At 65.0% G+C, this 49,383-nt stretch carries 45 protein-coding genes and 2 pseudogenes (1 of these 47 only partly in view); 20 read left to right on the top strand and 27 right to left on the bottom strand.

Annotated elements, in window-relative coordinates; all coding sequences use genetic code 11:
* The 6 genes from IX761_RS06110 to exbB all read right to left on the bottom strand — a co-directional run.
* A protein-coding gene (locus tag IX761_RS06110) for an HDOD domain-containing protein (protein ID WP_194788720.1) crosses the window boundary here: on the bottom strand, positions 1-1,057 show its 5' portion. It extends 347 nt beyond the left edge of the window; 1,057 of the gene's 1,404 nt are visible here — the first part of the coding sequence; it begins with the start codon at positions 1,055-1,057; its stop codon lies beyond the left edge, outside the window.
* Between the two features lie 78 nt (positions 1,058-1,135).
* Positions 1,136-3,214, bottom strand: coding sequence for an ATP-dependent DNA helicase RecG (recG, locus tag IX761_RS06115; RefSeq protein WP_194788721.1), 2,079 nt, complete (start codon positions 3,212-3,214; stop codon positions 1,136-1,138).
* Positions 3,215-3,218: 4 nt separating this feature from the next.
* Complete coding sequence (locus IX761_RS06120; RefSeq protein ID WP_194788722.1) at positions 3,219-4,145, bottom strand: hydrogen peroxide-inducible genes activator; 927 nt, start codon at positions 4,143-4,145, stop codon at positions 3,219-3,221.
* A gap of 94 nt (positions 4,146-4,239) precedes the next feature.
* Positions 4,240-4,974 carry an energy transducer TonB gene (locus tag IX761_RS06125; protein ID WP_194788723.1) on the bottom strand — a complete coding sequence of 245 codons (735 nt, stop codon included), beginning with the start codon at positions 4,972-4,974 and terminating at the stop codon, positions 4,240-4,242.
* Positions 4,971-5,399, bottom strand: a complete 429-nt coding sequence (gene exbD / locus IX761_RS06130) for a TonB system transport protein ExbD (RefSeq protein WP_194788724.1) — start codon at positions 5,397-5,399, stop codon at positions 4,971-4,973. Before exbD ends, IX761_RS06125 begins: the two co-directional genes overlap by 4 nt.
* A gap of 3 nt (positions 5,400-5,402) precedes the next feature.
* A complete protein-coding gene (exbB, locus tag IX761_RS06135; RefSeq protein ID WP_194788725.1) occupies positions 5,403-6,377 on the bottom strand; it encodes a tonB-system energizer ExbB in 975 nt (324 codons plus the stop codon).
* Between the two features lie 192 nt (positions 6,378-6,569).
* On the opposite strand from exbB, the gene IX761_RS06140 reads away from it, so the two are divergent.
* Entirely contained in the window at positions 6,570-7,427 is an 858-nt protein-coding gene (locus tag IX761_RS06140; RefSeq protein WP_194788726.1) for an NAD-dependent epimerase/dehydratase family protein, read from the top strand.
* A gap of 154 nt (positions 7,428-7,581) precedes the next feature.
* Here the strand turns inward: IX761_RS06140 and IX761_RS06145 are convergent, their stop codons facing one another.
* From IX761_RS06145 to IX761_RS06165, 5 genes are all read right to left on the bottom strand, one after another.
* Positions 7,582-8,307 (bottom strand): hypothetical protein, encoded by a 726-nt coding sequence (locus tag IX761_RS06145; protein ID WP_194788727.1) that lies wholly within the window; start codon positions 8,305-8,307, stop codon positions 7,582-7,584.
* Between the two features lie 57 nt (positions 8,308-8,364).
* On the bottom strand, positions 8,365-8,745 hold the full coding sequence (locus IX761_RS06150) for a RidA family protein (protein ID WP_110991989.1): 381 nt from the start codon (positions 8,743-8,745) through the stop codon (positions 8,365-8,367).
* Positions 8,746-8,768: 23 nt separating this feature from the next.
* Positions 8,769-10,877 carry a bifunctional GTP diphosphokinase/guanosine-3',5'-bis pyrophosphate 3'-pyrophosphohydrolase gene (gene spoT / locus IX761_RS06155; protein ID WP_194788728.1) on the bottom strand — a complete coding sequence of 703 codons (2,109 nt, stop codon included), beginning with the start codon at positions 10,875-10,877 and terminating at the stop codon, positions 8,769-8,771.
* Positions 10,878-10,936: 59 nt separating this feature from the next.
* Complete coding sequence (rpoZ, locus tag IX761_RS06160) at positions 10,937-11,200, bottom strand: DNA-directed RNA polymerase subunit omega (protein ID WP_008091595.1); 264 nt, start codon at positions 11,198-11,200, stop codon at positions 10,937-10,939.
* Between the two features lie 251 nt (positions 11,201-11,451).
* Positions 11,452-12,324, bottom strand: a complete 873-nt coding sequence (locus IX761_RS06165) for a LysR family transcriptional regulator (RefSeq protein WP_194788729.1) — start codon at positions 12,322-12,324, stop codon at positions 11,452-11,454.
* A 207-nt stretch (positions 12,325-12,531) separates the two neighbouring features.
* Between IX761_RS06165 and IX761_RS06170 the strand changes: the two genes are divergently transcribed.
* From IX761_RS06170 to IX761_RS06180, 3 genes are all read left to right on the top strand, one after another.
* Positions 12,532-13,914 (top strand): glutamine synthetase family protein, encoded by a 1,383-nt coding sequence (locus IX761_RS06170; protein ID WP_194788730.1) that lies wholly within the window; start codon positions 12,532-12,534, stop codon positions 13,912-13,914.
* A gap of 4 nt (positions 13,915-13,918) precedes the next feature.
* Complete coding sequence (locus IX761_RS06175; RefSeq protein ID WP_194788731.1) at positions 13,919-14,692, top strand: gamma-glutamyl-gamma-aminobutyrate hydrolase family protein; 774 nt, start codon at positions 13,919-13,921, stop codon at positions 14,690-14,692.
* Between the two features lie 113 nt (positions 14,693-14,805).
* On the top strand, positions 14,806-16,344 hold the full coding sequence (locus tag IX761_RS06180; protein WP_194788732.1) for an APC family permease: 1,539 nt from the start codon (positions 14,806-14,808) through the stop codon (positions 16,342-16,344).
* 115 nt (positions 16,345-16,459) lie between these two features.
* Here IX761_RS06180 and gmk read toward each other — a convergent pair whose 3' ends face one another.
* Together gmk and IX761_RS06190 are read right to left on the bottom strand one after the other, a co-directional pair.
* Complete coding sequence (gene gmk, locus IX761_RS06185) at positions 16,460-17,116, bottom strand: guanylate kinase (protein ID WP_194788733.1); 657 nt, start codon at positions 17,114-17,116, stop codon at positions 16,460-16,462.
* Between the two features lie 13 nt (positions 17,117-17,129).
* A complete protein-coding gene (locus IX761_RS06190) occupies positions 17,130-17,993 on the bottom strand; it encodes a YicC/YloC family endoribonuclease (RefSeq protein ID WP_194788734.1) in 864 nt (287 codons plus the stop codon).
* Positions 17,994-18,221: 228 nt separating this feature from the next.
* On the opposite strand from IX761_RS06190, the gene rph reads away from it, so the two are divergent.
* Positions 18,222-18,944, top strand: a complete 723-nt coding sequence (gene rph, locus IX761_RS06195; RefSeq protein WP_011536403.1) for a ribonuclease PH — start codon at positions 18,222-18,224, stop codon at positions 18,942-18,944.
* A gap of 22 nt (positions 18,945-18,966) precedes the next feature.
* A complete protein-coding gene (locus IX761_RS06200; RefSeq protein ID WP_194788735.1) occupies positions 18,967-19,335 on the top strand; it encodes a DUF4870 domain-containing protein in 369 nt (122 codons plus the stop codon).
* A 115-nt stretch (positions 19,336-19,450) separates the two neighbouring features.
* Here the strand turns inward: IX761_RS06200 and IX761_RS06205 are convergent, their stop codons facing one another.
* A complete protein-coding gene (locus IX761_RS06205) occupies positions 19,451-20,230 on the bottom strand; it encodes an exodeoxyribonuclease III (protein WP_194788736.1) in 780 nt (259 codons plus the stop codon).
* Positions 20,231-20,310: 80 nt separating this feature from the next.
* On the opposite strand from IX761_RS06205, the gene pyrE reads away from it, so the two are divergent.
* On the top strand, positions 20,311-20,952 hold the full coding sequence (gene pyrE / locus IX761_RS06210; protein ID WP_194788737.1) for an orotate phosphoribosyltransferase: 642 nt from the start codon (positions 20,311-20,313) through the stop codon (positions 20,950-20,952).
* 170 nt (positions 20,953-21,122) lie between these two features.
* Here pyrE and argB read toward each other — a convergent pair whose 3' ends face one another.
* From argB to coaBC, 4 genes and pseudogenes are all read right to left on the bottom strand, one after another.
* Positions 21,123-22,031 carry an acetylglutamate kinase gene (gene argB / locus IX761_RS06215; protein WP_194788738.1) on the bottom strand — a complete coding sequence of 303 codons (909 nt, stop codon included), beginning with the start codon at positions 22,029-22,031 and terminating at the stop codon, positions 21,123-21,125.
* 30 nt (positions 22,032-22,061) lie between these two features.
* Positions 22,062-23,435, bottom strand: a pseudogene (locus IX761_RS06220) (phosphomannomutase/phosphoglucomutase); the annotation flags it as partial.
* Positions 23,436-23,569: 134 nt separating this feature from the next.
* Positions 23,570-24,025 (bottom strand): dUTP diphosphatase, encoded by a 456-nt coding sequence (gene dut / locus IX761_RS06225; protein WP_134689201.1) that lies wholly within the window; start codon positions 24,023-24,025, stop codon positions 23,570-23,572.
* Positions 24,026-24,030: 5 nt separating this feature from the next.
* A complete protein-coding gene (gene coaBC, locus IX761_RS06230) occupies positions 24,031-25,242 on the bottom strand; it encodes a bifunctional phosphopantothenoylcysteine decarboxylase/phosphopantothenate--cysteine ligase CoaBC (RefSeq protein WP_110992005.1) in 1,212 nt (403 codons plus the stop codon).
* Positions 25,243-25,369: 127 nt separating this feature from the next.
* Between coaBC and radC the strand changes: the two genes are divergently transcribed.
* A complete protein-coding gene (gene radC / locus IX761_RS06235) occupies positions 25,370-26,050 on the top strand; it encodes a RadC family protein (protein ID WP_194788740.1) in 681 nt (226 codons plus the stop codon).
* Between the two features lie 61 nt (positions 26,051-26,111).
* On the opposite strand, the gene IX761_RS06240 is transcribed toward radC, so the two are convergent.
* Positions 26,112-27,701, bottom strand: coding sequence for an ABC transporter substrate-binding protein (locus IX761_RS06240; protein ID WP_194788741.1), 1,590 nt, complete (start codon positions 27,699-27,701; stop codon positions 26,112-26,114).
* 363 nt (positions 27,702-28,064) lie between these two features.
* On the opposite strand from IX761_RS06240, the gene rpmB reads away from it, so the two are divergent.
* Together rpmB and rpmG are read left to right on the top strand one after the other, a co-directional pair.
* Positions 28,065-28,301, top strand: coding sequence for a 50S ribosomal protein L28 (gene rpmB / locus IX761_RS06245; protein ID WP_054894119.1), 237 nt, complete (start codon positions 28,065-28,067; stop codon positions 28,299-28,301).
* An 11-nt stretch (positions 28,302-28,312) separates the two neighbouring features.
* Entirely contained in the window at positions 28,313-28,468 is a 156-nt protein-coding gene (gene rpmG, locus IX761_RS06250) for a 50S ribosomal protein L33 (protein ID WP_003253507.1), read from the top strand.
* A 163-nt stretch (positions 28,469-28,631) separates the two neighbouring features.
* Here the strand turns inward: rpmG and IX761_RS06255 are convergent, their stop codons facing one another.
* Positions 28,632-28,991: a cupin domain-containing protein gene (locus IX761_RS06255; RefSeq protein WP_194788742.1), complete on the bottom strand. Its 360-nt coding sequence runs from the start codon at positions 28,989-28,991 to the stop codon at positions 28,632-28,634.
* Between the two features lie 195 nt (positions 28,992-29,186).
* On the opposite strand from IX761_RS06255, the gene IX761_RS06260 reads away from it, so the two are divergent.
* Both IX761_RS06260 and IX761_RS06265 read left to right on the top strand, forming a co-directional pair.
* Positions 29,187-30,680, top strand: coding sequence for an aldehyde dehydrogenase (locus IX761_RS06260; protein WP_194788743.1), 1,494 nt, complete (start codon positions 29,187-29,189; stop codon positions 30,678-30,680).
* Positions 30,681-30,807: 127 nt separating this feature from the next.
* On the top strand, positions 30,808-31,947 hold the full coding sequence (locus IX761_RS06265; protein ID WP_194788744.1) for an MFS transporter: 1,140 nt from the start codon (positions 30,808-30,810) through the stop codon (positions 31,945-31,947).
* Positions 31,948-32,069: 122 nt separating this feature from the next.
* On the opposite strand, the gene IX761_RS06270 is transcribed toward IX761_RS06265, so the two are convergent.
* Both IX761_RS06270 and IX761_RS06275 read right to left on the bottom strand, forming a co-directional pair.
* The gene (locus tag IX761_RS06270) at positions 32,070-33,626 is read right to left on the bottom strand and encodes a phospholipase D family protein (RefSeq protein WP_194788745.1); all 1,557 of its coding nucleotides are present in this window, start codon (positions 33,624-33,626) and stop codon (positions 32,070-32,072) included.
* A gap of 76 nt (positions 33,627-33,702) precedes the next feature.
* Positions 33,703-35,118, bottom strand: coding sequence for a PLP-dependent aminotransferase family protein (locus IX761_RS06275; protein ID WP_194788746.1), 1,416 nt, complete (start codon positions 35,116-35,118; stop codon positions 33,703-33,705).
* A 178-nt stretch (positions 35,119-35,296) separates the two neighbouring features.
* Here IX761_RS06275 and IX761_RS06280 point away from each other — a divergent pair, with 178 nt between their 5' ends.
* Positions 35,297-35,527, top strand: a complete 231-nt coding sequence (locus IX761_RS06280) for a DUF1127 domain-containing protein (RefSeq protein WP_194788747.1) — start codon at positions 35,297-35,299, stop codon at positions 35,525-35,527.
* A gap of 108 nt (positions 35,528-35,635) precedes the next feature.
* Here the strand turns inward: IX761_RS06280 and IX761_RS06285 are convergent, their stop codons facing one another.
* Entirely contained in the window at positions 35,636-36,928 is a 1,293-nt protein-coding gene (locus tag IX761_RS06285; RefSeq protein ID WP_416366761.1) for an NAD(P)/FAD-dependent oxidoreductase, read from the bottom strand.
* 295 nt (positions 36,929-37,223) lie between these two features.
* On the opposite strand from IX761_RS06285, the gene IX761_RS06290 reads away from it, so the two are divergent.
* Positions 37,224-37,577 carry a YkgJ family cysteine cluster protein gene (locus IX761_RS06290; RefSeq protein WP_194788749.1) on the top strand — a complete coding sequence of 118 codons (354 nt, stop codon included), beginning with the start codon at positions 37,224-37,226 and terminating at the stop codon, positions 37,575-37,577.
* A 4-nt stretch (positions 37,578-37,581) separates the two neighbouring features.
* Here the strand turns inward: IX761_RS06290 and dadR are convergent, their stop codons facing one another.
* Positions 37,582-38,070, bottom strand: coding sequence for a transcriptional regulator DadR (dadR, locus tag IX761_RS06295; protein ID WP_003258963.1), 489 nt, complete (start codon positions 38,068-38,070; stop codon positions 37,582-37,584).
* Between the two features lie 155 nt (positions 38,071-38,225).
* Between dadR and dadA the strand changes: the two genes are divergently transcribed.
* The 5 genes from dadA to IX761_RS06320 all read left to right on the top strand — a co-directional run bounded on the left by dadA (position 38,226) and on the right by IX761_RS06320 (position 44,087).
* On the top strand, positions 38,226-39,527 hold the full coding sequence (dadA, locus tag IX761_RS06300; RefSeq protein ID WP_194788750.1) for a D-amino acid dehydrogenase: 1,302 nt from the start codon (positions 38,226-38,228) through the stop codon (positions 39,525-39,527).
* A 185-nt stretch (positions 39,528-39,712) separates the two neighbouring features.
* A complete protein-coding gene (gene alr / locus IX761_RS06305; RefSeq protein ID WP_194788751.1) occupies positions 39,713-40,786 on the top strand; it encodes an alanine racemase in 1,074 nt (357 codons plus the stop codon).
* Positions 40,787-40,893: 107 nt separating this feature from the next.
* A complete protein-coding gene (locus IX761_RS06310) occupies positions 40,894-41,442 on the top strand; it encodes a cupin domain-containing protein (protein WP_194788752.1) in 549 nt (182 codons plus the stop codon).
* A gap of 154 nt (positions 41,443-41,596) precedes the next feature.
* A complete protein-coding gene (locus IX761_RS06315; protein WP_110992137.1) occupies positions 41,597-42,001 on the top strand; it encodes a c-type cytochrome in 405 nt (134 codons plus the stop codon).
* A gap of 226 nt (positions 42,002-42,227) precedes the next feature.
* Positions 42,228-44,087: an acetyl-CoA hydrolase/transferase family protein gene (locus IX761_RS06320; protein ID WP_194788753.1), complete on the top strand. Its 1,860-nt coding sequence runs from the start codon at positions 42,228-42,230 to the stop codon at positions 44,085-44,087.
* A gap of 110 nt (positions 44,088-44,197) precedes the next feature.
* Here IX761_RS06320 and IX761_RS06325 read toward each other — a convergent pair whose 3' ends face one another.
* Together IX761_RS06325 and rep are read right to left on the bottom strand one after the other, a co-directional pair.
* Positions 44,198-44,770 carry a xanthine phosphoribosyltransferase gene (locus IX761_RS06325; RefSeq protein WP_011536381.1) on the bottom strand — a complete coding sequence of 191 codons (573 nt, stop codon included), beginning with the start codon at positions 44,768-44,770 and terminating at the stop codon, positions 44,198-44,200.
* Between the two features lie 64 nt (positions 44,771-44,834).
* The gene (gene rep / locus IX761_RS06330) at positions 44,835-46,844 is read right to left on the bottom strand and encodes a DNA helicase Rep (RefSeq protein ID WP_194788754.1); all 2,010 of its coding nucleotides are present in this window, start codon (positions 46,842-46,844) and stop codon (positions 44,835-44,837) included.
* Between the two features lie 492 nt (positions 46,845-47,336).
* On the opposite strand from rep, the pseudogene IX761_RS06335 reads away from it, so the two are divergent.
* Positions 47,337-48,838, top strand: a pseudogene (locus tag IX761_RS06335) (putative bifunctional diguanylate cyclase/phosphodiesterase); the annotation flags it as partial.
* 113 nt (positions 48,839-48,951) lie between these two features.
* On the opposite strand, the gene IX761_RS06340 reads toward IX761_RS06335, so the two are convergent.
* The coding region (locus IX761_RS06340) for an MATE family efflux transporter (RefSeq protein ID WP_267241110.1) at positions 48,952-49,383 on the bottom strand (432 nt) is incomplete at its 5' end.

Consider the following 49,383-nt stretch of genomic DNA (forward strand, 5'->3'; position numbering starts at 1 on the left):
CGTGCGGGTTGACCTCCAGATGGCGGCAGATCAGCGAGAAGTGCGGCGGGAACACGTGCGCCAGCAGCAGGTAGCCAAAGTTGTGCAGGAGGCCCGCAAGGTAGGTCAGGCCTGCTTCGGGGCGCTCGGCACGGGGCATGGCGCGGGTCAGGCCTTCGATCACCGCAGCGGTGTAGATCGACTGCTGCCAGTAAGGTGTGGCCTGTTGCGGGTGATCCTTGGGCAGGCTGAGGGTTTTGCCCAGGGCCAGGCCCAGCGCCAGGTTGATCACCAGGTCGAAGCCCAGCACGCGGACGATCGCATCCTCCACCGAGCGGATCTTGCCCGGTGAGGCGTAGTAGGGCGATGCCGCCCAGCTGACCACTTGGGCGGCCAGGGCCGGGTCGGTTTCCACCACGCCGGTGATGTCGTCGATGCTGGCATTGGGATCGACGCGCAGCTTGATGATCTTCTGGGCGGTGTCGGCCAGCGGCGGGATCTCGATGGTCTCTTCGAGACGCTTCTGGATGCGACGGGCGGTAAACTCTTGAACCGCCTTGGTGATCTCTTGGGAGTCATCGTGCGGGCGGTTGAGGTTGGGGCGGATGTCTTCGACCGCTTGCCCGAAGCTGCTGGCACTGGCCTTGGCCAGCATCTTCTTGAAGGCGGTGCGGCTGACCTCCAGCAGCAGGCCGGACTCGCCGGACTGGATCAGCAGGGTTTCATTGTCGAGCAGGCTCTTCTCGTACTGGCAGGGCGAGCTGGTCAACGCCGGAATCGCCGGCAGCTGCTTGAGGTGGTGCTTGTCGAGCATCTGGTTCAGGCGTGCCAGCGGCACCGCCGTGAGGCTGCGGCCGGTCAGTTCTTCAAAGCGCTTGAGGTCGAGCAGCTGGCTCTGCGGGAACAGCACCATCATGGCGCCGATGTCGTCATCGAGCAGAGCGGCCTGCACCCGAGAGGCGGCCGGCAACGACGGATGCTCGGTCACCTCGCGGTAGGTAACGCCGATTTTATCGAGCAACAGCCGGATGACAGACGGTGCGGTTGGGGTTGCGGTGTCCAGGGCAACTTCAGTCATGGTCTGTATCCAATCTTTCTTTTAAACGCGAAGTATAACCAGCTTGATCGGCAGGCTGGATCCATTATGGGACGAGCGTCACACTTGGCCATATTGCTGGCCGTGACGCAACCAGCGATCGAGCAGTGGGCTGACGTGATGCGGCCAGCGCGCCAGCAGCGCCTGCGCAGCATCGCGCACGGCCGGCAACAGGTCGGCGTCGCGCATCAGGTCGGCGACCTTGAACTGCAACAGGCCGGTCTGGCGGGTGCCGAGCATTTCACCGGGGCCGCGCAGCTCCAGGTCCTTTTCGGCGATGACGAAGCCGTCGTTGGTTTCGCGCATGATGCCCAGGCGCTCGCGGCCAATCTGCGACAGTGGTGGGTGGTACAGCAGCACGCAATGGCTCACCGCGCTGCCCCGGCCGACCCGGCCGCGCAACTGGTGCAACTGGGCCAGGCCCAGGCGCTCGGGGTTCTCGATGATCATCAGGCTGGCGTTGGGTACGTCCACGCCCACTTCGATCACGGTGGTGGCGACCAGCAACTGCAGGTTGCCGGCCTTGAACTCGGCCATGACCGCGGCTTTTTCCGCCGGTTTCATGCGCCCGTGGATCAGCCCCACGCGCAGCTCGCCCAAGGCGCTGCCGAGGTCCTCGAAGGTGCTTTCGGCGGCCTGGCAGGTCAGCTCTTCGGACTCTTCGATCAGGGTGCACACCCAGTAGGCCTGGCGGCCCTCGGCACAGGCGGCGCGGACCCGCTCGACCACTTCGAAGCGGCGGCTGTCGGCGACCAGCACGGTGTTCACCGGCGTGCGCCCAGGCGGTAGTTCGTCGAGGATCGAGGTGTCCAGGTCGGCGTAGGCGCTCATGGCCAGGGTGCGGGGGATGGGCGTGGCGGTCATGATCAGCTGGTGCGGGCACAGCTCGCCGTTGACGCCCTTCTTGCGCAGGGCCAGGCGTTGCTGCACACCAAAGCGGTGCTGTTCGTCGATGATCGCCAGGGCCAGGTGCTTGAAGCGCACCTCCTCCTGGAACAGCGCATGGGTGCCGACCACCATGGGGGCGCCACTGGCGATCTGTTCCAGGGCGCTGACGCGGGCCTTGCCCTTGAGCTTGCCGGCCAGCCAGGCGACTTCGATGCCCAGCGGCTCGAGCCAGCGCTTGAAGGTGATGAAATGCTGTTCGGCGAGGATCTCGGTGGGCGCCATCAGTGCGACCTGGTAGCCCGCTTCCAGTGCCTGCAAGGCGGCGAGCGCGGCAACCACGGTCTTGCCGGCGCCGACGTCACCTTGCACCAGGCGCATCATCGGCTCGGGTTGGCTGAGGTCGTAGGCGATCTCGTTGCCCACCCGTTGCTGGGCGCCAGTGGGGCTGAACCCGAGGTTGGCCAGGTACTGCGCCGGCAGGCGGCTGGCCTTGGGCAGCACCGGCGCGCGCAGGCTGCGCAGGCTTTCGCGCAGGCGCTGTTGGGACAGCTGATGAGTCAGCAGTTCTTCGAAGGCCAGGCGATGCTGGGCCCAGTGCTGGCCTTCGGCGAGCTCGTCGAGGTCGGCGTCGGCCGGCGGATTGTGCAGGTAACGGATGGCGTCGCTCAGCGGCGCCAGCTGATAGTCGCGGGCCAGTTCGTCGGGCAACCAGTCGGGCAGGCTGCGTGGCCCGAGTTGACCCAGGCTCTGTTGGCACAGCAGGCGCAGGCGCTGTTGCGTCAGGCCTTCGGTGGTCGGGTAGATCGGCGTGAGGGTCTGTTCCACCGGCGGCGCGGGTTCGTCGCCATTCAGGGCGCGGTACTCGGGGTGGTAGATCTCCAGCCCCGATGCACCGGGGCGTGCTTCGCCGTAGCAACGCAGGTGGGTGCCGCGCTTGAGGCCTTCTTTCTGCGCATTGCTGAAATGGTAGAAGCGCAGGCTCAGCACACCTGTGCCGTCACCCAGGCGCACCACCAAACTGCGGCGCTTGCCCATGGTCACGTCGGCGCCGCTGACCACGCCTTCGATCACCGCGTCCTGCCCCGGGCGCAGCTGGCCGATGGGTACCACGCGGGTGCGGTCCTGGTAGCGCAGGGGCAGGTGGAACAGCAGGTCCTGCAGGTTCTCCAGGCCGACCTTGGCGAGCTTTTCGGCCATGGCATCGCCAACACCTTTGAGCACGGTGACCGGGACGTTCGACAGCTCGGTCATGGGCTCAGGCCGATTGTTCCACGGGCGCCTTGGCCACCGAGCAGAGGCGGACCGAGTCGGCGAGGATCTCGATCGCCTTCGGCCGCGGGAAGCTGGCGCGCCAGGCGATGGCGACGGTGCGGAACGGTGCCGGTGCGGTCAGCGGGCGGACTTCGATGACGCCAGGCGCGTAGTGGTGGCTGTGCACCGCCGACAGCGGCAGGATCGACACGCCCAGGCCCGAGGCGACCATGTGGCGGATGGTTTCCAGCGAGCTGGACTCCACCGTGGTGTGCTTGGAGCCTTCGCCGCCCTTGTTCAATGTTGGGCAGGCCTCCAGCACCTGGTCGCGGAAGCAGTGCCCCTCGCCCAGCAACAACAGGCTCTTGTCGTTGAGCATGGCGGTGTCGATGGTCTGCTTGGCGGTCCAGGGGTGGTCGGCCGGCATGAGGGCACAGAACGGCTCGTCGTACAGCGGCATGGTCAGCACGTCGGCTTCATTGAACGGCAGGGCGATGATCACTGCGTCCAGTTCACCGTTGCGCAGCTTCTCGCGCAGCACGTGGGTGAAGTTCTCTTCGATGTACAGCGGCATCTGCGGCGCCACGCGGTGCAGCTGCGGGATCAGGTGCGGGAAGAGATAGGGGCCGACGGTGTAGATGGCACCGACCTTGAGCGGGGCGGTCAGCTGGTTCTTGCCAGCCTGGGCCAGTTCGCGGATACCTTGCGCCTGCTCCAGGACCTTCTGCGCCTGGGCGACGATGCTCTCGCCAACCGGCGTGAGGCGCACCGCGCTCTTGCTGCGTTCGAAGATCAGCACGCCGAGCTCGTCCTCGAGCTTCTTCACCCCGACCGACAGGGTGGGCTGGCTGACGTGGCAGCGCTCGGCGGCGTGGCCGAAGTGCTGCTCCTGGGCGAGGGTGACGATGTAGCGAAGTTCGGTGAGGGTCATAACGTGCGTCCATGAAGTTGCGGCCCCAGCATAGCGGCTGCAATCGATAGACGCACGTTATCAGACTTGCCGTTTTGTGACAGAAACAAAAACGTCAGCGTCGGTCCAGCGAATAGACGAACGGTGCGACGACTTCGATCGTGCCATTGTTCAGCAGTTCTGCCGGTGGCTTCGGTACGGTACCAGCGCGGCGGATCATCTCCAGCGTGGCCCGGTCCAGCGCCGCGCTGCCGGAACCACCGGCGAGCGAGAACGACACCACCTTGCCTTCGGCGTCGACCACGAAGCGCAGGCGGTTGATGCCCTGCAAGCCTCGACGGCGAGCGTCCTCGGGGTACTTCTTGTACTTCGCCAGGTGACGCAGCAGGTCGCTCTGCCAGCTTGGCAGGGCATTGCTGTTGGCGGCGATGCTCGGTGCCGGTGCTGCGGACTTCTGCGGTGGTGAATTGCTTGGCGGCGTGTCGGCGACATCATCCTTGGCCGGCGGCTCGTCCTTCGGCGGCTCAGGCTTCTTCTCAGGCTTGGGCGGCTGTGGCTTGGCCTTGGGCTTGGGCGGCTTGGGGATGGCGATCTTCGGCTTCGGTGCCTCCACCAGTTTCGGCAGCGGTGGCTCCTCGACCGGGGCTGGTGGCTTGGGCGCGGCCTTGGGCGGTGGTGGTGGCGCAGGCTCGGGCAGCGGCGCCAGCTCGACCATCATCGCTGCCGGCGGCAGTTCGATGGCCTGGGGCACCGACCAGTTGAGCGTCAGCACCACGGCGACCACGTGCACGCCCAGCACGATGGCCAGGCTGCTGCCGTAGCGCGCCATGTTAGAGCGCGTTTTCGTCATTTCTTGGCTGCCGTCTCGAGTCCGACCAGGCCGACTTTCAGGTAGCCGGCCGCGCGCATGGTGTTCATCACTTCCATCAGGTCGCCGTAGTCGACGCCCTTGTCAGCCTGGAAGAAGATGGTGGTGTCCTTGTCGCCCTTGGTCTTGGCATCGAGCATGGCGCCCAGCTGGTCCTGCTGGGCCACCAGGTCATCGCCCAGGTAGAGCTTCTTGTCGCTCTTGACGCTGACGAACACCGGCTTCTCCGGCCTTGGGGCCGGTTTGGCGGTCGAGGCGGGCAGGTCGACCTTGATGTCGACCGTGGCCAGGGGGGCTGCGACCATGAAGATGATCAGCAGCACCAGCATCACGTCGATGAAGGGCGTGACGTTGATTTCGTGGTTTTCGGCGAGGTCGTCGCCACCTTCGTTCAGATGCAGGCCCATGGCTTACCCCACTTTCACCATGTGCGGGGCGGCGCGCTCGCCACCCTGGTGGTCCAGGTCACGGCTGACCAGCAGCAGCACCTGCGCCGAAGCGTCGGAAACCTGCGCCTTGTAGCCAGCGATGGAGCGGGCGAAGACGTTGTAGATGACCACGGCCGGGATTGCCGCGACCAGGCCCAGGGCGGTGGCCAGCAGGGCTTCGGCGATGCCAGGGGCGACCACGGCGAGGTTGGTGGTCTGCGTCTTGGCGATGCCGATGAAGCTGTTCATGATGCCCCACACGGTACCGAACAGGCCGACGAACGGCGCGGTGGAACCGATGGTGGCCAGCACGCCGGTGCCGCTGCTCATGTTGCGGCCGCTGGCAGCCACCAGGCGCTCCAGGCGGAAGCTCACGCGTTCCTTGATGCCTTCTTTCTCGCGGGCGTTGGCCGACAGGCGCATCTCTTCGAGGGCGTCATGCACCAGGGTGTGGGCCAGGGTGCCTTCCTTGTTGGAAACGTCGCTGGCTTCTTTGAGGCTCACCGAGCGCTTCAGGGCGGCGATCTCGCCACGCAGGCGGCGCTTGGCACCCATCAGCTCGAAGCCTTTGGCGATCCAGATGGTCCAGGTGATGATCGAGGCCAGGGCCAGGCCGATCATCACGGCCTTCACCACCACGTCGGCGTTCTTGTACATGCCCCATGGCGACAGGTCGTGGGCCATGCCCAGCGAGGTGTCTTCGACCAGCGCCTGCGTATCTTCAGCTACCGGAGCCTGCGCGTCGGCTGGAGCGGCTGCATCGGCGGGTGCCGCTGCCGGCGCCTGGCCTTCGACGGCCGGTGCTGCGGGCGCGGCGACGGCGGCCGGGGTGGCGGCAGTGGCGGCGGGCTCTTCGGCCATGGCTGCCGGGGCCAGCACCAGGCTGAACATCAGCGCGGCGATGGCGCGCCAGGCGCGCGACGTGGTTGGCGAAGCGGAAGGTTGAGTACGTGTCATGCTGGCCGGACCTGATGAAGAGAAAAAGGTTGAGTTCTCCAAGGCCTCGAGGCAGGCCGAGAACAGACAAGGGCGCCATTATTGCAAGTAATTCTTGTTAACAAAAGCAATAGCCTTGCTTTTTTTGAACTTGGTATAGCCGTTGATCGCGTTATCGCTATAGCCTGCTCCTTTAGGAAAAGGAGATTAGGCATGTCAGACGTTTCTGCTTTGGTGGTGGGCTGTGGTGATGTTGGCGGTCGTTTGGCCCGTCAGCTGCTTGCCTCGGGGTGGAAGGTCAGCGGCCTGCGCCGCGCGGTACAGCACCTGCCCAAGGGCGTGCAGCCAGTTGCCGCCGACCTGGCCGATCGCCGCATGCCGAACGACTGGCCTGAGGGCGCGCTCGACTATGTGGTGTACTGCGTGGCTGCCAGCCAGCATGACGAAGCCGGTTACCAGGCCGCCTATATCAAGGGTTTGCGCCATGTGTTGGGGTGGCTGCAGAGCAGTGGTCAGCGGCCGCGCCGATTGGTGTTCGTCTCCAGCAGCAGCGTGTTCGCGCAGAAGGATGGCGAGTGGATCGACGAGGCTGCCAGCACCGAGCCTGAGGGCTATTCCGGCAAGGTGATGCTCGAGGCCGAGCGGCTGGCGCTGGAAAGTGGCATTCCCGCCACGGTGGTGCGGCTGACTGGCATTTACGGGCCGGGGCGCGAGTGGCTGCTCAGCCAGGTACGCCAAGGCTACCGCGTGGCCGAGGAGCCGCCGCTGTATGGCAACCGGATTCATGCCGAGGATGCTGCCAGCCTGCTGGCGCACCTGTTGCAGGCCGATGACCGTGGCGATGCGCTGGAGCAGTGCTATATCGGCGTCGACGACGACCCGGCGCCGTTGGCCGATGTGGTGGCCTGGCTGCGCGAGTACATGGGCGTTACCGAGTGGTCGGATGACCAGCGAGTGCGGCGCACCGGCAGCAAGCGTTGCAGCAATGCGCGGGCAAGGGCGTTGGGGTGGGCGCCGCAGTATCCGAGCTACAAAGAGGGGTATGCGGCGATTCTGCAAGGGGAACGCTGAGGCAGCAAGCGTTCGGTGTCCTTTGTAGGAGCGGCCTTGTGTCGCGAAAGGGCCGCAAAGCGGCCCCAGGATTTCAGCTTCGATGCATGTACCGCTGGGGCTGCTGCGCAGCCCTTTCGCGACACAAGGCCGCTCCTACAGGGACGGAGCNGCCTCAATCCTTCTCCAGCACCCACTGCCGGGCACCGGCAGCCAGTTGCGGCATCTCATCCGGCTGGGCGCGGTTTACCGCTCGGAAGATCTCCAGGGTGTCGCCTTCGCGCTTGAAGATCCACGGCGCACCGCGCTGGTTGCGCTCCAGCCACAGGCTGTCGTTGCCGTCGCCCATGGTCGCGCAGTCGCCTGCCAGGCATACGGCGAAGCGGTCGACGCCAGGCAGCCCGGTGATGTTGCCGATATCGCTGAAGCGCACCACGGCGCCCTTGCCCTGGCCTTCGACGATTTTCCAATCGCCGCCCAGGTAAGCCTTGTACAGCGCTTTCTCGAAGCTGCTACCCAGCGGGGCACCGGCGCCTTTCTCGGCTCGGGCGAAGGTCTGCTGGTGGCCGGAGGCGTCAATCGCCTGCAACTCATCGCCATCGAGCTTGAGCTGTTCGGTCTGCCCGCCTGCGAAACTGGCCTGCCAGTTGTTCTGGTTGGCGCTCAGGCGGCCATCGGCAGCTTCGAAGCCATTGCTGAAGCTGGCTTGCTGGTTCTTGACGTCGACTTTCCATTCGAACACCGGGCCGTGTTCGCTCAGGGCCTGGCGCAGGCTGGTGCCTTTGGCTGCGGCGTCGATGGCGGCCTGGTTGATCCAGGTGCCGTTGAAATCTTCGGGTTTGTGGCTGGCGCAGCCGCCCAGGAGCAGGGCTGCCAGCGCGAGAGGCAATGCGTGGCGCATGGGGGAAACCTTGAGGCAGGAGGGGTGGTGACGGGCGTGGCGCCCGTCACCGGGGCATCATTCGAGGACCAGGATGGCGTCCATTTCGACTTGGGCGCCCTTCGGCAGCGCGGCAACGCCGATGGCGGCACGGGCCGGGTAGGGCTGTTCGAAGTAGCGGCCCATGACCTCGTTGACCTTGGCGAAGTGGCTCAGGTCGGTGAGGAAGATGTTCAGCTTGACGATGTCCTTGAACGAACCGCCAGCGGCTTCGGCGACCGATTTCAGGTTCTCGAACACCTGGACGGTCTGGGCTTCGAAGCCTTCGACCAGTTCCATGGTTTTCGGGTCGAGCGGGATCTGGCCCGACATGTACACGGTGTTGCCGGCCTTGATCGCTTGCGAGTAGGTACCGATGGCGGCTGGGGCCTTGTCGCTGGTGATGACGGTCTTGCTCATGATGACTCCTTGCGGTTGGCGGACTACGCACGCATCCGGGTGATGCGGACCACGCCGGTCAAGGTGCGCAGCTTCTTGATCACACGGGCCAGGTGCACGCGGTCGTGCACGCTGACCACCAGTTGGACCACGCTGATACGGCCGTCGCGTTCGTCCATGCTGATTTTCTCGATGTTGCCGTCGGCGGCGTTCACGCTGCTGGCCAGCAGGGCGATCAGGCCGCGCTGGTGTTCCAGCTCGACGCGCAGTTCGACGTTGAACTCGCCCGTGACGTCCTTGGCCCAGGACAATTGCAGGCACTTCTCTGGGTTGTGGCGCACTTCACTGATGTTGCGGCAGTCCTCGAGGTGCACGACCATGCCCTTGCCCGCCGACAGGTGGCCGACGATCGGGTCGCCCGGGATTGGGGTGCAGCACTTGGCGTAGCTGAGCACCAGGCCTTCGGTGCCGCGGATCGCCAGCGGGCCTTCGGGGGCCGGCAGCTGCTCGCCTTCGGCGGCCAGCAGGCGGCGGGCGACCACGTAGGCCATGCGGTTGCCCAGGCCGATGTCTTCGAGCAGGTCTTCGACCAGTTCCAGGCGGTACTCGGCGAGGATGGGCTGGATGCGCTCCTGAGGGATCTTCTCCAGGCTGCTGTCGAAGCCAGTCAGCACCTTGTTCAGCAGGCGTTCGCCGAGGCTGATCGACTCGGAGCGGCGCTGTTGCTTGAGGGCGTGACGGATGTGCGTGCGCGCCTTGCCGGTGACCACGAAGTTGAGCCAGGCCGGGTTGGGGCGGGCGCCCGGGGCGCTGACGATCTCGACGGTCGAACCACTTTGCAGCGGTTCGGACAGTGGCGCCAGGCGACGGTTGATGCGGCAGGCGATGCAGCTGTTGCCGACGTCGGTGTGCACCGCGTAGGCGAAGTCGACGGCGGTGGAGCCTTTGGGAAGCTCCATGATCCGGCCTTTGGGGGTGAAGACGTAGACCTCGTCCGGGAACAGGTCGATCTTCACGCTCTCGATGAACTCCAGCGAGTTGCCGGCGCGCTGCTGCAGCTCGAGGATGCCCTTGACCCACTGGCGGGCGCGGGCGTGGCTGCCCTTGGGCTGCTCTTCCTCGTTGGATTTGTACAGCCAGTGCGCGGCGATGCCGTTGTTGGCCATCTCTTCCATCTCGCGGGTGCGGATCTGGATTTCGATGGGCACCCCGTGCATGCCGAACAGCGTGGTATGCAGCGACTGGTAGCCGTTGGCCTTGGGGATCGCGATGTAGTCCTTGAAACGCCCTGGCAGCGGCTTGTACAGGTTGTGCACGGCACCCAGCACGCGGTAGCAGGTGTCGACCTTGTCGACGATGATGCGGAAGGCGTACACGTCCATGATCTCGGTGAAGGCGCGGCGTTTGCCGCGCATCTTCTTGTAGATGCCATAGAGGTGTTTCTGCCGGCCACTGACCTCGCCCTCGATGCCATCGGCGGCCAGGCAGTTGGCCAACGACGTTTCGATCTTGGCGACGATTTCCTTGCGATTGCCACGGGCGGCCTTGACCGCGCGGTGGATCAGCGAGGAGCGCATCGGGTGCATGGCCTTGAAGCCGAGGTCCTCGAACTCGACGCGCACGGTGTGCATCCCCAGGCGGTTGGCGATGGGGGCGTAGATCTCGAGTGTTTCCTTGGCGATGCGCCGGCGTTTTTCGCCGGACAGCACTTCCAGGGTGCGCATGTTGTGCAGGCGGTCGGCCAGCTTGACCAGGATCACGCGGATATCGCGGGCCATGGCCATGGCCATCTTCTGGAAGTTTTCGGCTTGCGCCTCGGCCTTGGTCTCGAAGTTCATCTGGGTCAGCTTGCTGACCCCGTCGACCAGCTCGGCGACGGTCTCGCCGAACTGCTGGCTCAAGGCTTCCTTGGCGATGCCGGTGTCTTCGATCACGTCGTGCAGCATGGCCGCCATCAGGCTCTGATGGTCCATGTGCATGTCGGCGAGGATGCTGGCGACCGCCAGCGGGTGCGTCACGTAGGGCTCGCCGCTGCGGCGGCGCTGGCCATCGTGGGCTTGTTCGGCGTAGAAGTAGGCACGCCGAACCAGGTTGACCTGTTCGGGGCCCAGATACGTCGACAGCCGTTCGGCGAGGGCTTCTATACCCGGCATGGTTTCACCTCTTGCGAAAGAAGAGGGCCTTGCGCCGCACGGTGTCGACTGGGCATCAATCAGACGGCCTCGTTGTTCTCGTCCTCGAACGCGGCGAATACCGGATCTTCGGTGACGATCTCTTCGGCGGCGATGAACTCAGGGGTGACGATACCTTCGGCGATTTCACGCAGGGCGACGACGGTTGGCTTGTCGTTTTCCCATGCGACGCGCGGCTCTTTGCCGCCGGTGGCCAGCTGGCGGGCGCGCTTGGTCGAGAGCATGACCAGCTCGAAGCGGTTATCCACGTGTTCCAGGCAGTCTTCAACAGTTACGCGGGCCATGGTCTTCCTCAGTAGCAAATGCGGTGGGCGTGCAGCCCAGTATGGGCAGGCGGACTCGATAGTTTAAAAAATCACCAGCCAATAGGGAAGGGCTGTTTTGTCTGGCAACCCATCGCGGGGCACGCCCGCTCCCACGCACGTTCGTTGTCGAGCACCCCGTGGGAGCGGGCTTGCACCGCGAAAGTGCCGGAACAGACAGCGCCAAGCATGAGGCTGACAATAACGTCACCCGCCCCGCAAACACAACAGCCTCACAACATCGCGTCGCGCAGACGCGGGGTCAACTCTTCGAACAGCGTCTGCACCGAGCGCAATGCCCGGCAATCGGGGCGGGTCAGCAGCCACAGCTGGGTGTCGCAGCCGGGCAGCGGGCCGCTCAACGCGTCGACGCCCGGAAGCCCGTGGACCATGTAGTCAGGCAGCGCCGCCACGCCCAGGCCGGTGCTCACCAGTTGGGCGATGGTCGACATGCCGCTGCACTGGTAACGCGGGCTCAGCCCGGGATACTGCTGGTTGCGCCAGACCACGGTGGCGTGGTCCTGCATGGAGTCGTCCGGGGCGATCCACGCAACGCTGGTGGGCGACGCGTCGAGGCGCTCGCGCAGTTCCGGGCGGCCGCAGATCACGTAGCTGGTCGAGCCCAGGCAGCGGCCTACCAGGTGCTCCGGCGGAGTGTTGGTCAGGCGCAGGGCGATGTCGGCATCGCGTCGGCTGAGGTTGGCGAAGGTGTTGGAGGTGCCCATCTCCAGCGACAGCGCCGGGTAATTGGGCATGAACTCGGCCAGCGCCGGCAGCAGCAGGCTGTGCAGCACCGCCTCGGTGCAGGTCAGGCGCACCGTGCCGCTGACCACCTGTTCGCCGCTGGTCAGGGCGATGCGCGCGGCATCCAGCGCCTGCTCGGCGCGCTCGGCCTGCTCGGCCAGGGCCTGGGCGGTGTCAGTGGGCAGGTAGCCCTTGCGGCTCTTGACGAACAGCGCGGTGCCCAGCGCCGACTCCAGCCGGCGGATCGAGCGGAACACCGTGGATACGTCGACCTTGAGCAGTTCGGCAGCCTTTGCCAGGGAGCGGCCGCGTTCCAGGGCCAGGACCAGTGACAGGTCCGCATGGTTGATCTGATATTGCATTGGTGCACGCTCTGCTTGCCGAATTGCCAATGTCTAGTTGCGCTGGAGCCATTTTATAGTGAAACGGCCGCCAGGAATCAATGCAGCCTGTCGGCAGCCAGCCCCCCACGATGGGCCAGTGAAAAGAACAACAGTAATTCCATCGTCGCCTTTGCAGGCGTCAGCCGTATCCCCACATCGCCGCTCCGAATCAAAGGATGTACAGCCATGACGTCGGTCTCCCCGTGCGCCAGTTCTTCCCGCGAGATGAATGAATTCCTGGAAGCCCATCCGGACACCCAGTACGTCGACCTGCTGATCTCCGACATGAACGGCGTGGTGCGCGGCAAGCGCATCGAGCGCGCCAGCCTGCACAAGGTGTACGAGAAAGGCATCAACCTGCCGGCCTCGCTGTTCGCCCTCGACATCAACGGCTCCACCGTCGAAAGCACCGGCCTTGGCCTGGACATCGGCGATGCCGACCGCATCTGCTACCCGATCCCCGGCACGCTGTCCGACGAGCCGTGGCAGAAGCGCCCGACCGCCCAGTTGCTGATGACCATGCACGAGATGGACGGCGCGCCGTTCTTCGCCGACCCGCGCGAGGTGCTGCGCCAGGTGGTGAGCAAGTTCGACGACCTGGGCCTGGATATCTGCGCCGCGTTCGAGCTGGAGTTCTACCTGATCGACCAGGACAACCTCAACGGCCGCCCGCAGCCACCGCGCTCGCCGATCTCGGGCAAGCGCCCGCAGTCCACCCAGGTCTATCTCATCGACGACCTCGACGAATACGCCGACTGCCTGCAGGACATGCTCGAAGCGGCGAAGGAGCAGGGCCTGCCCGCCGACGCCATCGTCAAGGAAAGCGCCCCGGCGCAGTTCGAAGTGAACCTGCACCACGTCGCCGACCCGATGAAGGCCTGCGACTACGCGATCCTGCTCAAGCGCCTGATCAAGAACGTTGCCTACGACCATGAAATGGACACCACCTTCATGGCCAAGCCCTACCCGGGCCAGGCGGGCAACGGCCTGCACGTGCACATCTCGCTGATCGACAAGAGCACCGGCAAGAACATCTTTGCCAGCGACGACCCGCTCGAAAGCGACACCCTGCGCCACGCCATCGGCGGTGTGCTGGAGACCATGCCGGCGTCGATGGCCTTCCTCTGCCCGAACATCAACTCGTACCGCCGCTTCGGCGCGCAGTTCTACGTGCCCAATGCGCCGAGCTGGGGTGTGGACAACCGCACCGTGGCGGTCCGTGTGCCGAACGACAACCGCGATAACGTGCGTATCGAGCACCGCGTGGCCGGCGCCGACGCCAACCCCTACCTGATGCTCGCCGCGATTCTGTCCGGTATCCACCATGGCCTGACCAACAAGGTCGAGCCGGGCGCACCGATCGAAGGCAACTCCTACGAGCAGCTGGAGCAGAGCCTGCCGAACAACCTGCGCGACGCCCTGCGTGCGCTGGACGACAGCGAAGTGCTCAACCAATACATCAGCCCGGACTACATCGACATCTTCGTGGCCTGCAAAGAGAGCGAACTGGCCGAGTTCGAAGTGTCGATCTCCGACCTCGAGTACAACTGGTACCTGCACACGGTGTAAGCCCATGAGCGCAATTGCGGTCCCCTTGATCGGTGTCAGCGCCTGCCGCCAGCAGGTGGGGAAGAACTCGTCGCACACGGTGGGCGACAAGTATGTCGAGGCCGCGGGCTTTGCCGGGCTGCCGCTGATCCTGCCGGCGCGCGACGGCGGCAGTGATACGCAGGCCATGTTGGCGCAGCTCGACGGCATTGTGTTTACCGGTTCGCCTTCCAATGTCGAGCCGCATCATTACAATGGCGCGCCCAGCGTCGAAGGCACTCGCCACGACCTGGCGCGTGACCGCCTGACCTTGCCGTTGCTGCAGGCGGCCATTGCGGCCGGCGTGCCGGTGTTCTGCATCTGCCGTGGTTTCCAGGAGTTGAACGTGGCCCTTGGCGGCAGCCTGCACCAGCGTGTGCAGGAACTGCCCGGCTACCTGGACCATCGCGAACCTGAGGACGCACCCCTGGAGGTGCAATACGGCCCTCGTCACCCCGTCAGTGTCACACCGGGCGGAGTGTTCGAGCGCCTGGGCCTGGCGGCGCAGTTCGAGGTCAACTCGCTGCACAGCCAGGGTATCGACCGTCTGGCCAATGGCCTGCGCGTCGAGGCACGGGCCCCGGATGGCCTGATCGAAGCGGTGTCGATGCCTGACGCGCCGGGCTTCGTGCTCGGTGTGCAGTGGCACCCGGAATGGCGTTACGCCGAAAACCCGGTTTCGTTGCGCCTGTTCGAGGCGTTCCGCGAGGCCTGCATTGCCCATGCTGCACGGGAAGGTGTACGTCCGAGAACCCGCTGACGTTAGCCGAAGGTCCTGGATGACCGTGCCCCCATCGCAAGCTTTCAATGAGTGAAAGCGGGCCCTCTACGGCGGGCCTGTGAAAACAATTCCAATAGTTACGGCACAGACTCATGAACGATTACACAGCAGCCGGCCGCCCACCCGACGTGGCCGACTCGGGCAACACCCAGCGCAGCAAAGGCTTGGCCAAGGGCCGCCTGGGCCTTCTGGCCAGCGTGGTGCTGGGCATTTCCACCATCGCCCCGGTCTACACCCTGACCGGCGCGCTCGGCCCGACCGTGCGCGAAGTCGGTGCCCACCTGCCGGCGGTGTTCATCGTCGGTTTCCTGCCTATGTTGCTGGTGGCCCTGGGTTACCGCGAACTGAATTCCGCCGAACCGGACAGCGGCACCTCGTTCACCTGGTCGGCCCGGGCGTTCGGCCCGATGATCGGCTGGATCGGTGGCTGGGGGCTGGTGGTCGCCACCACCATCGTGCTGTCCAACCTGGCAGGCGTGGCGGTCGACTTCTTCTACCTGTTCCTTGCCCAGATCACCGGCAACCAGGAGCTGGCCGCACTGGCGGACAACCTGCTGATCAACATCACCACCTGTTGCGTGTTCATCGCCCTGGCCGTGTGGATCTGCTGCCGGGGCATGGCCACGACGATGACGGTGCAGTACGGCCTGGTGGCCTTGCAGCTGTTGGTGCTGATCGGCTTTGCCTTTGCCGCGTTCAGCGAGTCCACCGCGCCGCCACCGCTGGCCTTCGACCTGGCCTGGTTCAACCCGTTCGGCGTCGAGTCGTTCTCGGCGTTCGCCGCTGGCCTGTCGCTGTCGATCTTCATTTTCTGGGGGTGGGACGTGTGCCTGACCGTCAGCGAAGAGTCCATCGGCAGCGACGAGGTGCCCGGCAAGGCGGCCACCTGGACCGTGCTGCTGATCCTCATGCTCTACCTGCTCACGGCCATCGCCACCTTGCAGTTCGCTGGGATCAGCGATTCCGGGCTGGGCCTGGGCAACCCGCGCATCCAGGAGAACGTGTTCGCCCACCTGGCCGGCCCGGTCATGGGGCCGCTGGCGATCCTGATGTCCATCGCGGTGCTGGCCAGCACCGCGGCGTCGCTGCAATCTACCTTCGTTTCGCCGGCGCGCACGCTGCTCGCCATGGGCTACTACGGCGCCGTGCCGCAGCGTTTCGCCACGGTGTGCCCGCGCTCGCAGACCCCGCGTTACGCCACCATCTGTGCGGGTGTGGCCGCCGGCCTGTTCTACGTGACCATGCGCACGCTGAGCGAGAACGTGCTGGCCGACACCATCACCGCCCTGGGCATGATGATCTGCTTCTACTACTCGCTGACCGCGTTCGCCTGCGTGTGGTACTTCCGCCGCAGCCTGTTCACCAGCCTGCGTCACTTCTTCATGCGCGGCCTGTGCCCGTTGCTGGGTGGGGTGATTTTGTCGGTGATCTTCGCGCGCACCGCCATCGACAGCGCATCGCCGGACTTCGGCAGCGGCTCGCATGTGGGTGGGCTGGGGCTGGTGTTCGTGATCGCGGCGATCATTTCGGTGCTGGGCATCGTGCTGATGCTGCTCTCGCGGCTGCGGGCGCCGGCGTATTTCCTGGGGGCTACCCTGCGTCAGCAGGCCACTATCCAGTTGCAGGAATAAAGCGGGGGCGCTATGCGCCCCTTTCGCGACACAAGGCCGCTCCTACAGAGGATCGCAAACCCCTGTAGGAGCGGCCTTGTGTCGCGAATGGGCCTCGCAGAGGCCCCGGCTGTCTTCAGCCGACCAGTTGCTGCAGCAGCGCACCGTGCACTTGCTGCTGGTTGGCCAGTTTCAACCGTTCGGCATGCGCCACGGCATCTTCACCGTCTTCGCGGTTCGAGCGGAACACCGCCTTTAGGTCTTCGAGCGCTTCATCGAACTGGTCGTTGATGATGAGGTACTCATACTCGTTGTAATGAGTCATTTCGCTGACCGCTTCCTTCATGCGCCCGGCGATGATCTCTTCGCTGTCCTGGCCGCGCCCGTCCAGGCGCTGGCGCAGGGCTTGCTGGCTCGGCGGCAGGATGAAGATCGAGCGTGCCTCAGGCATCAGTTCGCGCACCTGCTGCGCCCCTTGCCAGTCGATTTCCAGGATCAGGTCGTAACCCTGGTCGAGGGTTTCCTGCAATGCGCTGCGCGAGGTGCCGTAGAAGTTGCCGAACACCTCGGCATGTTCCAGGAAATCACCCTTGGCGATCAGCGCCTTGAACTCCTCGTGAACCACGAAGTGGTAGTTCACCCCGTGTTCTTCACCCGGGCGCATGGCGCGGGTGGTGTGCGAAACCGACACGCGTACACGCGGGTCTTGCTTGATCAGCGCCGTGACCAGGCTGGTCTTGCCGGCGCCGGACGGGGCGGAAACGATATAGAGGGTGCCGCTGCTGTGGTTCATGGTGGGGGTGGCCTTACTCGATGTTCTGTACTTGTTCACGCATCTGTTCGATCAGCACCTTCAGGTTGACCGCCGCTTGCGTGCTGCGCGGGTCGAAGGCCTTGGAACCGAGGGTGTTGGCTTCGCGGTTGAGTTCCTGCATCAGGAAGTCCAGGCGCCGCCCGGCGGCACCGCCGGACTTGAGCACCCGGCGCACTTCGTTGACGTGGGTGCTGAGGCGGTCGAGTTCCTCGGCGACGTCGCTCTTCTGCGCCAGCAGCACCATCTCCTGCTCCAGGCGTTGCGGGTCGAGCTCGGCCTTCATGTCGGCGAAGCGGTCGAGGACCTTCTGCCGCTGCACGGCCAGCATCTGTGGTACCAGGGTGCGCAGGGTGGCTACTTCGGCGGCCATGCTGTCCAGGCGCTCGTTGATCAGCCGGGCAAGCTCGGCACCTTCACGCAGGCGACCGGCCTTGAGCTCGGCCAGGGCCTCGTCGAACAAGGCGATGGCTTCGGCGTTGAGCGCTTGCGGGTCGCTTGCGTCGGCCACCAGCACACCTGGCCAGGCCAGCACTTCCAGGGGGTTGAGCGGTGCCGGCTGCTTGATCAGGCTGGCCACGGTCTCGGCGGCGGCGACCAGCTGCGCGGCGCGCTCGCGGTCGACCTGCAGCGGTTTGCCGGTGCTGTCTTCGTTCAGGCGCAGGGTGCATTCGACCTTGCCACGCGACAAGCCCTGGCGCAGGCCTTCACGCACGGCGCCTTCGAGGTCGCGCAGGGCCTCGGGCAGGCGCAGGTGCGGCTCGAGGTAGCGATGGTTGACCGAACGCAGCTCCCAGACCAGGGTGCCTTGGCTGCCGGCGCGTTCGGCGCGGGCAAAGGCGGTCATGCTGTGCACCATGGGGAGTACCTCGCGTAATCGGGTGGGCGGGAAGAGCCTTTCGGCTGCAAGGCGCAGGATTGTAGCGCAGTGCGGCCTGGGCGCCCAATCCAGCCATGCTACAGGTGCGCCGCCAGCGAGGGCGGAAAACACGACAGGCTGCGCCGGGCGCGACGATAGGCATGTCCTCGCCGGGCGACGGGCTCTATAATGCTCGGCAGATTCAAAGTCCCAGTACAGGTATCCCAGATGAAACGTCCAAGTGGTCGCGCCGCCGATCAGCTCCGCTCGATCCGCATTACCCGCAACTACACCAAACACGCCGAGGGGTCGGTACTGGTCGAGTTCGGTGACACCAAGGTCATCTGCACGGTCAGCGTCGAGAATGGTGTTCCCCGCTTCCTCAAAGGCCAGGGCCAAGGCTGGTTGACCGCCGAGTACGGCATGCTGCCGCGCTCCACTGGCGAGCGTAACCAGCGCGAGGCCAGCCGCGGCAAGCAGGGTGGCCGCACCCTGGAGATCCAGCGCCTGATCGGCCGTTCGCTGCGCGCTGCGCTGGACATGAGCAAGCTCGGCGACATCACCCTGTACGTCGACTGCGATGTGATCCAGGCCGACGGCGGCACCCGCACCGCCTCGATCACTGGTGCCATGGTCGCCCTGTGTGACGCCCTGGCCGTGATCAAGAAGCGTGGCGGCCTCAAGGGCGGCAACCCGCTCAAGCACATGATCGCCGCGGTGTCGGTGGGCATGTACCAGGGCGAGGCCGTGCTCGACCTCGACTACCTGGAAGACTCCGCCGCCGAAACCGACCTCAACGTGGTCATGACCAGCGCCGGTGGTTTCATCGAGGTGCAAGGCACTGCCGAAGGCGCGCCGTTCCAGCCGGAAGACTTCAACGCGATGCTGGCGCTGGCGCAGAAGGGTATGGGCGAGATCTTCGAGCTGCAACAGGCCGCGCTCGCTGACTGACTGCACTGACAAGGAGGTGGCGATGAACGATCCGGACCTGCCGATCACCCCGCCCAGCGCCGATGTGCGGCAATGGGCGATGTTCTGCCACCTCGCGGCGTTGCTCGGCCTGGTGGTGCCATTGGGGCACCTGTTCGGGCCGCTGCTGCTGTGGCACCTCAAGCGCGAGCAGGATCCGTTCATCGATGCCCAGGGCAAGGAGGCGCTGAACTTTCAGATCAGCGTCACCGTGGCGGGTTTCGTGTGTTTCCTGCTGATGTTCGTGTTCATCGGGATCGTGCTGTTCGCCGTGTTGATGGTGGCGGTGCTGATCCTGATCGTGCTGGCGGCGGTGAGGGTCAATGAGGGGCAGGCGTATCGCTACCCTTTGATCTGGCGACCGATCAGATAAAGCTGGGGCCGCTTCGCGCCCCTTTCGCGACACAAGGCCGCTCCTACAGGCGATCGCATAATCCTGTAGGAGCGGCCTGGTGCCGCGAAAGGGGCGCGAAGCGGCCCCAGTGCTTTTAGATGGTCAGCGTCCAGTCATAGTCCACGATCAGCGGCGCATGCCGGGAGAAGCGTGGCTGACGCGGCAGGCGGGCATTGCGCACGAAGCGGCGCAGGCCTGGCGTAAGGATCTGGTAGTCGAAGCGATAGCCCAGGTTGAGCATCTCGGCCTGCTCGTTATCCGGCCACCAGCTGTACTGGTCGCCTTCACGGCTGACTTCACGCAGCGCGTCCACATAGCCCATCTCGCCGGTGATCGCATCCATCCAGGCACGCTCTGGCGGCAGGAAGCCGACCGACTGCTGGCTGTCGCGCCAGTTCTTGATGTCGAGCTTCTGCTGCGCCACGTAGAACGAGCCGCAATAGATGTACTCGCGGCGCTTGCGACGCTGCTTGTCCAGGTACTTGGCGAAGTCGTCCATCAACTTGAACTTCTGGTTCAAGTCTTCATCGCCGTTCATGCCCGAAGGCAGGAGCAGCGTGGCAATACTTACCTTGTCGAAATCTGCTTGCAGGTAGCGCCCGTAACGGTCGGCTGTCTCGAAGCCCAGGCCGGTGATGACTGCCTTGGGCTGCATGCGCGAGTACAGTGCCACGCCACCTTGGGTGGGCACCTCCGCGTCGCAGGCGTAAAGGAAATAGCCATCGAGCTGGAAAGCTGGGTCGTCGAGTTCAAAGGCCGAGGCGCGGGTATCCTGAAGGCAGATGACGTCGGCATTCTGGGCTTGCAGCCAGCTGAGCAATCCACGCTCGGCAGCAGCCTGAATGCCATTCACGTTCACACTGATGATCCGCATAAATGGCCCCAAAAATCTCGTGCGTGTATGATACCCGAGCTCAACACATTTAGCTAAATCCGTGGTGTCCGGGACCTTTTATGCAGCCGTATCAGCGCGACTTCATCCGTTTTGCCATCGATCGCGGCGTTCTGCGCTTCGGTGAATTCACCCTGAAATCGGGGCGTACCAGCCCGTACTTCTTCAATGCCGGCCTGTTCAATACAGCGTCCGCGCTGGCGCAATTGGGGCGTTGCTACGCGGCGGCCATCGTCGACAGCAAGATCCCCTTCGACGTGCTGTTCGGCCCTGCCTACAAGGGCATCCCGTTGGCGGCGGCGACAGCGGTACAGCTGGCCGAGCATCACCAGCTTGACGTGCCATGGTGCTTCAACCGCAAAGAGGCCAAGGATCACGGCGAAGGCGGCAGCCTGGTTGGCGCACCGCTGGCCGGTGACGTGCTGATCATCGACGACGTGATCACCGCCGGCACCGCCATCCGCGAAGTGATGCAGATCATCAACGCCCAGCAGGCCAAGGCCGCTGGCGTGTTGATCGCGCTGAACCGCGAAGAGCGTGGCAACGGTGAGTTGTCGGCGATCCAGGAAGTCGAGCGCGACTTCGGCATCCCGGTGGTCAGCATCGTGTCGCTCACCCAAGTGCTGGAATACCTGGCGGATGACCCGCAGCTCAAGCAGCACCTGCCGGCGGTCGAGGCGTACCGGGCACAGTACGGGATCTGATCCTGATCTGGTAAATAAAAAGGCGACCTTCTTGGGAAGGTCGCCTTTTTTGTGCCATCTGTTCCGGCCTCTTCGCGGGCAAGCCCGCTCCCACAGGTACAGCGCCATATCCTCAAGGCTGGTGAAGATCCTGTAGGAGCGGGCTTGTCCCGCGAAAGGGCCGGTGCAGGTTATGCGTGACGCTTGCGGTTGGTGATCAAGGTGCCCACGCCGCTGTCGGTGAAGATCTCCAGCAGCACCGCGTTCGGCACGCGGCCGTCGATGATGTGCGAGCTGTTCACGCCACCTTGCACGGCGTCCAGCGCGCATTTGATCTTCGGCAGCATGCCGCCATAGATGGTGCCATCGGCGATCAGCTCGTTGACCTGCTCGGTGGTCAGGCCGGTCAGTACCTGGCCCTGCTTGTCCATCAGGCCGGCGATGTTGGTCAGCAGCATCAGCTTTTCAGCCTTCAGCGCTTCGGCCACCTTGCCGGCCACCAGGTCGGCGTTGATGTTGTACGACTCACCGTTCTTGCCCACGCCGATCGGCGCGATCACCGGGATGAAGTCGCCCTTGACCAGCATGTTCAGCAGGTCGGTGTTGACGCTTTCGACTTCGCCCACGTGGCCGATGTCGATGATTTCAGGCTGGGTCATCTCCGGGGTCTGGCGGCTGACGGTGAGCTTGCGCGCACGGATCAGCTCGGCGTCCTTGCCGGTCAGGCCGATGGCGCTGCCGCCGTGGCGGTTGATCAGGTTGACGATGTCCTTGTTCACCTGGCCGCCCAGGACCATCTCCACCACGTCCATGGTCGCCGAGTCGGTGACGCGCATGCCGTCGATGAAGTGGCTCTCGATCGACAGGCGCTTGAGCAGGTCGCCGATCTGCGGGCCGCCGCCATGCACGACCACCGGGTTGATGCCCACGGCCTTCATCAGCACGATGTCACGGGCGAAGCCGGTCTTGAGCTCCTCGCTCTCCATCGCGTTGCCGCCGTACTTGATCACCAGGGTCTTGCCGACGAAGCGGCGAATGTAAGGCAGTGCTTCGGACAAAACCTCGGCTACATGGGAAGCGGCATCGCGATCGAGGGTCATGCAGGGCTCCAGGTAAGGAACGGATAGTCGTCAGAACGGCAGTTGCAGGCCTGGTTGGACGCGCAGCAACTGCGTGCGGAATACAGCCTTGATACGGTCGAGCTCCGCCGCGCTGTCGGCCTCGAAGCGCAGCACCAGCACCGGCGTGGTGTTGGAGGCGCGGACCAGGCCCCAGCCGTTGGGGTAGTCGACCCGCACACCGTCGATGGTGGTCAGGTTGGCTTCGCCCCAGTCGGCGTCGCGTTGCAGAGCATCAATGATGCTGAATTTACCCTCGTCGGTCACATCAATGTTGATTTCCGGCGTGGAAATATCATCGGGGAAGGCGGCGAACAGGCTTTCGGCGCTCTGCCCGGCCTTGCTGAGGATCTCCAGCAGGCGCGCGGCGCTGTAGATACCGTCGTCGAAACCGTACCAGCGCTCCTTGATGAAGATGTGACCGCTCATCTCGCCGGCCAGCAGCGAACCGGTCTGTTTCATCTTCTTCTTGATCAACGAGTGGCCGGTCTTCCACATCAGCGCGCGGCCACCGTGCTGCTCGATCAGCGGCGTGAGGCGACGGGTGCATTTGACGTCGAAGATGATCTCGGCGCCCGGGTTGCGCGACAGCACGTCCTGGGCGAACAGCATCAGCAGGCGGTCGGGGTAGACGATGCTGCCGATGTTGGTCACCACGCCCACGCGGTCGCCGTCGCCGTCGAAGGCCAGGCCGATATCGGCGCCAGTCTCTTTCACCTTGGCGATCAGGTCTTCCAGGTTCTCGGGCTTGCCCGGGTCCGGGTGGTGGTTGGGGAAGTGGCCGTCGACTTCGCAGAACAGGGGGATCACCTCACAGTTCAGCGCTTCGATCAGCTGCGGGGCGATCACCCCGGCGGCGCCGTTACCGCAGTCGACTACCACTTTCAGGCGCTTGGCCAGTTTCACGTCGTCGACGATCTGCTGGTAGTAGCGCTCGAGGATCTCGACTTTTTCCACGCGGCCTTCGCCACGGGTCAGGTCGTTGGTCTTCAGGCGGGTCAGCAGGGCCTGGATCTGTTCGTTGGCCAAGGTGTCGCCGGCGATGACGATCTTGAAACCGTTGTAGTCCGAGGGGTTGTGGCTGCCGGTGAGCATCACCCCCGACTTGCCGGCCAGCACGTTGGCGGCGTAGTACAGCGCCGGGGTCGGCACCAGGCCTACGTCGCTGACCTGGCAACCGGCCTCGACCAGGCCCTTGATCAGTTGCTCGACCAGCATCGGGCCGGACAGGCGGCCGTCACGGCCGACCGAGATCTGCGGTTCGCCCTGGGCGAGGGTCTGGGCGCCGATGGCGCGGCCGATCCAGTAGGCGGTTTCGGCGTGCAGGGTCTTGCCGACCACGCCGCGGATGTCATAGGCACGGAAGATGCTGTCCGGCAGTGCGGGGACCAGGTGGGCCATGTCGTTCATCTCTGGGGACTCCATAAGTCAAAGGCTTCTGGGCAGGCGCAAACTGAACGCTTGGACGGCGCTTTCGCCAGAGAGTTCGCCGTCCATGGCCCGAACGGTCCGTGCTCGACTCAGCGGGTGCCCGAGTGGCCAAAGCCGCCAGCGCCACGCTGGGTCTCGTCGAACTGCTCGACGATGTCGAAATGCGCCTGCACCACCGGTACCAGGATCAGCTGCGCGATACGCTCGCCGACGGTGATGGTGAAGGGCGTATTGCCCCGGTTCCAGCAGCTGACCATCAGTTCGCCCTGGTAGTCCGAGTCGATCAGGCCGACCAGGTTGCCCAGCACGATGCCGTGCTTATGGCCCAGGCCCGAGCGCGGCAGGATCATCGCTGCCAGGCCCGGGTCGCCGATGTACACCGACAGGCCGGTGGGGATCAGCAGGGTCTGGCCCGGCTCCAGAACGGTGTCTTCTTTGAGCAGGGCGCGCAGGTCGAGGCCGGCGGAACCGGGGGTGGCGTATTGCGGCAGCGGGAATTCACTGCCCAGGCGTGGGTCGAGGATCTTGGCTTGTAGAGCGTGCATGTAACTTATTGAACCTGGTTGAGCCGTTCGGCGATGAAGGCGACCAGCTGGCGGGCGATCTTGCCTTTGCTGGTCTGCGCGAAGAGGGTTTGATGCTGCTGCCGGTCGATCACGGTCAGGGCGTTTTCCTCGCTGTTGAAGCCGATGCTGGGGTTGGCCACATCATTGGCGACGATCAGGTCGAGGTTCTTGTCCTTGAGCTTGCGCGTGGCGTAGTCGAGCAGGTGCTCGGTCTCGGCGGCGAAGCCGACGCTGAACGGGCGATCGGCGCGGCCGGCAATGGTGGCAAGGATATCGGGATTGCGCACCATCTGCAGCAGCATGCCGTCGCCGGTGGTGGGATCCTTCTTGAGCTTTTGTGCGGCGACGACTTCCGGGCGGTAGTCCGCGACCGCAGCCGAAGCGATGAACAGGTCGCAGGGCATGGCGGCTTCGCAGGCCGCGAGCATGTCCCGTGCGCTGACCACGTCGATACGGCTGACCCGGTCGGGGGTCGGCAGGTGCACCGGGCCGGTGACGAGGGTGACCCGGGCCCCCGCTTCGGCGGCCGCTTCGGCCAGGGCAAAGCCCATCTTCCCTGAACTATGGTTGGTGATGTAGCGCACCGGGTCGATGTTCTCTTGCGTCGGGCCTGCGGTAATCAGTACGTGCTTACCGGTCAGCGCCTGGCGCTTGAAGCTCTCGGCGGCGCACCAGGCTAGATCGGTGGCCTCGAGCATGCGGCCCAGGCCGACGTCGCCACAGGCCTGGCTGCCGGAGGCCGGGCCGAACACCTGGATGCCGCGGCGCTTGAGCAGTTCGAGGTTGTCTTGCGTGGCCGGGTCGCGCCACATGGCCTGGTTCATCGCCGGGGCCACGGCGACGGTGGCGTCGGTGGCCAGCACCAGGGTGGTCAGCAGGTCGTCGGCCATGCCTTGGGCCATGCGCGCCATCAGGTCGGCGGTGGCCGGAGCGATCAGCACCAGGTCGGCCCACTTGGCCAGTTCGATATGGCCCATGGCCGCTTCGGCGGCGGGGTCGAGCAAGTCCATGTGCACGGGGTGGCCGGACAGCGCCTGTAGCGTTAGCGGGGTGATGAACTCCGCACCACCACGGGTCATGACCACGCGCACTTGCGCGCCGTGTTCCAGGAGTCGGCGAATCAGCTCGGCGCTCTTGTAGGCGGCGATGCCGCCACCCACGCCGAGAACGATGCGCTTGCGATACAACCGCTGCATAGGCCTTGCCTTATTCCAGTGAAAGCGGGCGGCGACGGTGACTGCCTGCGGCAGATCGTCGCATTTTCGAAGCGAACTAGATTAACACAGCGCCCAAATGGGCCGCATCAGCGTGCAAGGAGGGGGGATGAACATCAGGGAGTGGCCTGCCGAGGAGCGGCCGAGGGAGAAGTTGTTGCAGCGCGGGGCGGCGATTCTTTCGGATGCCGAGCTGGTGGCTGTATTGCTGGGGTCGGGTGTGGCTGGGCGTAATGTGTTGGACCTGGCCCGTGGGCTACTGGCGAAGTTTGGCGGCCTACGGCAGTTCCTTGAGGCCGACCGGGCCAAGGTGTTGCGTGAACCGGGCCTGGGACCGGTGAAATATGCCCAGTTGCAGGCATTGCTGGAGATTGGCAGGCGTTACCTGGACGAGGGGCTCGAGCGCACGTCGGTGCTGGAGAGCCCTTCGTCGGTGAGGCGCTATCTGAAGTCGATGCTCAGGCATGAGGCCAGCGAGGTGTTCGGCTGCCTGTTCCTCGATACCAAGCACCGGCCGTTGGCGTTCGAAATCCTGTTTCGCGGCACCATCGACCGGGCGAGCATCTACCCGCGCGAGGTCGTGCGCCGGTCACTGCTGCACAACGCGGCAGCGTTAATCCTCTGTCATAACCATCCGTCGGGGCATAGCGAACCCAGCCAGGATGACGTGCACCTGACCCTGGTGCTCAAGCGCTCGCTTGCACTGATCGATGTGCGGGTGTTGGACCACGTCATCGTCGGCGATGGCGAGCCGCTGTCGATGGCCGAGCATGGGTGGTTGGCGGGGTAGCCATCGCGGGGCAAGCCCGCTCCCACAGGGCCGTGGGAGCGGGCTTGCCCCGCGATAGGGCCTAACGGCCTACCGAAACCTTGCTGAAATCCAACCGCCCAAACGGGCTCACCTGATACCCCTCCACATCCTTGTGCAGCAATACCGCCGCCGTCGGGTGCGCCAGCGGCAGCCACAGCGCCTGCTGCTGGATCAGCGCCTGCGCCTGCTGGTACAGGCGGCTGCGTACGCTCTGGTCGTTGGTGGTGCGCCCGGCGTTGATCAATTGGTCCAGCCGGCTGTCGCAAAACCGCGCGAAGTTGGTCCCGGACTTGACCGCCGCGCAGGAAAACTGCGGGCTGAGGAAGTTATCCGGGTCGCCGTTGTCGCCTGCCCAGCCCATGAACAGCAGGTCGTGCTCGCCCGCCTTGGCACGGCGGATCAGCTCGCCCCACTCGATGGTGCGGATCTCGGCCTTGATGCCAACTTTCGCCAGGTCCGCCTGGAGCATCTGCGCGCCGAGACTCGGGTTAGGGTTGAGCAGGCTGCCCGACGGGCGGGTCCAGATGGTGGTTTCAAAGCCCTTGGCCAGGCCCGCCTTGGCCAGCAGTGCCTTGGCCTTCTTCTGGTCCATGGCGTAGCCCGGCAGGTCTTTGGCGTAGCTCCAGGTGTTAGGCGGGTAGGGCCCGTTGGCGGCGGTGGCGGTGTCTTCGAACACGGCCTTGAGATAGGCCGGCTTGTCGAAGGCCAGGTTGATCGCCTGACGCACTTCGGGCTTGTCCAGCGGTGGGTGCTGGCTGTTGATGGCGACGAACGCGGTCATGAACGCGGGGGTGGTCGCCACCTTGAGGTTGCCGTCCTTGCCGGCTTCGGCCACGTCCAGCGGCTTGGGCGACAAGGCGACCTGGCATTCGCCGCGACGGATCTTCTGCAAGCGCACGTTGGCGTCCGGGGTGATGGCGTAGATCAGCGGGTCGACGGACGGTTTACCGGCGAAATAGTCCGGGTTGGCGCGGTAGCGCACCACGGCATCCTTCTGGAAGCGCTGGAACACGAACGGCCCGGTGCCCACCGGCTGGCTGTTGAGCTTCTCCGGGGTGCCGGCCTTGAGCAGCTTGTCGGCGTGTTCGGCGGAGTAGATCGAGGCAAAGCCCATGCTCAGGGTGGCCAGGAAGGTGGCGTCCGGGTGGGTGAGGGTAAAGCGCACGGTGTGCGGCTCGGGCGCGTCGATCGCCTTGATCAGGCTGCCCAGCTGCAGCGATTGGGCATGTGGGTAACCACCCGGGGCGGTCTTGTGCCAAGGGTGGGCAGGGTAGAGCATGCGCTGGAAGCTGAACAGCACATCGTCGGCGTCCAGCTCACGGCTGGGCTTGAAGTACGGTGTGGTGTGGAACTTCACATCCTTGCGCAACTGGAAGTCGTAGATCAGCCCGTCAGGCGACACCGTCCAGCGTTCGGCCAGGCTGGGCACTACCTTGCCCTGCGCGGCGTCGAACTCGACCAGGCGGTTCATCAGCACGTCGGCCGAGGCGTTGGTGGTGGTCAGCGAGTTGTACTGGACCACGTCGAAGCCTTCCGGGCTGGCTTCGGTGCACACTGCCAGCGGCGCGGCCTGGGCCAGGCCGGCGGCGCACAGCGCGGTGAACAGTAGGGTGAGGGCGGCGGCGCGCATGGTGGCTCCTTGGCTGGTCAGATGGCCCATCTGCCGGTGCAGTCTGGAAATCGTCCTACCCTAGTGTGCGTAACAGCAAATGACCACTGTCTTTTTACAGCGGCTGGCGACGAGCGGTCGACAGTACGCCGGGCGAGTCGCTATGCTGCTCGCGCGCAATTTGCAGCACAGGGATGCTCATCTTCTGTTGTTGCGGCGTAGTCTTTCTGGTATAAAGCAGCGCTCTTTTCTAGGGGCTCGGCCTGTCGCATCAGCGGATCCGGTCGATAAGACCTCCAGAATCACGGCGCCTGGCGCCAAAGACTGAGAGATTAAGCGGCCAACCCATGCCGGGTTGGGCATGTGGTTTTAGAGGGCTGAGTCATGTCGAGAGTCTGTCAAGTTACTGGTAAGGGTCCAGTAACCGGGAACAACATTTCCCACGCAAACAACAAAACCCGTCGTCGTTTCCTGCCGAACCTGCAGCACCACCGTTTCTGGGTTGAATCCGAGAACCGTTTCGTGCGTCTGCGCGTTTCCGCCAAGGGCATGCGTATCATCGACAAGCGCGGCATCGATGCCGTTCTGGTCGACATCCGCAAAGCTGGCGCCAAGGTCTAAGGGAGAATATCATGCGTGAATTGATCCGTCTGGTTTCGAGTGCCGGTACCGGCCACTTCTACACCACCGACAAGAACAAGCGCACCACTCCGGACAAGATCGAGATCAAGAAGTACGATCCGGTCGTCCGCAAGCACGTGGTGTACAAGGAAGCCAAGATCAAGTAATTGATCGGCAACCTGAAAAACCCGCAACCGCAAGGTGGCGGGTTTTTTTATGCCTTCAGGAAGGCAATCGCGGGGCAAGTCGCATCCGCGCACCGCCGCCCCCACACTGAACCTGCCTGGTGGGAGCGGCGGTGCGCGGATGCGACTTGCCCCGCGATTGGGCTTACTTCTGCTCGAACATCACATAGATCTTGCGGCACGGCTCCAGCACTTCCCAGGTGCCCTTGAAGCCCGCCGGGATCACGAACCGATCGCCGGCACGCAGGGTCTTGGCGCCACCGTCCTGGTCGCGCAGCACCGACACCCCCTGGACGATCTCGCAGTACTCGTGCTCGGTATAGTTCACCGTCCACTGGCCCACCTCACCTTCCCACACGCCTGCGGCGAACTGCCCGCACGGGCTGGAGTAGTGGTTGTAGACAGCCTGGTCCGGCTCGCCCTTGAGGATTTTTTCCGCCGCCGGGCGGTAGCGTTCGGCCTCGGTGAGGACTTGGGCGAAGTCGACGATGCTGGCGATACTCATGGTGGTTACCCTGTTGTTGTTTAATAAAATGAACATCAGTAGGCTTTTGAGCCATTCGTGTCAAATATATTGATAGTTTCCCCGCCCTGGTTTAGGGTGGCAGGTGCCCGTGTGCGTTGCCACCCGGCCAGAATTTCTGACAGCGCCCGTGAGTCCTCAGTGCGGCGTTGCACCTTAACAAGAGAGGAGTTTCCTATGACCACCCTGACTCGTGCGGACTGGGAACAGCGTGCCCAGCAACTGAAGATCGAAGGCCGTGCCTTCATCAACGGCGAATACACCGATGCCGCATCCGGTGAAACCTTCGACTGCCTGAGCCCGGTGGACGGACGCTTCCTGGCCAAGGTCGCCAGCTGCGACCTGGCCGACGCCAACCGCGCTGTCGAAAACGCCCGCGCCGTGTTCGAATCCGGCGTGTGGTCGCGCCTGGCCCCGGCCAAGCGCAAAGCCAAGCTGATCCGCTTCGCCGACCTGCTGCGCAAGCATGTAGAAGAGCTGGCCCTGCTCGAAACCCTCGACATGGGCAAGCCGATCGGTGACTCCTCCACCATCGACGTTCCGGGTGCGGCCAGCGCCCTGCACTGGAACGCCGAAGCCATCGACAAAGTCTACGACGAAGTCGCCCCGACCCCGCACGACCAGCTCGGCCTGGTTACCCGTGAGCCGGTGGGTGTGGTCGGTGCCATCGTACCGTGGAACTTCCCGCTGCTGATGGCCTGCTGGAAACTCGGCCCGGCCCTGGCCACCGGTAACTCCATCGTACTCAAGCCGTCGGAAAAGTCGCCGCTGACCGCCATCCGTATCGCCCAGCTGGCGATCGAAGCCGGTATCCCGGCGGGCGTGCTCAACGTGCTGCCAGGCTATGGCCACACCGTGGGCAAGGCCCTGGCCCTGCACATGGACGTCGACACCCTGGTATTCACCGGCTCGACCAAGATCGCCAAGCAGCTGATGATCTACGCCGGCGAGTCGAACATGAAGCGCGTGTGGCTGGAAGCCGGCGGCAAGAGCCCGAACATCGTGTTCGCCGACGCCCCGGACCTGCAAGCTGCCGCCGAGGCCGCTGCCAGCGCCATCGCCTTCAACCAGGGCGAAGTCTGCACCGCAGGTTCGCGCCTGCTGGTCGAGCGCTCGATCAAGGACAAATTCCTGCCCATGGTGGTCGAGGCCCTCAAGGCCTGGAAACCGGGCAACCCGCTGGACCCGGCGACCACCGTTGGCGCGCTGGTCGACACCCAGCAGATGAACACCGTGCTGTCGTACATCGATGCCGGCCACCAGGACGGCGCCAAGCTGCTGGCAGGCGGCAAGCGCATTCTGGAAGAAACCGGTGGGACCTACGTCGAGCCGACCATCTTCGACGGCGTGACCAACGCCATGAAGATCGCCCAGGAAGAGATCTTTGGCCCAGTCCTGTCGGTGATCACCTTCGACACCGCCGAAGAAGCCATCGCCATCGCCAACGACACCCCGTACGGCCTGGCGGCCGGTATCTGGACCTCGGACATCTCCAAGGCCCACAAGACCGCCCGTGCGGTGCGCGCCGGCAGTGTCTGGGTCAACCAGTACGACGGCGGCGACATGACTGCGCCGTTCGGTGGCTTCAAGCAGTCGGGCAACGGCCGTGACAAGTCGCTGCACGCCCTGGAGAAGTACACCGAGCTGAAGGCGACCTGGATCAAGTTGTAATCCGGTAACGCCGTTTCGCGGGCAAGCCCGCTCCCACAGGTAACCCGCTTGCTTAAAGGCTGCGGTGAACCTGTGGGAGCGGGCTTGCCCGCGAATGGGCCTGAACAAATCTGCCCAGGAGGCCACCATGCGTTGGGGAACCTACTTTGCCGTACTGGCGTCGGTGCTCAGTGTCGGGCTTGCGCTCGGCGTGAGCATGCCGCTGGTGTCCCTGCGCCTGGAAGGCTGGGGCTACGGTGGGTTCGCCATCGGTGTGATGGCGGCGATGCCGGCGCTGGGCGTGCTGGTCGGCGCCGCCGTGGCCAGCCGCCTGGCCGGCTGGGTCGGCGTGCCGGCGGCGATGCGCCTGTGCCTGTGGGGCGGGGCGCTGTCGATCGGCCTGGTGGCGCTGCTGCCCAGCTACCCGTTGTGGCTGGCGCTGCGCCTGCTGATCGGCATGTCGCTGACGGTGGTGTTCATCCTTGGCGAAAGCTGGATCAACCAACTGGTGGTCGAGCAGTGGCGTGGTCGCCTGGTGGCCTTGTACGGCAGCAGCTATGCGCTGAGCCAGCTGGCCGGGCCGATGGTGCTGGGTTTTCTGGGGTCCAACGATGACTTCGGGTTCTGGGCGGCGACCGGGCTGCTGCTGGTGGCACCGCTGATCCTGCTGGGACGCGGCGGGGCCCCGAGCACCGAAGCGTGCAGTGTCACCTTCCGCGACCTGTTCGCCTTCTGCCGGCGCCTGCCGGTGATTGCCTGGGCCATCGCCCTGTTCGCCGCGTTCGAGGCGATGATCCTCACCCTGCTGCCGGTGTATTGCCTGCAACAGGGCTTCACCACGGAAGTGGCGCTGTTCATGGTCAGCACCGTGGTGGTGGGCGATGCCGTGTTGCAGCTGCCGATCGGTGCGCTGGCCGACTACATGTCGCGGCGCACGCTGTTCAGTGGCTGCGCACTGACCTTGCTGGTGTCGAGCCTGGCCATCCCGTTGCTGCTGCACACGCCGCTGATCTGGCCGTTGTGGGTGTTGTTCGGGGCCAGCGCCGGTGGCTTGTTCACCCTGTCGCTGATCCTGATCGGCGAGCGTTATCGCGACGATGAGCTGGTGCGGGCCAATGCCCATGTGGCGCAGCTGTGGGGCATCGGCTGCCTGCTCGGGCCGCTGCTGGCCGGGGCGGGCAGCCAGTGGGTCAGCGGGCATGCGCTGGTGTGGCTGATGGCGGCGGGGGCGGCGGGGTTGGTGGTGTTGACCCGGCGCAAGGGTGCCTTCGAGCCTGTCTCTGCCTGATCCATCTTGGGGCTGCTGCGCAGCCCATTCGCGACACAAGGCCGCTCCTACAGACAATCGCGCTTTCCTGTAGGAGCGGCCTTGTGTCGCGATGGGGCGCAAAGCGCCCCCTGAATTCCCTGCTACAACATCTTCTCCAACCCCACCGCCTTGCTGATCCAGGCATTGAAGCGCCGCCAAATCCCGCCTGGCTCGGTCACCAGCAGGTGCCGCCGGCCATTGTCCTCGGTCGCCCAGACCATCTTCCCGCCCACCAGCATCGGCTGGTAGCTCAACGCCGGCGCCATGCCCTGCACCGCCAGGTCGCGGGTGTACTCGGCCAGCTCAGGGCTGTCCACCAACACCCCCACTTCGGTGTTCCACAGCACCGAGCGCGGGTCGAAGTTGAACGAGCCGATGAAAGTCTTGCGCCGGTCGAACACCATCGCCTTGCTGTGCAGGCTCGAATCGGAGCTGCCGTGGAAACCCAGGCCGTGCCGGCTGATGCGGTCGCCGGGTTGGCGGCGCAGTTCGTACAGCTGCACGCCATGTTCGAGCAGGGCGCGGCGGTAGGGCGCGTAGCCGCCATGCACGGCCGGCACATCGGTGGCTTCCAGTGAATTGGTCAGCAGCTTGACCGAGGTGCCGGCGTCGGCACGGCTGGTCAGGTACAGCAGGCCCGGTTCGCCCGGCACGAAGTAGGCCGACACCAGGATCAGCTCCTTGTGCACGCGGTTCAGGTCCGGCGCCAACTGCTGGCTCATCAGCAACTGCGGGTCCGGCTCGTCGTCGGCCAGCACCTTGCTAGGGGCATCCCACAGCGCCTGGCCGTGGGCCCAGATCAGCTCGTTGCGCCACACGTCCAGGCGCGGTTGGGTCTGGTAGGCCATCAGCCGGTCGTACAGGGCCTTGCGCTTGACCCGCGCCTCGGCCAGGGACACTTCCAGGCGATGACGGCTGGCGCGCAGGTCGGCGGCATCGGGCTGCCACCACAGGTAGTCGCCGATCGGCCGGCTCAGGGCGCTGTTCCAGTACTGGTCGAAGCCGTGCCCGAGCTGTTCGGCCACCGGGCCCACACCCAGCAGGTCGATGTCGGTGAAGTTCAGGTTCGGTTCGGCGTCGAAATACTCGTCACCCAGGTTGCGGCCGCCGACAATGGCCATGCTGTTGTCCACCAGGAACAACTTGTTGTGCATGCGCCGGTGCTGGCGCGACAGGTTGAACAGCCGCCCCGCGGCGCGGGTCACCCCGGTGCTGCGGCCCAGGTGCAGGGGGTTGAACACGCGAATCTGGATGTTCGGGTGGGCGGCCAGGGTGCCCATCAGGGTGTCGAGGCCGTCGCTGGTGGTGTCGTCAAGCAGGATGCGCACGCGCACGCCACGGTCGGCGGCGCGCAGCAGCTCATGCACCAAGGCGCGGGTGCTGAGGCCGTCGTGGACGATGTAGTACTGCAGGTCGATGCTGCCTTGCGCGTTGCGGATCAGCTCGGCGCGGGCGCGGAATGCTTCGTTGCTGTTGGGCAGCAGGCGGAAGCCCGAGCGCCCCTCGTAGGGCGCGGCCTGGCGCTGTACCGAGCGGCCGAACGCCGACTCGCTGGCCGGCAGTGCCTGGCTGACGTCACGGGGCGTACCGGTGCTGGCGCAGCCTGACAGGCCGAGCAGCAGCGCCAGTAGCGCGGGCTGGACTTGCTGGAGTCTCAAGGGTGAGTCGTCCTGTGCGACAGGGAGGTTATAGGGTTGGACCTTGGCGGGCGGCGTAACGTTACCGTTCGCGGGGTCAGGCCTCCAGTAGACGAAGGGCGGTTTCCCCCACCTTGCGCACGGCGGACTCGATCTGCGGTGTCGGCCGTGCGGCGAAGTTCATGCGCAGGCAGTTACGGTACTTGCCCGACGCCGAGAAGATGCTGCCCACGGCGATTTGCACCCCCTGCTCCAGTAAAGCGCGGTTCAGGCGCAGCGTATCGAAACTTTCCGGCAACTCCACCCACAGCATGAAGCCCCCCTGGGGCCGGCTGGCGCGGGTGCCTGGCGGGAAGTAGCGGGTCACCCAGTCGCACATCTGGTCGCGGCCGCGCTGGTACTGGCTGCGCATGCGCCGCAGGTGCGGCTGGTAGTGGCCCTCGGCGATGAAGTCGGCAATCGCCAGCTGTGGCTGGCAGGCGGTGCTGCCGGTGCTGATGTACTTCATGTGCAGCACCCGCTCCAGGTAGCGCCCCGGCGCCACCCAGCCGATGCGCAGGCCCGGCGCCAGGGTCTTGGAGAACGAACTGCACAGCAGCACCCGGCCATCGTCGTCGAACGACTTGATGGTGGGCGGGCGCGGGTAGGTGTAGGCGAGGTCGCCATACACATCGTCTTCGAGAATCGCCACGTCGTAGCGCTGGGCCAGGGTGAGCAGGGCCTTCTTGCGCGCCTCGGGCATGATGTAGCCCATGGGGTTGTTGCAGTTGGGGGTGATCTGGATGAGCTTGATCGGCCACTGCTCCAGGGCCAGCTCCAGCGCTTCGAGGCTGATGCCGGTGATCGGGTCGGTGGGGATTTCAAGCGCCTTCATCCCTAAGCCCTTGAGCGTCTGCATGGCGCCATGGAAGCTCGGCGAGTCGACCGCTACGATGTCGCCGGGCTGGCACACCGCACGGATACTGCACGACAGCGCCTCGTGGCAGCCGGTGGTCACCACCAGGTCGGCCGAGCCCAGGCGGCAGCCAGAGTCGAGCATCAGCCGGGCGATCTGCTCGCGCAGCTGTGCATTACCGTGAATGTTGTCGTAATACAGGCCGGGCATGTCCTGGCGCCGGCTGAGCTGCGCCAGGCTGCGCAGCAGCGGCTTGAGGGTAGGGCTGTCGACATCGGGCATACCGCGGCCCAGCTGGATCACGTCCGGGTGGGGGGTGGCGCGCACCAGCTCCAGCACTTGTTCCCACTGGGAGATATCCACAGGCCGCTGGGCCGGGCGGCTGATATCGGGCAGGGCGGGGAGGTGGCGGTCTTCGGCGACGAAGTAGCCGGACTTGGGGCGTGGCGATACCAGGCCGTTGTCCTCCAGCAGGCGGTAGGCCTGCTGCACGGTGCTCAGGCTGACCCCGTGCTCCACGCTCAAGGCGCGTACCGAGGGCAGGCGTTGGCCGGGGCGATACAGGCCCTGCTCGATGCGCGAACCGAGCAGCTCGGCCAGGTTGAAGTAAAGGGTCACGGCATACTCCTGAGCATTTTGTGAGGCTTGACCGATACAGATCGTAGGAAAATACTCCATTCAGCCCGCATGTCGCCAATTCTGTATGGAAATAATAAGGCCTGGTTGGATCTGTATTGTCGAGGGCTCGAACGCGCAAGCTGTCCGCACGGTATCAACTGAGTGGGAGAACGCAGTGATGGGTAGCTTCAGCGATGTGCGTCTGCAACTGTTGGCCAAGGAACTGGAGGCCGGCCAACGAACCAACGTCTACGATCCGCTCGCCGGCCTGAGCCGCTGGGGCCTGATGCTGCACCGCTGGCGTACCCGCAAGGCACTGCTGGAACTGGATGCCCGCCAGTTGCGCGATATCGGGTTGAGCTGGGAGCAGGCGCGGGAAGAGGGCTGCAAGCCGTTCTGGAAGGAATAGTCGAGCATTGCGTGGGAGCGGGCTTGTCCCGCGATATCGGCGCCGCCGGTGCCATCCATCGCGGGTCAAGCCCGCTCCCACATTACCTGCATAGGCGCCGCCTGGTTGTCAGACCAGCGCCTTGAGCTGGTACCACAGCATCCCCAGTGCCAGCAGCGGCGAACGCAGCAGCTTGCCACCCGGGAAGGTCGGGTGCGGCACCTTGGCGAACAGGTCGAAGCGCCCACTCTGCTGCCCGCTGATGGCCTCGCCGAGCAGGCGCCCGGCCAGGTGGGTGGCGTTCACCCCGTGCCCGGAGTAGGCCTGTGCGTAATAGATGTTGGGCTGCCCGGCCAGGCGGCCGATCTGCGGCAGGCGGTTGGCGCCGATGCCGATCATGCCGCCCCACTGGTAGTCGATGCGCACATCGGCCAGTTGCGGGAACACCTTGAGCATCTTCGGCCGCATGTAGGCGGCGATGTCCCGTGGGTCGCGCCCCGAGTAGTGGCAGGCGCCGCCGAACAGCAGGCGGTGGTCGGCGGACAGCCGGTAGTAGTCCAGCGCCACGCGCTGGTCGCACACCGCCATGTTCTGCGGCAGCAGCTGGCGTGCACGTTCCTCGCCCAGCGGTTCGGTGGCGATGATGTAGCTACCGGCGGGCAGCACCTTGCCGCCGAGTTCGCGGTTGAGGTCGTTGTGGTAAGCGTTGCAGCACAGCACCAGGGTCTTGGCGCGCACGCGGCCTTGGGCGGTGTGCACCTTCACTTCGGCGCCGTACTCGATGCGGGTGACTTCCGATTGCTCGTAAAGCTGCACGCCCAGGCGGCTGGCCGCGGCGGCCTCGCCCAGGGCCAGGTTGAGCGGGTGCAAGTGGCCCGAGCCCATGTCGATCAGGCCGCCGACATAGCGCTCGGAACCGACCACCGAATGCATCTCGCCGGGCTGCACCAGGCGCAGTTCATGGCGGTAACCCAGGCTGCGCAGTTCCTCGGCATCCTCGGCGAAGCCTTCCAGCTCGGCGGGCTTGTTGGCCAGGTCGCAGTAGCCCCAGGTCAGGTCGCAGTCGATGGCATGGCGCTCGACCCGCTCGCGGACGATGTCCACCGCTTCCAGCCCCATCAGCTTCAGGCTGCGCACGCCTTCCTCGCCGATCACCGGGAGGAACTGCTCCAGGCCATGGCCGACCCCACGTATCAGCTGGCCGCCGTTGCGCCCGCTGGCGCCCCAGCCGAGCTTGCGGGCTTCGAGGAGGATCACCGACAGGCCACGTTCGGCCAGCTCGATGGCGGTGTTCAGGCCCGAATAGCCACCGCCGACGATGCACACGTCGGCGCTGTGCTCGCCTTGCAGGAAGGGATGGTCAGGGTGTGGCGCGCTGCTGGCGGCGTAGTAGGAGGCGGCGTGCTGCGCGCTGTGGATCATGGGTCGATTCCTGGAGCTGACTGAGGCCAAAGGGAGGAGGATAGGCATCCGGCCCCATCGTCGGCAAGCCGGCTACCAACCCTGAAGTTTGCACGTCACCTGTAGGAGCGGCCTTGTGTCGCGAAAGGGCCGCAGAGCGGCCCCGACGATCTTGGGGTGTAATCGAGATCCTGGGGGCGCTGCGCACCCCATTCGCGGCACAAGGCCGCTCCTACAGAGACCGCGCAAGATGTGGGAGCCGGCTTGCCGGCGATTGGCCGTATAATCTGGCGCATACCCTCCAGACACACCGCCCATGTCCTGCAACCGCCACAAGATCCACTTCCTGCGCGAACTCATCCCGACATTCGAATGCGTTCCCGGCTGCCACGACTGCTGCGGCCCGGTCACCACGTCGACTGAAGAGATGGCCCGCCTGCCGCGCAAGAGCCAGGCCGAACAGGACGCCGCCCTGGAACACCTGGACTGCGTGCACCTTGGCCCCAATGGCTGCACCGTCTATGAAGAACGCCCAATGATCTGCCGCCTGTTCGGTACCACGCCACGCATGGCCTGCCCACGCGGCCGCGGCCCCGAGCAGCCCATCGACCCGGCGGCCGAGCAACTGGTCCACAACTACATCGCCAGCACCCGTCAGGTATTGGTCTGAGCGGTCAGTCCGGAATCGGCAGGCACAGGCTCTCTTTCACTTCTTCCATCACGATGTAGCTCTTCGACTCACGCACGTGCGGCAGCTTGAGCAGGATGTCGCCGAGCAGCTTGCGGTACGAGGCCATCTCCGAGATCCGCGCCTTCACCAGGTAGTCGAAATCCCCCGACACCAGGTGGCACTCCAGTACATGGGGCAGCTTGAGCACCGCCCGGCGGAACTCCTCGAAGGTGTCGCCAGACTTGTAGTCCAGGCTGATCTCGACGAACACCAGCAGGCTGCCCTTCAGGTGCTGCGGATTGAGCCGGGCGTTGTAGCCCATGATGATCCCCTCGCGCTCCAGGCGGCGCACGCGCTCGGTGCAGGGGGTGGTGGACAGCCCGACTTTCTCGCCCAGTTCAGTGAACGAGATGCGCCCGTCATTCTGCAGGATGCGCAGGATGTTACGGTCGATCTTGTCCAGTTCACGCTTGCTCTGGTGCTGGGTTCTCATAGGGGATGCCCCTCCGTCAAAGGCGATTTTGCCGAGAATTGTCGCCAAATATAGGCGTTTATATAGTGAATTGCACTGGGCGGTCCTACATACAATGCGCGCATCCATGCCATTTCAACAAAAGACTGCGGCAAGCCGCGTGCGAGGGATAAACGATGCGAGTTCTGGTACTTGGTAGCGGTGTGATCGGAACCGCCAGTGCCTACTATCTGGCCCGGCAAGGTTTCGAAGTGACGGTGGTCGACCGCCAGCCAGCGGTGGCCATGGAAACCAGCTTTGCCAACGCCGGCCAGATCTCGCCCGGCTATGCCTCGCCCTGGGCCGCCCCGGGCGTGCCGCTCAAGGCCATCAAGTGGCTGCTGGAGCGCCATGCCCCGCTCGCCATCAAGCTGACCGGCGACGTCGACCAGTATCTGTGGATGGCGCAGATGCTGCGCAACTGCACCGCCAGCCGCTACGCGGTGAACAAGGAGCGCATGGTGCGCCTGTCCGAGTACAGCCGCGACTGCCTCGACGAGCTGCGCGCCGAAACCGGCATCGCCTACGAAAACCGCAGCCTGGGCACTACCCAGCTGTTCCGCACCCAGGCCCAGGTTGACGCCGCCGCCAAGGACATCGCCGTGCTCGAGCAGTCCGGCGTGCCTTACGAGCTGCTCGACCGCGACGGCATCGCCCGCGTCGAGCCGGCCCTGGCCGGGGTGAAAGACATCCTCGCCGGCGCCCTGCGCCTGCCCAACGACCAGACCGGCGACTGCCAGCTGTTCACCACCAAGCTGGCCGACATGGCCGTCAAGCTGGGCGTCGAGTTCCGCTTCGGCCAGGACATCCAGCGCCTGGACTTCGCCGGTGACCGCATCAACGGCGTGTGGATCGACGGCAAGCTGGAAACCGCCGACCGCTACGTGCTGGCCCTGGGCAGCTACTCGCCGCAGTTGCTCAAGCCGCTGGGCATCAAGGCCCCGGTGTACCCGCTCAAGGGCTACTCGCTGACCGTGCCGATCACCAATGGCGACATGGCACCGACCTCGACCATCCTCGACGAAACCTACAAGGTCGCGATCACCCGTTTCGACAACCGCATCCGCGTCGGCGGCATGGCTGAAATCGCCGGTTTTGACCTGTCGCTGAACCCGCGCCGGCGTGAAACGCTGGAGATGATCGTCAACGACCTTTATCCTCGCGGCGGTGACCTGAGCCAGGCGAGCTTCTGGACCGGCCTGCGCCCGGCGACCCCGGACGGCACCCCGATCGTCGGTGCCACTCGGTTCCGTAACCTGTTCCTCAACACCGGTCACGGCACCCTGGGTTGGACCATGGCCTGCGGTTCCGGCCGCCTGCTGGCCGACCTGATCGCGCGCAAGAAGCCGCAGATCAGCGCCGAAGGGCTGGATATCTCGCGTTACGGCAACAGCCGCGAAGCCGCCAGCCAAGGCCAGCCGGCGCCGGCGCACCAGTAAGCGACTGCCTCTCGCGGGGCAAGCCCGCTCCCACGGATACCGCACAAGGCGCGTGGGAGCGGGCTTGCCCCGCGATGAGGCCTTAAACTGATCAACCTGTTCCCTCACCCCGGTGCGGCGGGTACCTACCCCGCTCGCCGTGCCGGGGCTTTACTGATAACCAGAACTGCCAGAAGGCTGCCGCCATGCGTCCCGCCCGTGCCCTGATCGACCTCCAAGCCCTCCGTCACAACTACCGCCTGGCCCGTGAGCTGACCGGCGCCAAGGCCCTCGCCGTGGTCAAGGCCGATGCCTACGGCCATGGCGCGGTACGTTGCGCCCTGGCCCTGGAAACCGAGGCCGACGGCTTTGCCGTGGCCTGCATCGAGGAAGCCCTGGAGCTGCGCGCGGCCGGCATCAAGGCACCGGTACTGCTGCTCGAAGGGTTCTTCGAGGCCAGCGAACTGGCGCTGATCGCCGAGCACGACCTATGGTGCGTGGTGCATTCGCTGTGGCAGCTCGAAGCCCTGGAGCAAACGCCAGTGCGCAAGCCGCTGACCGTCTGGTTGAAGATGGACACCGGCATGCACCGGGTTGGCGTGCACCCCAAGGACTACCACGACGCCTACCAGCGCCTGCTGGCCAGCGGCAAGGTGTCACGCATCGTGCTGATGAGCCACTTCGCCCGCGCCGACGAACTCGACGCCAGCGCCACCGAGCAGCAAGTGGCGGTGTTCGAAGCTGCTCGCCAGGGCCTGAGTGCCGAGTGCAGCCTGTGCAACTCACCGGCGGTGCTGGGCTGGCCAAGCATCAAGAGCGACTGGGTGCGCCCAGGCATCATGCTCTACGGCGCCACCCCCTTCGAGGTGGCGCAAGCCCAGGCCGCCCGCCTGCAACCAGTGATGACCCTGCAATCGCGGGTGATCAGCGTACGCGAGCTGCCGGCCGGCGAGCCGGTGGGCTACGGCGCCAAGTTCGTCAGCCCGCGCCCGACCCGGGTCGGCGTGGTCGCCATGGGCTATGCCGACGGCTACCCGCGCCAGGCGCCCACCGGCACCCCGGTGGTGGTGGCCGGCAAGCGCGCCCAGCTGATTGGCCGGGTGTCGATGGACATGCTCTGCATCGACCTCACCGAGGTGCCCGAGGCCACCGTCGGCAGCCCGGTCGAGCTGTGGGGCAAGCAGGTGCTGGCCAGCGACGTGGCGCTGCAGGCCGGTACCATCCCGTACCAGATCTTCTGCAACCTGAAGCGTGTGCCACGGGACTATATCGGCGAATAGGGCGCTGAAGCGGACAGGCTGTGGGCTGGTGTGTTGTAAATACTGAACGGCATTGCCATCATATCGTTCACACATCCCTACCTGACCCCTTCCTGGAGGCCCACGCTTTGGACGTCGGTGAACGACTGCAAGCCATCCGCAAGCTCAAGGGCCTGTCCCAGCGCGAACTCGCCAAGCGCGCCGGCGTGACCAACAGCACCATCTCGATGATCGAGAAGAACAGCGTGAGCCCCTCGATCAGCTCCCTGCGCAAGGTGCTCAGCGGCATCCCCATGTCCATGGTCGAGTTCTTCTCGGTGGAACTGGCGCCCGAAAGCCCAACCCAGATCGTCTACAAGGCCCACGAGCTGATCGACATCTCCGACGGCGCGGTGACCATGAAGCTGGTCGGCAAGTCGCACCCCAACCGCGCCATCGCCTTCCTCAACGAGGTGTACCCACCAGGCGCCGACACCGGCGAGGAAATGCTCACCCATGACGGCGAGGAAACCGGCATCCTGCTCGAAGGCCGCCTGGAACTGGTGGTGGGTGCCGAGACCTTCATTCTCGAAGCCGGCGACAGCTACTACTTCGAAAGCACCCGCCCGCACCGTTTCCGCAACCCGTTCGCAGAGCCGGCACGGCTGATCAGCGCGGCGACCCCGTCGAACTTTTGATCCAGCGCAGTGCATTGATTCGGCAATACCCTTTCCCTGAGTGTGGTCGTTCCACGCTTTCAGGAGTGCCGCTATACTTTTCAACGCTCGCTATACCGTGGCCGCGAGCGTGATTAGCCACCATGAGGGTGTACGTGTGAACCAAATCAAGAAGATGCTGGCCGTACCAGCAGCCGTATTCGCCCTTTGGGCAATGAGCGCAACCGCTGCGACCAACGACGAGATCGCCAAGCGCCTGGCGCCGGTTGGCCAGGTGTGCGTCCAGGGCCAGGAATGCAAGGGCATGGAAGTGGTCGCCAGCGCTGGCGGCGGCGGTGCCAAGACCCCGGACGACATCATCGCCAAGCACTGCAACGCCTGCCATGGCAGCGGCCTGCTGGGTGCGCCGAAGATCGGCGACACCGCGGCCTGGAAAGAGCGCGCCGACCACCAGGGCGGCCTCGATGGCATCCTGGCCAAGGCCATCACCGGGATCAACGCCATGCCGCCCAAAGGCACCTGCGCGGATTGCTCGGATGATGACCTGAAAGGGGCGATCAAGAAGATGTCCGGGCTGTGAGATACAGCTGAATTGCATGAGGCCCGCCAATATTGGCGGGCTTTGCTTTTGTGGTGCCTGTACCGGCCCTTTCGCGGCTAAAGCCGCTCCCACAGGTACAGCGCCGGGCTCAAGGACTGTGAGCACCCTGTGGGAGCGGCTTTAGCCGCGAAAGGGCCGGCACAGGCAACCAAGCCGCTAGCGCCATGTCCAACCCCTGAACCCATGGATGTCTCAGGAGGTCCCGATGCACCTCTGCTCCATTGACCAGGCTGTCGAGCAAGTCCTGGCCCGCCTGCCGGCCCACATCCACATGGGCCTGCCGCTAGGCCTTGGCAAACCCAACGCTTTCGTCAACGCGCTGTACGCCCGGGTTCGCGACCTGCCCGAGCGCAAGCTGACGATTTACACCGCCCTGTCCCTCGGCCGCCCACCGCTGGGCGATGGCCTGCAACGGCGTTTCCTTGAACCCTTCGTCGAGCGCGTATTCGCCGACTACGAAGAACTCACCTATCTTGCCGACCTGCGCCGCGACAGCCTGCCGTCGAACATCCGCGTCGAGCAGTTCTTCATGCAGCCCGGCAGCCTGCTGCACAGTGAAAGTGCGCAGCAGGACTATGTCAGCAGCAACTACAGCCACGCCGCCCGCGACATCAACGCCAAGGGCCTGAACCTGGTTGCGCAGCTGGTGGCGGCTTCGCCTGAACGCCCGGATCACCTGAGCCTGGCCTGCAACCCCGACATCACCCTCGACCTGCGGCCGATGATCGAAAAGCGCCGCGCGGTCGGCGAAACCATCCTGCTGCTCGGCCAAGTCCACAGCGAGCTGCCCTACATGCCCGGTGCCTCGGAGCTGGCCATCACCGACTTCGACCTGCTGATCGACGAACCCGAACAGCGCCGGCTGTTTTCCACGCCGAACATGCCGGTCAACACCCAGGACCACTGCATCGGCCTGCACGCCAGCACCCTGGTACGCGATGGCGGCACCCTGCAGATCGGCATCGGCGCCATGGGCGACGCCGTGGCGGCCGCGCTGCTGGCGCGCCAGGGTGACAACGAAGGCTATCGTGCGCTGCTCGCTGAACTGGATACCGGCCCATGGCAGGCACTGATCGAACGGGAAGGGGGGCTGGATACCTTCGCCCAGGGCCTGTATGGCTGCAGTGAAATGTTCGTCAACGGCTTGCTGGCCCTGGCCGAAGCCGGGGTGGTGCGCCGCCCGGCCGACGAGCAAGGCGTGCTGATTCACGGTGGTTTCTTCCTGGGCCCGCAAGCGTTCTATCAACGCCTTCGCGAAATGCCGCTGGCGCAGCGTGGGCAGTTCGCGATGACCCGCATCAGCTTCATCAACGAGCTGTACGGGCAGGAGGACCTCAAGCGCCGCCAGCGCCGCGATGCCCGCTTCATCAACACGGTGTTCGGCATGACCCTGCTCGGGGCTGCCGTGGCCGACCAGCTGGAGGACGGCCGGGTGCTCAGTGGCGTGGGCGGGCAGTACAACTTCGTCGCCCAAGGGCACGCGCTGGAGGGCGGGCGCTCGGTCCTGCTGCTGCGCAGCTGGCGCGAGGCGGGCGGGGAGGTGACGTCCAATGTGTTCTGGACCTACGGCCACTGCACCATCCCCCGGCACCTGCGCGATATCGTGATTACCGAGTACGGCATCGCCGACCTGCGCGGGCAGACTGACAGCGAGGTGATCGCGCGGTTGCTGGCGATCAGCGATTCGCGTTTTCAAAAAGGGCTGATGGAGCAGGCCAAGGCGGCGGGCAAGCTGGCAAAGGACTTTCAGCTCGACGAGCGTTACCGCGACAACACGCCAGAGCGCCTGGAGGCGATCCGCGTTCGGCATGGGCGGTTGTTCCCGGAGTATCCGCTGGGCAGTGACTTCACGGCCGAGGAGCGTGATTTGCTGCGAGCGCTGAACTGGCTCAAGAGCAAGTTCAAGCTGAGCGAGGTGCTGGAGCTGGGCAAGGCGGCGCTGGACGCGCCGGCACCCGAGGCCTATGCGGCGCAGTTGGCGCGCATGGGGCTTGAGCAGCCGCAGGGGCTGAAGGAGGAGCTGTACCAGCGGTTGTTGCTGGCGGGGTTGGCGGCGACCCGATAGGGCAAGGTTGGGCCATTCGCGGGCAAGCCCGCTCCCACAGGGTTTGCACTGCCATCGAGAGCGGTGCGGTCCTTGTGGGAGCGGGCTTGCCCGCGAAGCAGGCGCCGCGGTTACTCGATGAAAGTAACGACCCCACCTTCCAGCGACTTCACCCGGGCCAGCGATTCAACGCGATAACCCTGGCTGTCCAGCTCGGCACGGCCGCCCTGGAACGACTTCTCGATGACGATACCCAGGCCCGCCACGGTGGCGCCGGCCTGCTTGATGATCGAGATCAGCGCCTGCGACGCCTTGCCGTTGGCCAGGAAGTCGTCGATCACCAGCACGCGGTCGCTGCTGTTGAGGTGGCGCGGCGAAATGGCCACGGTGTTCTCGGTCTGCTTGGTGAAGGAGTACACCGAGGCAGTCAGCAGGTTCTCGGTCAGGGTCAGCGACTGGTGCTTGCGGGCGAAGATCACCGGCACACCCAGCTTCAGGCCGGTCATCACCGCCGGGGCGATGCCCGACGCTTCGATGGTGACGATCTTGGTCACGCCCGAATCAGCGAACAGGCGGGCGAACTCGTCACCGATCAGCTGCATCAGCGCCGGGTCGATCTGGTGGTTGAGAAACGCATCGACTTTCAGAACCTGATCGGAAAGCACGATGCCTTCTTCGCGAATCTTCTGCTGCAGTGCTTCCACGATGTATCTCCGGTGTAACAAAAGTGGCCGCAAAACGCGGCAATGTTTAAAGAGTAAGGGTTGATCAGCGTTTGAGCATGGCCCGGATGTCGGCCAGCGCGTTGTTGCCCCGCGCGGCTTTGACTTCAACGGGCGCATCGTCCAGGCCTTCCCAGGCCAAGTCGTCCGGTGGCAGTTCGTCGAGGAACCGGCTCGGCGTGCAGTCGATGATTTCACCGTACTGCTTGCGCTTGGCGGCGAAGGTGAAGGCCAGGGTCTGGCGCGCGCGGGTGATGCCCACGTAGGCCAGGCGGCGTTCCTCTTCGATGGTGTCGGCCTCGATGCTCGAGCGGTGGGGGAGAATCTCCTCCTCCATGCCCATGATGAACACGTAGGGGAATTCCAGGCCCTTGGAGGCGTGCAGGGTCATCATCTGCACACCCTCGGCGTTCTCTTCCTCTTCCTGCTGGCGCTCGAGCATGTCGCGCAGCACCAGCTTGCCGATGGCGTCCTCGATGGTCATCTCACCCTCTTCATCCTTCTCGAGGGTGTTCTTCAGTGCTTCGACCAGGAACCAGACGTTGCTGATGCGGAATTCCGCGGCCTTGTCGCTGGCGGTCTGCTGGCGGATCCAGTTCTCGTAGTCGATGTCGCGGATCATCTCGTGCAGCGCGGCGATCGGGTCGTCCAGGGCAACCTTGTGGCGCACGCCGTCGAGCCAGTGCTTGAAGCGTTGCAGGCGCTCGGTGTAGCGCGCGTCCAGGTGCTCGCCCAGGCCCAGCTCCTCGCTGGCGGCGTACATCGACACACCGCGCTCGGTGGCGTAGTTGCCGAGCTTTTCCAGGGTGGTCGAGCCGATCTCGCGGCGCGGCACGTTGATCACCCGCAGGTAGGCGTTGTCGTCGTCCGGGTTCACCAGCAGGCGCAGGTAGGCCATCAGGTCCTTGACCTCCTGGCGGCCGAAGAAGCTGTTGCCACCCGACAGGCGATACGGCACCTGGTGGTGCTGCAGCTTCAGTTCGATCAGCTTGGCCTGGTAGTTGCCCCGGTAGAGGATGGCAAAGTCGCTGTACGGGCGGTTGGTGCGCAGGTGCAGTGTGAGGATTTCCATGGCCACGCGTTCGGCCTCGGCTTCCTCGTTCTTGCAGCGGATCACGCGGATCTCGTCGCCCACGCCCATCTCGCTCCACAGCTGCTTTTCGAACGCGTGCGGGTTGTTGGCGATCAGCACGTTGGCGCAGCGCAGGATGCGGCTGGTGGAGCGGTAGTTCTGTTCGAGCATGACGATCTTCAGGGAGGGGTAGTCCTCCTTGAGCAGCATCAGGTTCTCCGGCCGTGCGCCACGCCAGGCGTAGATCGACTGGTCGTCGTCACCGACCACGGTGAACTGGTTGCGCATGCCGATCAGCATCTTCACCAGCAGGTACTGGCTGGCGTTGGTGTCCTGGTATTCGTCCACCAGCAGGTAGCGCACGCGGTTCTGCCAGCGTTCGAGCACCTCGGGGTGCTCCTGGAACAGCTTGACCGGTTGCAGGATCAGGTCGTCGAAGTCCACCGCGTTGAACGCTTTCAACGTGCGCTGGTAGTGGGTGTAGACGATGGCGGCGGTCTGTTCGCGCGGGTTGCGGGCTTTTTCCAGGGCTTCGGGCGGCAGGATCAGGTCGTTCTTCCAGGCACCGATCATGTTCTTGATCTCGTCGATGCCGTCGTCGCCGGAGTATTCCTTCTGCATGATGTCCGACAGCAACGCCTTGATGTCGGACTCGTCGAAGATCGAGAACCCCGGCTTGTAGCCCAGCCGCTCATGCTCCTTGCGGATGATGTTCAGGCCCAGGTTGTGGAAGGTGCACACCGTCAGGCCCCGGCCTTCCCCCGGGCGCAGCAGGGTGCCGACCCGTTCCTTCATCTCCCGCGCGGCCTTGTTGGTGAAGGTCATCGCCACGATGTACTGGGCACGGATGCCGCAGTTCTGGATCAGGTGGGCAATCTTGCGCGTGATCACGCTGGTCTTGCCGGAGCCTGCACCGGCGAGCACCAAAAGAGGGCCGCCGACGTAGTCACGGGCTTCCTGTTGCCGGGGATTGAGTCGGGACATGCTAGAAACCGGGGGTCGCCAGAAAATAGCCGCGCATTCTAACAGGCATCACGCCGTTATGGCGCGACCGTCTGACGTGTAAGTCAACCTTTTGCCAGCGGCGGGGCGGGTGTTCCTGCGGGTTGGCAGGCCGATACTGCCAAGTGCGATGCATTTCCCCTAAATCCTGTTTGCCGGTTGCGCGGGTTTCGCGCAGGATGCACGTCAAATTGCGTCGGTACCCCGGCCTTGGATGGCTAATGACTAAAAGTGAAAATCATTTTCATTTGTTGCGGTAGGATACGCCGCCCCCGTCGCTTCACCGTTCACGCCTAAGGAGCCCGCTTGTCCACGCCCGCCGAACCCTTGCGTTTGCTGCTGTTGGCCGATGAGCCGGAGTGGGCCGCGCGCCTGCGCGAATGCCTGCAGCCACTGGACGGTAGCGTGGTGCTGCTGACTGCCCCCAACTGGGCGGCGGTCGACAGCCTGTTCGCCAACGACCGCCAGGCGGTGGTGCTGGCAACGCCCGCGCTGCAACCGGCGCCGGGGCGCTGCGAGCTGCCGACCGTGCTGCTGCTGGAGCACGAGCCGGCGAGCACGCCGGTGGGCGCCAGCGACTGGCTGGTGCTCGGGCAACTGAGCACCGATGCGTTGCGCCGCTCGCTGCGCCATGTGCGCGAGCGCGGTGTGTTGGTGGCCACCCTGCAACGCCTGGCCGAGCAGGACCCGTTGACCGGTATCGCCAACCGCCAGGGCTTTCAGGCCCTGCTGACCGCGCGGCTGGCCGAGAACGAAGGCCGTGGCCTGGCGCTGGGCCACCTCGACCTGGACAACTTCCGCCACGTCAACGACGCCCTCGGCCACCAGGGCGGCGACCGCCTGATCCTGCAAGTGGTGGCCCGGCTGAAGAGCCAGCTGGAGGCCGGCGACCAGCTGGCGCGCCTGGGCAGCGACGAATTCGCCCTGCTGATCGACACCCGCCGCGATGCCAACCGCGCCGAGTGGATGGCCGAACGCATCGTCGAGGCCCTCACCGAACCCTACTGGATCGACGGCGAGAGCCTGTTGCTGGGGTGCAGCCTGGGCATCGCCCATGCCCGCGCGCAGGCCGGTGCCGACCCGCTGATGTGGCATGCGCACATCGCCATGCGCCAGGCCAAGGGCAGCCAGGGCTGCACCTTCCACGTGTTCAACGAGCGCATCAACCGCAACGCCCGCAGCCTCGCCGACCTGGAGAGCGAGCTGCGCCGTGCCCTGCGCCGCGACGAACTGGAGCTGCACTACCAGCCGCGCCTGGACCTGGGTGACGGGCGCATCGTCGGCCTCGAAGCCCTGGTGCGCTGGAACCACCCCGAGCGCGGCCTGCTGCCGCCCAGCGAGTTCGTGCCGCTGGCCGAGCAGAGCGGGCTGATCGTGCCGCTGGGCTACTGGGTGATCTCCCGCGCCCTGAGCGACATGCAGGCCCTGCGGGAAAACGGCCTGGCGCCGCTGCACATGGCGGTGAACCTGAGTTTCCGCCAGTTCCAGGACAGCCAGCTGCTGGCCACGCTGAGCCGGCTGATCGTCGAGCACGGTGTCGACGCCCGCTGGCTGGAGTTCGAGCTGACCGAAACCGCCGTGATGCGCCGCAACGAGCTGGTACGCCAGACCATGGATGCGCTGGGCCGCCTGGGCGTGCGCTTCTCGCTGGACGACTTCGGCACCGGCTTCTCTTCGTTCGTGCACCTGAATAGCCTGCCGATCACCCTGCTCAAGGTAGACCGCAGCTTTGTCGGCGGCATGGAGCAACGTGAGGAGAACCGCAAGCTGGTGCACGCCATGATCAACCTGGCGCACAACCTCAACCTGGAGGTGGTGGCCGAGGGCGTGGAGAGCGAAGCGCAACTGGCGTTGCTGCGCGAGTTCGGCTGCGACCAGGTGCAAGGCTTCCTGGTCAGCCGGCCGCTGCCGGTGGCGGAGTTGATCGAGTACCTGTTGCAGGCTCCCGAGCCCAAGTTGGCGGAAGTCCTGTAGGAGCGGCCTTGTGTCGCGAAAGGGCTGCGAAGCAGCCCCAGCGATTTTCCATGATGCCGAGATCCCGGGGCCGCTGCGCAGCCCTTTCGCGACTCAAGGCCGCTCCTACAGGGGGCTATGCCACGGCGGCGCTGCGTGCCTGCACCTTGCCGATCATCCGCTTCATCCGCCATTCAAAGGCGAACGTCAGCGCCACCGAGGCGCACGCCAGCCCCAGCGCCAGCCCCCACCAGATCCCCGGTGCGCCACCGCCTAGCGTAAAGGCGAACAACCAGGCACTCGGCGCCCCTACGATCCAGTAGCACACCGCACCAATGAGGAAGGTGGTGCGGGCATCCTTCAGCCCCCGGATCGAGCCCATGGCGATGGTCTGCACGCCATCGAACAGCTCGAACCAGGCCGCGACCATCACCAGTTGCACCGCCAGCTGGAAGATCGGCGCGAAGGCCGGGTCGGCGCGGTTTACCAGCAACCCCACCAGTTCATTGGGCAGCAGCAGGAACAGCACGGCGAAGCCAAGCATCAACAGGGCACCAAAACCCATCCC

Origin of the sequence: Pseudomonas sp. UFMG81 (genome assembly GCF_015354575.1) — a bacterium.
Lineage (GTDB): Bacteria > Pseudomonadota > Gammaproteobacteria > Pseudomonadales > Pseudomonadaceae > Aquipseudomonas.

Excerpts from the sequence above, each read along its gene's own strand:
- recG (WP_194788721.1), bottom strand. The coding sequence starts at position 3,214 with ATGACCGAGCTGTCGAACGTCCCGGTCACCGTGCTCAAAGGTGTTGGC.
- IX761_RS06120 (WP_194788722.1), bottom strand. The coding sequence starts at position 4,145 with ATGACCCTCACCGAACTTCGCTACATCGTCACCCTCGCCCAGGAGCAG.
- IX761_RS06125 (WP_194788723.1), bottom strand. The coding sequence starts at position 4,974 with ATGACGAAAACGCGCTCTAACATGGCGCGCTACGGCAGCAGCCTGGCC.
- exbD (WP_194788724.1), bottom strand. The coding sequence starts at position 5,399 with ATGGGCCTGCATCTGAACGAAGGTGGCGACGACCTCGCCGAAAACCAC.
- exbB (WP_194788725.1), bottom strand. The coding sequence starts at position 6,377 with ATGACACGTACTCAACCTTCCGCTTCGCCAACCACGTCGCGCGCCTGG.
- IX761_RS06140 (WP_194788726.1), top strand. The coding sequence starts at position 6,570 with ATGTCAGACGTTTCTGCTTTGGTGGTGGGCTGTGGTGATGTTGGCGGT.
- IX761_RS06145 (WP_194788727.1), bottom strand. The coding sequence starts at position 8,307 with ATGCGCCACGCATTGCCTCTCGCGCTGGCAGCCCTGCTCCTGGGCGGC.
- IX761_RS06150 (WP_110991989.1), bottom strand. The coding sequence starts at position 8,745 with ATGAGCAAGACCGTCATCACCAGCGACAAGGCCCCAGCCGCCATCGGT.
- spoT (WP_194788728.1), bottom strand. The coding sequence starts at position 10,877 with ATGCCGGGTATAGAAGCCCTCGCCGAACGGCTGTCGACGTATCTGGGC.
- rpoZ (WP_008091595.1), bottom strand. The coding sequence starts at position 11,200 with ATGGCCCGCGTAACTGTTGAAGACTGCCTGGAACACGTGGATAACCGC.
- IX761_RS06165 (WP_194788729.1), bottom strand. The coding sequence starts at position 12,324 with ATGCAATATCAGATCAACCATGCGGACCTGTCACTGGTCCTGGCCCTG.
- IX761_RS06170 (WP_194788730.1), top strand. The coding sequence starts at position 12,532 with ATGACGTCGGTCTCCCCGTGCGCCAGTTCTTCCCGCGAGATGAATGAA.
- IX761_RS06175 (WP_194788731.1), top strand. The coding sequence starts at position 13,919 with ATGAGCGCAATTGCGGTCCCCTTGATCGGTGTCAGCGCCTGCCGCCAG.
- IX761_RS06180 (WP_194788732.1), top strand. The coding sequence starts at position 14,806 with ATGAACGATTACACAGCAGCCGGCCGCCCACCCGACGTGGCCGACTCG.
- gmk (WP_194788733.1), bottom strand. The coding sequence starts at position 17,116 with ATGAACCACAGCAGCGGCACCCTCTATATCGTTTCCGCCCCGTCCGGC.
- IX761_RS06190 (WP_194788734.1), bottom strand. The coding sequence starts at position 17,993 with ATGGTGCACAGCATGACCGCCTTTGCCCGCGCCGAACGCGCCGGCAGC.
- rph (WP_011536403.1), top strand. The coding sequence starts at position 18,222 with ATGAAACGTCCAAGTGGTCGCGCCGCCGATCAGCTCCGCTCGATCCGC.
- IX761_RS06200 (WP_194788735.1), top strand. The coding sequence starts at position 18,967 with ATGAACGATCCGGACCTGCCGATCACCCCGCCCAGCGCCGATGTGCGG.
- IX761_RS06205 (WP_194788736.1), bottom strand. The coding sequence starts at position 20,230 with ATGCGGATCATCAGTGTGAACGTGAATGGCATTCAGGCTGCTGCCGAG.
- pyrE (WP_194788737.1), top strand. The coding sequence starts at position 20,311 with ATGCAGCCGTATCAGCGCGACTTCATCCGTTTTGCCATCGATCGCGGC.
- argB (WP_194788738.1), bottom strand. The coding sequence starts at position 22,031 with ATGACCCTCGATCGCGATGCCGCTTCCCATGTAGCCGAGGTTTTGTCC.
- dut (WP_134689201.1), bottom strand. The coding sequence starts at position 24,025 with ATGCACGCTCTACAAGCCAAGATCCTCGACCCACGCCTGGGCAGTGAA.
- coaBC (WP_110992005.1), bottom strand. The coding sequence starts at position 25,242 with ATGCAGCGGTTGTATCGCAAGCGCATCGTTCTCGGCGTGGGTGGCGGC.
- radC (WP_194788740.1), top strand. The coding sequence starts at position 25,370 with ATGAACATCAGGGAGTGGCCTGCCGAGGAGCGGCCGAGGGAGAAGTTG.
- IX761_RS06240 (WP_194788741.1), bottom strand. The coding sequence starts at position 27,701 with ATGCGCGCCGCCGCCCTCACCCTACTGTTCACCGCGCTGTGCGCCGCC.
- rpmB (WP_054894119.1), top strand. The coding sequence starts at position 28,065 with ATGTCGAGAGTCTGTCAAGTTACTGGTAAGGGTCCAGTAACCGGGAAC.
- rpmG (WP_003253507.1), top strand. The coding sequence starts at position 28,313 with ATGCGTGAATTGATCCGTCTGGTTTCGAGTGCCGGTACCGGCCACTTC.
- IX761_RS06255 (WP_194788742.1), bottom strand. The coding sequence starts at position 28,991 with ATGAGTATCGCCAGCATCGTCGACTTCGCCCAAGTCCTCACCGAGGCC.
- IX761_RS06260 (WP_194788743.1), top strand. The coding sequence starts at position 29,187 with ATGACCACCCTGACTCGTGCGGACTGGGAACAGCGTGCCCAGCAACTG.
- IX761_RS06265 (WP_194788744.1), top strand. The coding sequence starts at position 30,808 with ATGCGTTGGGGAACCTACTTTGCCGTACTGGCGTCGGTGCTCAGTGTC.
- IX761_RS06280 (WP_194788747.1), top strand. The coding sequence starts at position 35,297 with ATGGGTAGCTTCAGCGATGTGCGTCTGCAACTGTTGGCCAAGGAACTG.
- IX761_RS06285 (WP_416366761.1), bottom strand. The coding sequence starts at position 36,928 with ATGATCCACAGCGCGCAGCACGCCGCCTCCTACTACGCCGCCAGCAGC.
- IX761_RS06290 (WP_194788749.1), top strand. The coding sequence starts at position 37,224 with ATGTCCTGCAACCGCCACAAGATCCACTTCCTGCGCGAACTCATCCCG.
- dadR (WP_003258963.1), bottom strand. The coding sequence starts at position 38,070 with ATGAGAACCCAGCACCAGAGCAAGCGTGAACTGGACAAGATCGACCGT.
- dadA (WP_194788750.1), top strand. The coding sequence starts at position 38,226 with ATGCGAGTTCTGGTACTTGGTAGCGGTGTGATCGGAACCGCCAGTGCC.
- alr (WP_194788751.1), top strand. The coding sequence starts at position 39,713 with ATGCGTCCCGCCCGTGCCCTGATCGACCTCCAAGCCCTCCGTCACAAC.
- IX761_RS06315 (WP_110992137.1), top strand. The coding sequence starts at position 41,597 with ATGCTGGCCGTACCAGCAGCCGTATTCGCCCTTTGGGCAATGAGCGCA.
- IX761_RS06320 (WP_194788753.1), top strand. The coding sequence starts at position 42,228 with ATGCACCTCTGCTCCATTGACCAGGCTGTCGAGCAAGTCCTGGCCCGC.
- rep (WP_194788754.1), bottom strand. The coding sequence starts at position 46,844 with ATGTCCCGACTCAATCCCCGGCAACAGGAAGCCCGTGACTACGTCGGC.